The sequence below is a fragment of the Enterobacter sp. HMSC16D10 genome (assembly GCF_001807145.1).
Taxonomy (GTDB): Bacteria; Pseudomonadota; Gammaproteobacteria; order Enterobacterales; family Enterobacteriaceae; genus Enterobacter; species Enterobacter roggenkampii.
Genome location: NZ_KV787897.1, coordinates 1 through 57,671, shown reverse-complemented (window position 1 = coordinate 57,671; position 57,671 = coordinate 1). Strand labels below are relative to the sequence as shown.

Annotated in this window: 53 protein-coding genes (1 of these 53 running past the window's edge); 19 read left to right on the top strand and 34 right to left on the bottom strand. The window is 55.1% G+C overall.

The window, feature by feature from the left end:
- On the top strand, nt 1-85 hold the final stretch of the coding sequence (locus HMPREF3143_RS18085; protein WP_070533908.1) for a LysR family transcriptional regulator. The gene continues 851 nt to the left of window position 1, outside the view; only the last 85 of its 936 coding nucleotides appear in the window; its start codon lies beyond the left edge, outside the window; it ends in the stop codon at nt 83-85.
- Nucleotides 86-120: 35 nt separating this feature from the next.
- On the opposite strand, the gene gyrB is transcribed toward HMPREF3143_RS18085, so the two are convergent.
- The 4 genes from gyrB to dnaA are packed head-to-tail and all read right to left on the bottom strand — an operon-like array spanning nt 121 to nt 6,133.
- Nucleotides 121-2,532, bottom strand: coding sequence for a DNA topoisomerase (ATP-hydrolyzing) subunit B (gene gyrB, locus HMPREF3143_RS18080; RefSeq protein WP_008500168.1), 2,412 nt, complete (start codon nt 2,530-2,532; stop codon nt 121-123).
- A gap of 28 nt (nt 2,533-2,560) precedes the next feature.
- Nucleotides 2,561-3,634 carry a DNA replication/repair protein RecF gene (gene recF / locus HMPREF3143_RS18075; protein WP_070533906.1) on the bottom strand — a complete coding sequence of 358 codons (1,074 nt, stop codon included), beginning with the start codon at nt 3,632-3,634 and terminating at the stop codon, nt 2,561-2,563.
- Nucleotides 3,634-4,734, bottom strand: a complete 1,101-nt coding sequence (gene dnaN, locus HMPREF3143_RS18070) for a DNA polymerase III subunit beta (RefSeq protein WP_070533904.1) — start codon at nt 4,732-4,734, stop codon at nt 3,634-3,636. Before dnaN ends, recF begins: the two co-directional genes overlap by 1 nt.
- Before the next feature lie 4 nt (nt 4,735-4,738).
- Nucleotides 4,739-6,133 carry a chromosomal replication initiator protein DnaA gene (gene dnaA / locus HMPREF3143_RS18065; RefSeq protein ID WP_010426558.1) on the bottom strand — a complete coding sequence of 465 codons (1,395 nt, stop codon included), beginning with the start codon at nt 6,131-6,133 and terminating at the stop codon, nt 4,739-4,741.
- Between the two features lie 599 nt (nt 6,134-6,732).
- Here dnaA and rpmH point away from each other — a divergent pair.
- The 9 genes from rpmH (at nt 6,733) to HMPREF3143_RS18025 (ending at nt 14,252) form a co-directional block, all read left to right on the top strand.
- Nucleotides 6,733-6,873: a 50S ribosomal protein L34 gene (rpmH, locus tag HMPREF3143_RS18060; protein ID WP_000831330.1), complete on the top strand. Its 141-nt coding sequence runs from the start codon at nt 6,733-6,735 to the stop codon at nt 6,871-6,873.
- A 16-nt stretch (nt 6,874-6,889) separates the two neighbouring features.
- A complete protein-coding gene (gene rnpA / locus HMPREF3143_RS18055) occupies nt 6,890-7,249 on the top strand; it encodes a ribonuclease P protein component (protein ID WP_021242673.1) in 360 nt (119 codons plus the stop codon).
- Nucleotides 7,213-7,470, top strand: a complete 258-nt coding sequence (yidD, locus tag HMPREF3143_RS25105; protein WP_001307474.1) for a membrane protein insertion efficiency factor YidD — start codon at nt 7,213-7,215, stop codon at nt 7,468-7,470. Before rnpA ends, yidD begins: the two co-directional genes overlap by 37 nt.
- A gap of 2 nt (nt 7,471-7,472) precedes the next feature.
- Entirely contained in the window at nt 7,473-9,116 is a 1,644-nt protein-coding gene (gene yidC, locus HMPREF3143_RS18050; RefSeq protein WP_008500173.1) for a membrane protein insertase YidC, read from the top strand.
- 72 nt (nt 9,117-9,188) lie between these two features.
- Nucleotides 9,189-10,553, top strand: a complete 1,365-nt coding sequence (mnmE, locus tag HMPREF3143_RS18045) for a tRNA uridine-5-carboxymethylaminomethyl(34) synthesis GTPase MnmE (protein WP_032654291.1) — start codon at nt 9,189-9,191, stop codon at nt 10,551-10,553.
- A 111-nt stretch (nt 10,554-10,664) separates the two neighbouring features.
- Nucleotides 10,665-11,840, top strand: coding sequence for an MFS transporter (locus HMPREF3143_RS18040; RefSeq protein WP_070533902.1), 1,176 nt, complete (start codon nt 10,665-10,667; stop codon nt 11,838-11,840).
- Nucleotides 11,809-12,780, top strand: coding sequence for an HTH-type transcriptional regulator YidZ (yidZ, locus tag HMPREF3143_RS18035; protein ID WP_008500176.1), 972 nt, complete (start codon nt 11,809-11,811; stop codon nt 12,778-12,780). The genes HMPREF3143_RS18040 and yidZ overlap by 32 nt, the downstream gene beginning before the upstream one ends.
- 122 nt (nt 12,781-12,902) lie before the next feature.
- The gene (locus HMPREF3143_RS18030; protein WP_023293689.1) at nt 12,903-13,649 is read left to right on the top strand and encodes a 4'-phosphopantetheinyl transferase family protein; all 747 of its coding nucleotides are present in this window, start codon (nt 12,903-12,905) and stop codon (nt 13,647-13,649) included.
- A 36-nt stretch (nt 13,650-13,685) separates the two neighbouring features.
- Nucleotides 13,686-14,252, top strand: coding sequence for an NADPH-dependent FMN reductase (locus HMPREF3143_RS18025; RefSeq protein WP_014833835.1), 567 nt, complete (start codon nt 13,686-13,688; stop codon nt 14,250-14,252).
- Between the two features lie 91 nt (nt 14,253-14,343).
- On the opposite strand, the gene adeP is transcribed toward HMPREF3143_RS18025, so the two are convergent.
- Nucleotides 14,344-15,681, bottom strand: a complete 1,338-nt coding sequence (gene adeP / locus HMPREF3143_RS18020) for an adenine permease AdeP (protein WP_139145877.1) — start codon at nt 15,679-15,681, stop codon at nt 14,344-14,346.
- 165 nt (nt 15,682-15,846) lie between these two features.
- Here adeP and yieH point away from each other — a divergent pair, with 165 nt between their 5' ends.
- Complete coding sequence (yieH, locus tag HMPREF3143_RS18015) at nt 15,847-16,512, top strand: 6-phosphogluconate phosphatase (protein ID WP_023326368.1); 666 nt, start codon at nt 15,847-15,849, stop codon at nt 16,510-16,512.
- A gap of 31 nt (nt 16,513-16,543) precedes the next feature.
- On the opposite strand, the gene HMPREF3143_RS18010 is transcribed toward yieH, so the two are convergent.
- The 25 genes from HMPREF3143_RS18010 to asnC form a co-directional block, all read right to left on the bottom strand.
- Nucleotides 16,544-17,692: an esterase gene (locus tag HMPREF3143_RS18010; protein WP_087450469.1), complete on the bottom strand. Its 1,149-nt coding sequence runs from the start codon at nt 17,690-17,692 to the stop codon at nt 16,544-16,546.
- A gap of 160 nt (nt 17,693-17,852) precedes the next feature.
- The gene (gene phoU, locus HMPREF3143_RS18005) at nt 17,853-18,578 is read right to left on the bottom strand and encodes a phosphate signaling complex protein PhoU (protein ID WP_008500182.1); all 726 of its coding nucleotides are present in this window, start codon (nt 18,576-18,578) and stop codon (nt 17,853-17,855) included.
- Nucleotides 18,579-18,604: 26 nt separating this feature from the next.
- Nucleotides 18,605-19,378: a phosphate ABC transporter ATP-binding protein PstB gene (gene pstB, locus HMPREF3143_RS18000; protein ID WP_008500183.1), complete on the bottom strand. Its 774-nt coding sequence runs from the start codon at nt 19,376-19,378 to the stop codon at nt 18,605-18,607.
- Between the two features lie 47 nt (nt 19,379-19,425).
- Nucleotides 19,426-20,316, bottom strand: a complete 891-nt coding sequence (pstA, locus tag HMPREF3143_RS17995; RefSeq protein ID WP_008500184.1) for a phosphate ABC transporter permease PstA — start codon at nt 20,314-20,316, stop codon at nt 19,426-19,428.
- Nucleotides 20,316-21,275: a phosphate ABC transporter permease PstC gene (pstC, locus tag HMPREF3143_RS17990; RefSeq protein WP_008500185.1), complete on the bottom strand. Its 960-nt coding sequence runs from the start codon at nt 21,273-21,275 to the stop codon at nt 20,316-20,318. The genes pstA and pstC overlap by 1 nt, the downstream gene beginning before the upstream one ends.
- A gap of 128 nt (nt 21,276-21,403) precedes the next feature.
- Nucleotides 21,404-22,444, bottom strand: a complete 1,041-nt coding sequence (gene pstS, locus HMPREF3143_RS17985; protein ID WP_008500186.1) for a phosphate ABC transporter substrate-binding protein PstS — start codon at nt 22,442-22,444, stop codon at nt 21,404-21,406.
- A gap of 245 nt (nt 22,445-22,689) precedes the next feature.
- On the bottom strand, nt 22,690-23,766 hold the full coding sequence (stgD, locus tag HMPREF3143_RS17980) for a fimbrial protein StgD (RefSeq protein ID WP_023326365.1): 1,077 nt from the start codon (nt 23,764-23,766) through the stop codon (nt 22,690-22,692).
- 9 nt (nt 23,767-23,775) lie between these two features.
- Entirely contained in the window at nt 23,776-26,295 is a 2,520-nt protein-coding gene (locus HMPREF3143_RS17975; protein ID WP_070533901.1) for a fimbria/pilus outer membrane usher protein, read from the bottom strand.
- 18 nt (nt 26,296-26,313) lie between these two features.
- Entirely contained in the window at nt 26,314-26,997 is a 684-nt protein-coding gene (locus HMPREF3143_RS17970; protein WP_045353381.1) for a fimbrial chaperone, read from the bottom strand.
- 71 nt (nt 26,998-27,068) lie between these two features.
- Nucleotides 27,069-27,647: a chaperone-usher fimbrial major subunit gene (locus HMPREF3143_RS17965; RefSeq protein ID WP_023326362.1), complete on the bottom strand. Its 579-nt coding sequence runs from the start codon at nt 27,645-27,647 to the stop codon at nt 27,069-27,071.
- A gap of 428 nt (nt 27,648-28,075) precedes the next feature.
- On the bottom strand, nt 28,076-29,905 hold the full coding sequence (glmS, locus tag HMPREF3143_RS17960; protein ID WP_070533900.1) for a glutamine--fructose-6-phosphate transaminase (isomerizing): 1,830 nt from the start codon (nt 29,903-29,905) through the stop codon (nt 28,076-28,078).
- Nucleotides 29,906-30,130: 225 nt separating this feature from the next.
- On the bottom strand, nt 30,131-31,501 hold the full coding sequence (gene glmU / locus HMPREF3143_RS17955; RefSeq protein WP_070533899.1) for a bifunctional UDP-N-acetylglucosamine diphosphorylase/glucosamine-1-phosphate N-acetyltransferase GlmU: 1,371 nt from the start codon (nt 31,499-31,501) through the stop codon (nt 30,131-30,133).
- Between the two features lie 137 nt (nt 31,502-31,638).
- Nucleotides 31,639-32,058: a F0F1 ATP synthase subunit epsilon gene (locus tag HMPREF3143_RS17950; protein WP_006177560.1), complete on the bottom strand. Its 420-nt coding sequence runs from the start codon at nt 32,056-32,058 to the stop codon at nt 31,639-31,641.
- 20 nt (nt 32,059-32,078) lie between these two features.
- Nucleotides 32,079-33,461 carry a F0F1 ATP synthase subunit beta gene (atpD, locus tag HMPREF3143_RS17945; protein WP_003862362.1) on the bottom strand — a complete coding sequence of 461 codons (1,383 nt, stop codon included), beginning with the start codon at nt 33,459-33,461 and terminating at the stop codon, nt 32,079-32,081.
- A 31-nt stretch (nt 33,462-33,492) separates the two neighbouring features.
- Nucleotides 33,493-34,356 carry a F0F1 ATP synthase subunit gamma gene (gene atpG / locus HMPREF3143_RS17940; protein WP_008500191.1) on the bottom strand — a complete coding sequence of 288 codons (864 nt, stop codon included), beginning with the start codon at nt 34,354-34,356 and terminating at the stop codon, nt 33,493-33,495.
- Between the two features lie 51 nt (nt 34,357-34,407).
- On the bottom strand, nt 34,408-35,949 hold the full coding sequence (atpA, locus tag HMPREF3143_RS17935; RefSeq protein ID WP_003862367.1) for a F0F1 ATP synthase subunit alpha: 1,542 nt from the start codon (nt 35,947-35,949) through the stop codon (nt 34,408-34,410).
- Nucleotides 35,950-35,961: 12 nt separating this feature from the next.
- Entirely contained in the window at nt 35,962-36,495 is a 534-nt protein-coding gene (gene atpH, locus HMPREF3143_RS17930; RefSeq protein WP_008500192.1) for a F0F1 ATP synthase subunit delta, read from the bottom strand.
- Between the two features lie 14 nt (nt 36,496-36,509).
- Nucleotides 36,510-36,980: a F0F1 ATP synthase subunit B gene (gene atpF / locus HMPREF3143_RS17925; protein WP_003862370.1), complete on the bottom strand. Its 471-nt coding sequence runs from the start codon at nt 36,978-36,980 to the stop codon at nt 36,510-36,512.
- Nucleotides 36,981-37,028: 48 nt separating this feature from the next.
- Complete coding sequence (atpE, locus tag HMPREF3143_RS17920) at nt 37,029-37,268, bottom strand: F0F1 ATP synthase subunit C (RefSeq protein WP_000429386.1); 240 nt, start codon at nt 37,266-37,268, stop codon at nt 37,029-37,031.
- A gap of 49 nt (nt 37,269-37,317) precedes the next feature.
- The gene (gene atpB, locus HMPREF3143_RS17915) at nt 37,318-38,133 is read right to left on the bottom strand and encodes a F0F1 ATP synthase subunit A (RefSeq protein WP_008500193.1); all 816 of its coding nucleotides are present in this window, start codon (nt 38,131-38,133) and stop codon (nt 37,318-37,320) included.
- Between the two features lie 8 nt (nt 38,134-38,141).
- Nucleotides 38,142-38,522 carry a F0F1 ATP synthase subunit I gene (gene atpI / locus HMPREF3143_RS17910; RefSeq protein ID WP_008500194.1) on the bottom strand — a complete coding sequence of 127 codons (381 nt, stop codon included), beginning with the start codon at nt 38,520-38,522 and terminating at the stop codon, nt 38,142-38,144.
- Nucleotides 38,523-39,138: 616 nt separating this feature from the next.
- A complete protein-coding gene (rsmG, locus tag HMPREF3143_RS17905; RefSeq protein WP_008500195.1) occupies nt 39,139-39,762 on the bottom strand; it encodes a 16S rRNA (guanine(527)-N(7))-methyltransferase RsmG in 624 nt (207 codons plus the stop codon).
- A gap of 107 nt (nt 39,763-39,869) precedes the next feature.
- The gene (mnmG, locus tag HMPREF3143_RS17900; RefSeq protein WP_008500196.1) at nt 39,870-41,759 is read right to left on the bottom strand and encodes a tRNA uridine-5-carboxymethylaminomethyl(34) synthesis enzyme MnmG; all 1,890 of its coding nucleotides are present in this window, start codon (nt 41,757-41,759) and stop codon (nt 39,870-39,872) included.
- Nucleotides 41,760-42,133: 374 nt separating this feature from the next.
- Nucleotides 42,134-42,583: an FMN-binding protein MioC gene (mioC, locus tag HMPREF3143_RS17895; RefSeq protein ID WP_008500197.1), complete on the bottom strand. Its 450-nt coding sequence runs from the start codon at nt 42,581-42,583 to the stop codon at nt 42,134-42,136.
- A 90-nt stretch (nt 42,584-42,673) separates the two neighbouring features.
- Nucleotides 42,674-43,132: a transcriptional regulator AsnC gene (gene asnC / locus HMPREF3143_RS17890; RefSeq protein ID WP_008500198.1), complete on the bottom strand. Its 459-nt coding sequence runs from the start codon at nt 43,130-43,132 to the stop codon at nt 42,674-42,676.
- 151 nt (nt 43,133-43,283) lie between these two features.
- On the opposite strand from asnC, the gene asnA reads away from it, so the two are divergent.
- Nucleotides 43,284-44,276 (top strand): aspartate--ammonia ligase, encoded by a 993-nt coding sequence (gene asnA / locus HMPREF3143_RS17885; protein ID WP_039267126.1) that lies wholly within the window; start codon nt 43,284-43,286, stop codon nt 44,274-44,276.
- Here the strand turns inward: asnA and viaA are convergent, their stop codons facing one another.
- Nucleotides 44,277-45,728 carry an ATPase RavA stimulator ViaA gene (viaA, locus tag HMPREF3143_RS17880; protein ID WP_070533898.1) on the bottom strand — a complete coding sequence of 484 codons (1,452 nt, stop codon included), beginning with the start codon at nt 45,726-45,728 and terminating at the stop codon, nt 44,277-44,279.
- The gene (ravA, locus tag HMPREF3143_RS17875) at nt 45,722-47,218 is read right to left on the bottom strand and encodes an ATPase RavA (protein ID WP_070533893.1); all 1,497 of its coding nucleotides are present in this window, start codon (nt 47,216-47,218) and stop codon (nt 45,722-45,724) included. The genes viaA and ravA overlap by 7 nt, the downstream gene beginning before the upstream one ends.
- 222 nt (nt 47,219-47,440) lie before the next feature.
- On the opposite strand from ravA, the gene kup reads away from it, so the two are divergent.
- The 7 genes from kup (at nt 47,441) to rbsR (ending at nt 55,377) form a co-directional block, all read left to right on the top strand.
- On the top strand, nt 47,441-49,309 hold the full coding sequence (gene kup / locus HMPREF3143_RS17870) for a low affinity potassium transporter Kup (RefSeq protein WP_021242659.1): 1,869 nt from the start codon (nt 47,441-47,443) through the stop codon (nt 49,307-49,309).
- A 216-nt stretch (nt 49,310-49,525) separates the two neighbouring features.
- The gene (gene rbsD / locus HMPREF3143_RS17865; protein WP_008503495.1) at nt 49,526-49,945 is read left to right on the top strand and encodes a D-ribose pyranase; all 420 of its coding nucleotides are present in this window, start codon (nt 49,526-49,528) and stop codon (nt 49,943-49,945) included.
- Nucleotides 49,946-49,952: 7 nt separating this feature from the next.
- Entirely contained in the window at nt 49,953-51,458 is a 1,506-nt protein-coding gene (gene rbsA / locus HMPREF3143_RS17860) for a ribose ABC transporter ATP-binding protein RbsA (RefSeq protein ID WP_021242658.1), read from the top strand.
- A gap of 4 nt (nt 51,459-51,462) precedes the next feature.
- On the top strand, nt 51,463-52,428 hold the full coding sequence (gene rbsC, locus HMPREF3143_RS17855) for a ribose ABC transporter permease (protein ID WP_021242657.1): 966 nt from the start codon (nt 51,463-51,465) through the stop codon (nt 52,426-52,428).
- 27 nt (nt 52,429-52,455) lie between these two features.
- Nucleotides 52,456-53,346 carry a ribose ABC transporter substrate-binding protein RbsB gene (gene rbsB / locus HMPREF3143_RS17850; RefSeq protein ID WP_010426610.1) on the top strand — a complete coding sequence of 297 codons (891 nt, stop codon included), beginning with the start codon at nt 52,456-52,458 and terminating at the stop codon, nt 53,344-53,346.
- A gap of 105 nt (nt 53,347-53,451) precedes the next feature.
- Nucleotides 53,452-54,381, top strand: a complete 930-nt coding sequence (gene rbsK / locus HMPREF3143_RS17845) for a ribokinase (protein ID WP_008503499.1) — start codon at nt 53,452-53,454, stop codon at nt 54,379-54,381.
- 3 nt (nt 54,382-54,384) lie between these two features.
- On the top strand, nt 54,385-55,377 hold the full coding sequence (gene rbsR, locus HMPREF3143_RS17840) for a ribose operon transcriptional repressor RbsR (protein WP_021242654.1): 993 nt from the start codon (nt 54,385-54,387) through the stop codon (nt 55,375-55,377).
- On the opposite strand, the gene mdtD is transcribed toward rbsR, so the two are convergent.
- Complete coding sequence (gene mdtD / locus HMPREF3143_RS17835) at nt 55,343-56,776, bottom strand: multidrug transporter subunit MdtD (protein WP_070533891.1); 1,434 nt, start codon at nt 56,774-56,776, stop codon at nt 55,343-55,345. The genes rbsR and mdtD overlap by 35 nt on opposite strands.
- On the bottom strand, nt 56,773-57,480 hold the full coding sequence (locus tag HMPREF3143_RS17830; RefSeq protein WP_021242652.1) for a FadR/GntR family transcriptional regulator: 708 nt from the start codon (nt 57,478-57,480) through the stop codon (nt 56,773-56,775). Before HMPREF3143_RS17830 ends, mdtD begins: the two co-directional genes overlap by 4 nt.
- Between the last annotated feature and the right edge of the window lie 191 nt (nt 57,481-57,671).

Below are 57,671 nucleotides of genomic sequence, written 5' to 3'. Positions count from 1 at the left end.
GAGGATTGCCGTCGATACGCTCGCCAGTCGCTTACCGTCAGTGCTGTCGCAGGATATGCCCGCGCCCATAAAAAAGCCGCGCTAAACGCGCGGCCAGTTATTGATGCGGTATCACGTCGATTAAATATCGATATTTGCCGCTTTCAGGGCGTTCTCTTCGATGAAGGCACGACGTGGTTCAACCGCATCGCCCATCAGGGTGGTGAACAGCTGGTCTGCAGCAATCGCGTCCTTAACGGTCACGCGCAGCATGCGACGGCTTTCCGGATCCATGGTGGTTTCCCACAGCTGCTCCGGGTTCATTTCGCCCAGACCTTTATAGCGCTGGATCGCGAGGCCGCGACGGGACTCTTTCACCAGCCAGTCCAGCGCCTGCTCGAAGCTGGCTACCGGCTGACGACGTTCGCCACGTTCGATGAACGCATCGTCTTCGATCAGGCCGCGCAGCTTCTCGCCGAGCGTGCAGATACGACGGTATTCCGGACCGGTGACAAACTCGTGCTCCAGCGGGTAGTCGGTGTCGACGCCGTGGGTACGCACGCGAACGATCGGCTCGAACTGCCCGTCAGCGTTCTGCTGAACATCGCATTTCCACTGGCTGCCGTGCTGCTCTTTTTCGTTCAGATCGGTCACCAGAGCGTTCACCCAGCGGGTGACGGTCTGCTCGCTGCTCAGATCGGCTTCGGTCAGGGTTGGCTGATAAACCAGCTCCTTCAGCAGCGTTTTCGGATAACGGCGTTCCATACGCGTAATCATTTTCTGCGTGGCGTTGAACTCGGACACCAGACGCTCCAGCGGCTCACCGGCCAGTGCAGGGGCGTGCGAGTTCGCGTGCAGGGTCGCGCCATCAAGCGCAATTGCGATTTGGTACTGATCCATCGCTTCGTCGTCTTTGATGTACTGTTCCTGCTTGCCTTTCTTCACTTTGTACAGCGGCGGCTGGGCAATGTAGACGTGGCCACGCTCAACGATTTCAGGCATCTGACGATAGAAGAAGGTCAACAGCAGCGTACGGATGTGCGAGCCGTCGACGTCCGCATCGGTCATGATGATGATGCTGTGGTAGCGCAGTTTGTCCGGGTTGTACTCGTCACGGCCAATGCCGCAGCCCAGCGCGGTGATGAGTGTCGCCACTTCCTGAGAAGAGAGCATCTTGTCGAAACGGGCTTTCTCAACGTTGAGGATTTTACCCTTCAGCGGCAGAATCGCCTGGTTCTTACGGTTACGGCCCTGCTTCGCAGAACCGCCCGCGGAGTCCCCTTCCACGAGGTACAGTTCGGACAGCGCCGGGTCGCGTTCCTGGCAGTCAGCCAGCTTGCCCGGCAGGCCGGCTAAGTCCAGCGCGCCTTTACGACGGGTCATTTCACGGGCTTTACGCGCCGCTTCACGGGCACGCGCCGCATCAATAATTTTGCCCACCACGATTTTCGCGTCGGACGGGTTTTCCAGCAGGTATTCGCTCAGCAGTTCGTTCATCTGCTGCTCAACCGCCGATTTCACCTCAGAAGAGACCAGCTTGTCTTTGGTCTGTGAGGAGAACTTCGGATCCGGCACCTTCACGGAAACCACGGCAATCAGGCCTTCACGGGCATCGTCACCGGTGGCGCTGACTTTCGCTTTCTTGCTGTAGCCTTCTTTGTCCATGTAGGCGTTCAGGGTACGGGTCATCGCCGCACGGAAGCCTGCAAGGTGGGTACCACCGTCACGCTGTGGAATGTTGTTGGTAAAGCAGTAGATGTTTTCCTGGAAACCGTCGTTCCACTGCAGCGCCACTTCCACGCCGATGCCGTCTTTTTCGGTGGAGAAGTAGAATATATTCGGGTGAATAGGCGTTTTGTTCTTGTTCAGATACTCAACAAACGCCTTGATACCGCCTTCGTAATGGAAGTGGTCTTCTTTGTTGTCACGCTTGTCGCGCAGGCGAATCGAGACGCCGGAGTTCAGGAACGACAGTTCACGCAGGCGTTTCGCCAGGATGTCGTACTCGAACTCGGTGACGTTGGTGAAGGTTTCGAGGCTCGGCCAGAAACGCACCATGGTACCGGTTTTGTCGGTTTCGCCGGTAACGGCCAGCGGTGCCTGCGGCACGCCGTGCGTGTAAAGCTGACGGTGAATTTTGCCTTCGCGCTGGATAACCAGCTCCAGCTTCTGCGACAGGGCGTTTACTACCGAAACACCTACGCCGTGCAGGCCGCCGGAAACTTTATAGGAGTTATCGTCGAACTTACCGCCTGCGTGCAGGACGGTCATGATCACTTCCGCCGCGGAGACGCCCTCTTCCGGGTGAATACCGGTTGGGATGCCACGGCCGTCATCGGTGACGGAGACGGAGTTATCCGCATGGATGGTGACCACGATGTCTTTACAGTGACCCGCGAGCGCTTCGTCGATAGCGTTATCTACCACCTCGAATACCATGTGGTGCAGACCGGTGCCGTCATCCGTGTCGCCGATATACATACCCGGGCGCTTACGCACCGCATCCAGCCCTTTCAGGACTTTGATACTGGAGGAGTCATAAGAATTCGACATCAACGTTTCTCGCTCATTTCAACTTGGGTTAATCCGTTATTTTACCCTTTTCCACGGTAAACATCTTCGAATTTTCGTCCGACATGTCCATAACGTGTTCAGCGCTAATGGCGCTGACGAAAACCTGCGACTGCGTGGCTTTTAAGCGGCTGGCAAGCAGCCCGCGCCGCGCGTCGTCAAGTTCCGAGGCAAAATCATCTATCAGGTACAGGCAGCGTCGCCCGCTCTCGCGGGTGAGGAACTCCCCCTGCGCCAGGCGCAACGCACACATCAGGAGCTTGAGCTGCCCGCGCGACAGCGTGTCTTCCACCGGCGCACCGTCGGCACGAATGCGGAAATCCGCCTTGTGCGGGCCGTGCGCGGTGTAGGTCAACATGCGGTCGCGCTCGAAGCTTCTCTCTAACACCTCGGCATAGTCCGTCTCTTTCTCCCAGCCGCGCTGGAAGGAGAAGGTGAGAGAGAACTCGGGTAAAAACTGTTTGCAGGTGTCGGCCATGTCTTCGGCAATACCTGCGCTGTATTCGGCACGCCAGTTGCTGATTTGTTCTGCAAGAGGGATTAATTCCATGTCCCACGGACGCAGCTGGGCGTAGCGCGTCACCTGGCGCAACGCGGCGTTACGCTGCTTGAGCAGACGCTTCAGGTTGCTCCAGGCGTTAAAGAATCCGGCTTCGTTGTGAAAGCATCCCCAGTCGAGGAACGCTCTTCTGTATTTGGGGCCGCCGTTGAGTAAAGTAAACCCCTCGGGCGTGATCAGCTGCATCGGCATCAGCAGCGCCAGCTCGGCCACCTTGTGGCCGTCGGTACCGTCGATGCGCACCTTGCTGTCGCCCTGCTTGTCTTTGGTCAGGCCGACGGCGGTTTCCCGCTCCTCGCCCTGCAAACGCCCGTGCAGAACAAAAGATTCCTGCTCGTGGCGAATCACGCGACCAATCTGCAAACTGCGAAACGCCCGACCGTGGCCGAGCGTATAGATGGCTTCCAGCACGCTGGTTTTGCCGCTGCCGTTCGCGCCAACCAGGAAATTAAAGCCAGGGGATAAAGCGAGATCCGCGCTTTCGATGTTGCGAAAGTCGCGAATCAACAGACGGGTGAGCGACATTACAGTCTCATTGGCATGACAACATAGGCAGCCGACTGTGATGCGGCATCTTCAATCTGTACGCTCGAAACGGAGTCGGTCAGCAGGATGCGCACGTTCTCGCATTTCAGCGCGTTCAGCACATCCAGCACGTAGCTAACGTTGAAGCCGATTTCCATCTCAGCCCCGGCGTAGGTGACGTCCAGAATCTCTTCTGCCTCTTCCTGCTCCGGGTTGTTGGCGGTGATTTTGATCTGGTTTTCACTCACGTACAGGCGCACGCCGCGGAATTTCTCGTTAGAGAGAATAGCCGCACGCGCAAACGCCTGCTTGAGACTATCGCAACCGGCTTCCAGCGTTTTGTCCGGGTTCTTCGGCAATACGCGGCGATAATCCGGAAAACGACCGTCAACCAGCTTCGATGTGAAGACAAAATCGCCCACGTGAGCGCGGATGTTATTGCTGCCGATCTGCACGCGCAGCGGCATGTCGCCGCCGTCGAGCATACGCATCAGCTCAATCACCCCTTTACGCGGCACGATCACCGAATGGTTTGGCAGTGAGTCGCCAATCGGCATGGAACAGACCGCCAGACGGTGGCCGTCGGTCGCCACGGTACGCAGCTCTTCACCTTCGGTTTCGAACAGCATGCCGTTTAAGTAGTAACGAACGTCCTGATGCGCCATGGAGAACTGGGTGGCTTCAATCAGACGCTTCATCGTCGCCTGCGGCAGGGTGAATTCCACTTCGCTCTGCCAGTCGTCCAGGTTCGGGAAGTCCGCTGCAGGCAGCGTGGAGAGCGAGAAACGGCTGCGGCCAGAGCGCACCAGCATACGGTCGCCTTCCAGCTGCACGGCGATTTCAGCACCTTCCGGCAGCCCGCGGCAGATATCAAAGAATTTACGTGCCGGAACCGTGGTCGCGCCCGCGTCGTGCGGCTGCGTCAGCGTAACGCGCGCGATCATTTCCATTTCCAGATCTGTACCGGTCAGCGACAGCGTACCGTCCGCGACCTGAAGCAGCAGGTTTCCGAGAATAGGCAGCGTTGGGCGGCCGCCTAATGGGCCACTCACCTGTTGCAGCGGTTTTAATAAATGTTCACGTTCAACGGTAAATTTCATAGCGTCACGATGATAATGTTCTGATTAGATTGGAAAAATCTTCTTTTATGTCGTGGCTTTCTTCGCGTAACTGCTCAATCTTGCGACAGGCGTGCAGCACGGTCGTATGGTCACGGCCACCAAACGCATCGCCGATTTCCGGCAGACTGTGGTTGGTTAACTCCTTTGCCAGCGCCATCGCCATCTGACGCGGGCGCGCCACCGAGCGGGAACGACGTTTAGACAGTAAATCTGCCACTTTGATCTTGTAGTACTCAGCCACCGTCTTTTGAATATTGTCGATAGTGACCAGTTTTTCCTGCAATGCCAGCAAATCACGCAGCGCTTCACGCACAAAATCGATGGTGATCGCACGACCGGTAAAGTTGGCATTGGCGATAACGCGGTTCAGTGCCCCTTCGAGCTCACGCACGTTGGAGCGCAGACGCTTGGCAATGAAGAACGCCACTTCACCCGGCAGGCGAATGTCGTTTTCATCGGCTTTCTTCATCAGGATCGCGACGCGGGTTTCCAGCTCCGGTGGCTCGATCGCCACGGTCAGGCCCCAGCCGAAGCGGGATTTCAGACGATCTTCAACGCCGTTGATCTCTTTTGGATAACGATCCGAGGTCAAAATGATCTGCTGATTGCCTTCCAGCAGGGCATTGAAGGTGTGGAAAAATTCTTCCTGCGATCGTTCTTTATTGGCAAAGAACTGAATGTCATCGATCAGCAGCGCGTCAACGGAACGGTAGTAGCGTTTAAACTCTTCGATCGCATTGTTTTGCAGGGCTTTTACCATGTCCTGAACGAAGCGTTCGGAGTGCATATACACCACTTTGGCATTGGGCTTGCGCGCCATAATGCCGTTGCCCACCGCGTGCAGCAGGTGCGTTTTACCGAGACCCGTGCCGCCATACAGGAACAGCGGGTTGTAGGCCCCGCCGGGGTTATCAGCAACCTGGCGAGCCGCCGCGCGCGCCAGCTGGTTCGACTTACCTTCAACGAAGTTATCGAACGTGTGTTTGACGTTTACGTTAGAGCGGTAGGTTGGCTCAGCCGGTGCAGGAACATTATCCCACCCCTGACGAGCAGGAGCGACGCGAGGGGCCGGCGCGGGTGCGGCCTGAGCAGGCGCAGCCACATTCACGGTTTCACGTACGGTTTGGGTGACCGGCTTTGTGCCCACTTCAAAGCGCAGCTGTGGGGCATCTGACCCGCAGAAATCGTTCAGCAGTCCATTGATGTTATTAAGGTACTTGTCCCTTACCCAATCGAGCACAAAACGGTTTGGCGCGTACAAAGCCAGCGTGTTATCGCTCAGTTCCGCCTGCAACGGGCGGATCCACATACTGAATTCTGTGGCTGGTAACTCATCCTGCAATCGGGCAAGACACTGCTGCCAAAGCGAAAGTGACACGGCGGACTCCACTCGAACAATAAAAGATAACTATTGAATATTCATGATTGTTGGCGCACATCGGCATGACCCTGTGTAAAGGGGGACGTGCGAATTGCTATCTGCAATTTATCCTGACCAGGATCCTGGGATCCCGATCAGGACCGCGGATCATAGCCTAAACTGAGCCAGAGATCTTCTGTTTCTCACAGATTCTTCCCGATTTATCCACAGGAAGATCAGAAACCGGTTAAGTGTAAACGATCCTGGCGCGAGTGCCCCACGATTTAGCCCGCATATTGGAAAAATTAATGAGCACAGCCAATTTATTGCTTAAATGATCTAACGAAGATCCGGGACGATCCTTGCGCTTTATCGGTGAGCCCGTATAATCCTCGACCCGGCGCGTGATGCTCATCTTCCTGCGTCGTCCGTTGCTCATTTTCCACGCGAAAACGTGCGGAAATACGCGGGAAATAAGGAAAGAGAATTGACTCCGGAGTGTACAATTATTACAATCCGGCCTCTTTAATCACCCACGCTGAGGCGTTAGTCGTTCGAAACTCGTTCGGGTATACGCAAAAGTCAGTGAATTTATTCAAGTTTAGGTAGAAATCGCCATGAAACGCACTTTTCAACCGTCTGTACTGAAGCGCAACCGTTCTCACGGCTTCCGTGCTCGTATGGCTACTAAAAATGGTCGTCAGGTTCTGGCACGTCGTCGTGCTAAAGGCCGCGCTCGTCTGACCGTTTCCAAGTAATAAAGCTAACCCCTGAGTGGTTAAGCTAGCATTTCCCAGGGAGTTACGTTTGTTAACTCCCGCTCATTTCACTTTCGTCTTCCAGCAGCCACAACGGGCTGGCACGCCGCAAATCACCATCCTCGGCCGCCAAAATTCGCTGGGGCATCCCCGCATCGGTCTCACAGTCGCCAAGAAAAATGTTAAGCGTGCGCATGAACGCAATCGGATTAAACGTCTGACGCGTGAAAGCTTCCGTTTACGTCAGCACGAACTGCCTTCAATGGATTTCGTGGTGGTGGCGAAGAAAGGGGTTGCCGACCTCGATAACCGTGCTCTCTCGGAAGCGTTGGAAAAATTATGGCGCCGCCACTGTCGCCTGGCTCCCGGGTCCTGATAGCCCTCATTCGGGTCTATCAACGCCTGATTAGTCCGCTACTCGGGCCGCACTGCCGTTTCACACCAACATGCTCAAGCTACGGAATTGAGGCATTGCGCAGGTTTGGAGTGATAAAAGGCAGTTGGTTGACGGTGAAACGCGTATTAAAATGCCACCCTTTACACCCCGGTGGAGACGACCCCGTCCCCCCAGGACCCTTTGATACCAGAGAACACTAACGATGGATTCGCAACGCAATCTTCTTATCATCGCTTTGTTGTTCGTGTCTTTCATGATCTGGCAGGCATGGGAGCAGGATAAAAATCCTCAACCCCAGCAGCAGACCACGCAGACTACGACCACCGCAGCGGGTAGCGCCGCCGACCAGGGCGTACCGGCCAGTGGCCAGGGGAAACAGATTACGGTTAAGACCGATGTGCTTGAGCTGACAATCAACACCCGTGGTGGTGATGTTGAGCAGGCGCTGCTGTTGACCTACCCGAAAGAGCTGAAGTCTAACGAACCGTTCCAGTTACTGGAAACCACGCCTGAGTTTATCTACCAGGCGCAGAGCGGCCTGACCGGTCGTGACGGCCCGGATAACCCGGCTAACGGTGCGCGTCCACTGTATAACGTCGAGAACGACACCTTTGTGCTGGCTGATGGCCAGAACGAACTCGTTATTCCGATGACCTATACCGACGCCGCAGGCAACACCTTCACCAAAACCTTCACCCTGAAGCGCGGTGAGTATGCGGTGAACGTGGGCTACAGCGTACAGAACGCCAGTGCGAAACCGCTGGAGCTGTCGACCTTTGGCCAGCTGAAGCAGTCCATCAATCTGCCGTCTCACCGTGACACCGGAAGCAGCAACTTTGCGCTGCACACCTTCCGTGGCGCGGCGTACTCCACGCCTGACGCGAAGTACGAGAAATACAAATTCGACACCATTGCCGATAACGAAAACCTGAACGTCAGCGCTAAAGGCGGTTGGGTGGCGATGCTGCAGCAGTATTTCGCGACGGCGTGGGTGCCAAATAACGACGGTACCAACAACTTCTATACCGCGAACCTGGGTAACGGCCTTGCAGCCATCGGCTACAAATCTCAGCCGGTTCTGGTACAGCCGGGTCAAACCGGTAAGCTGGCCAGCACCCTGTGGGTTGGCCCGGAAATTCAGGACAAAATGGCTGCTGTTGCGCCGCACCTGGATCTGACCGTGGATTACGGTTGGTTGTGGTTCATCTCTCAGCCGCTGTTTAAGCTGCTGAAGTTCATCCACAGCTTCCTGGGTAACTGGGGCTTCTCCATCATCGTTATCACCTTCATCGTTCGTGGCATCATGTACCCGCTGACTAAAGCGCAGTACACCTCCATGGCGAAGATGCGCATGCTGCAGCCGAAGATTCAGGCAATGCGTGAGCGTCTGGGCGATGACAAACAGCGTCAGAGCCAGGAAATGATGGCCCTGTACAAAGCAGAGAAAGTGAACCCACTGGGTGGTTGCTTCCCGCTGCTGATTCAGATGCCAATCTTCCTTGCGCTGTACTACATGCTGATGGGTTCCGTTGAGCTGCGCCACGCGCCGTTCGCGCTGTGGATCCATGACCTGTCCGCACAGGACCCGTACTACATCCTGCCGATCCTGATGGGCGTGACAATGTTCTTCATCCAGAAGATGTCGCCGACCACCGTGACCGACCCGATGCAGCAGAAGATCATGACCTTTATGCCGGTCATCTTCACCGTGTTCTTCCTGTGGTTCCCGTCAGGTCTGGTGCTGTACTATATCGTCAGCAACCTGGTGACCATCATCCAGCAGCAGCTGATTTACCGTGGTCTGGAAAAACGTGGCCTGCATAGCCGCGAAAAGAAAAAGTCCTGATCCGATAAGTTAACGCTAAAATAAGGGCGGTCGATTGACCGCCTTTTTTATTTGTATTGAACGAGAGCAACCATGAGCCATAACGACACTATCGTCGCCCAGGCAACCCCACCGGGACGCGGTGGTGTAGGCATTCTGCGTATCTCCGGCCTGAAGGCACGCGAGGTGGCCGAAGCGGTGCTGGGTAAACTGCCAAAGCCGCGCTACGCTGATTACCTGCCGTTTAAAGATGCCGACGGCACGCCGCTGGACCAGGGCATTGCGCTGTGGTTCCCCGGCCCGAACTCCTTTACCGGTGAAGACGTGCTGGAGCTGCAGGGCCACGGCGGCCCGGTTATCCTCGACCTGCTGTTAAAACGGATCCTGACCCTGCCGGGCCTGCGCATTGCGAAGCCGGGCGAGTTCTCCGAACGTGCCTTCCTCAACGACAAGCTCGACCTGGCGCAGGCGGAGGCCATTGCAGACCTGATCGACGCCAGTTCTGAGCAGGCGGCCCGCTCCGCCCTTAACTCCCTGCAGGGGGCATTCTCCGCGCGTGTGAATCACCTCGTGGAAGCACTTACTCACCTTAGGATCTACGTGGAAGCGGCTATCGACTTCCCGGACGAGGAGATCGACTTCCTCTCTGACGGCAAAATCGAAGCCCAGCTCAACCAGGTGATGGCCGATCTCGACGCCGTTCGTGCAGAAGCGCGCCAGGGCAGCCTGCTGCGTGAAGGGATGAAGGTGGTGATTGCCGGACGCCCGAACGCCGGTAAATCGAGCCTGCTGAACGCCCTGGCGGGCCGTGAAGCGGCGATCGTGACCGACATTGCCGGTACCACTCGCGACGTGCTGCGCGAGCACATCCACATCGACGGCATGCCGCTGCACATCATCGATACCGCCGGTCTGCGCGATGCCAGCGACGAGGTTGAGCGCATCGGTATCGAACGCGCCTGGCAGGAGATCGAGCAGGCCGACCGCGTGCTGTTTATGGTGGACGGCACCACGACCGACGCCGTTGACCCGGCGGAGATCTGGCCGGACTTTATTGCCCGTCTGCCGGCAAAGCTGCCGATCACCGTAGTGCGTAACAAAGCGGACGTGACCGGCGAAACGCTGGGCATCAGCGATGTGAATGGTCACTCACTGATTCGCCTGTCGGCGCGGACCGGTGAAGGCGTGGACGACCTGCGTAACCATCTCAAGCAGAGCATGGGCTTTGATACCAGCATGGAAGGCGGCTTCCTGGCGCGTCGTCGTCACCTGCAGGCGCTGGAAGAGGCGGCACGCCATCTTGACCAGGGCAAAGCGCAGCTGATCGGCGCGTGGGCAGGTGAACTGCTGGCGGAAGAGCTGCGTCTGGCGCAGCAGAATCTGAGCGAGATCACCGGGGAGTTTACGTCGGACGATCTGCTGGGACGGATCTTCTCGAGCTTCTGCATTGGCAAGTAATTCCCGCTAATCCATGGTGATTTCCTCCTGGGAAATCACCATTGTCCAAATGGCAACTCGCCTAATCCCTTTTCACCCCCTATCCTGCATGCCTGCATCTATGGGGGGTTTATGGCGCGTTTTCTGTTTTGTAGTTTCGCATTAGTTCTGCTTTATCCGTCCGGTATTGATATGTATCTGGTGGGATTACCGCATATCGCCCGCGATCTGGGCGCCAGCGAAGCGCAGCTGCATATTGCGTTTTCGGCCTACCTCGCGGGGATGGCGTCGTCGATGGTCTTTGCCGGGAAGATCGCGGATAAAGCAGGCCGTCAGCCTGTCGCTATCGCCGGTGCCATCGTTTTTGCCCTGGCATCCCTTCTCTGCTCACAGGCGCAAAACAGCACCGTGTTTCTGGCCGGGCGCTTTATCCAGGGCATCGGTGCGGGCGGTTGCTACGTGGTGGCGTTTGCCATTTTGCGCGACACCTTAAGCGCCCAGCGTCGCGCCAAAGTGCTGTCGATGCTGAACGGCATTACCTGCATCATCCCGGTGCTGGCCCCGGTCGTGGGCTATCTGATCATGCTGAAATTCCCGTGGCAGAGCCTGTTCTGGACCATGGCGGCGATGGGCGCGCTGGTGTTTGTCCTGTCGATTGCCGTGCTGAAAGAGACCCACCCGGGCTCGCAGAATACCGGCCATACCGCAACCCTTCACCCGGCAGAGAAGCTTCTCAACCGCTTTTTCCTCAGCCGTCTGGCCGTGACCACGTTAAGCGTGGCGGTGATCCTGACCTATGTAAACCTTTCCCCGGTGTTGCTGATGGAGACCATGGGCTTCGATCGCGGTGAGTATTCCACGGTGATGGCATTAACCGCGATGGTCAGTATGGCCGTTTCGTTTTCGACGCCGTTTGCGCTGAATATCTTCCGCCAGCGCACGCTGATGGTGACCTCACAGGTTTTATTCATGGCCGCAGGCGCGATCCTGGCGACCACCAGCTCACATGCGGTGATGCTGGTGGGCATTACGCTCATTTGCGCCGGGTTCTCGGTTGGCTTTGGCGTGGCGATGAGCCAGGCGCTTGGTCCCTTCTCGCTGCGGGCAGGCGTGGCAAGCTCGGTGCTGGGGATCGCGCAGGTCTGCGGCTCGTCGCTGTGGATTTGGCTGGCGGCAGTCATCGGGCTTAACGCGCTGAATATGCTGATCGGGGTTCTGATTGGCTGTAGCATAGTCTGCATTACCTTACTTATGGTCATCCAGCCCGCGGCGCACTATGAAGAAGCCCATCAGCAGTCTCGATCTTAACCTGTTGCTGTGCCTGCAGCTTTTGCTGCAGGAGCGCAGCGTTACCAAGGCGGCGAAGCGGATGAACGTGACGCCGTCGGCGGTGAGTAAATCGCTGGCCAAGCTGCGTGACTGGTTTGACGACCCGCTGTTTGTCAAAACGCCGCTAGGGCTGCTACCGACGCCGCTGACGGTGAGCCTGGAGCAGGATCTGGCTGACTGGATGCAAATCGGCAACCAGATCCTCGATAAATTCCATCATGATTCTCCGGGCGGGCTGACGTTCGTGCTGGCCGCGGAAACGCCGCTGATGCTGATCCGCTTCAATACCCTGCTGGAGCAGGTGAACCAGCGCTATCCGCAGGCGACGGTGAAAATGCGCCAGTGGGATTACGACTCGCTGGACGCGATTACGCGTGGCGAGGTGGATTTGGGCTTCACCGGGCGTGAAACGCATCCGCGATCCCGCGAGCTGCTTAAGCTGATGCCGTGGTTTATCGACTACGAAATCCTGTTCAGCGACCGCCCCTGCGTCTATCTGCGCGAGGATCATCCGGCGCTTCAGCAAGAGTGGAATCTGGAGACCTTCCTGCGCTATCCCCACATCAGCATCTTCTGGGAACGCAGCGATACCTGGGCGCTTGATGAGGTGTTAAAGGAGATGGGACGCGATCGCACTATCGCCATGAGCCTGCCGGGCTTCGAACAGGCGATGTTTATGGCGGCGCAGCCCGGCCATCACTATATCGCCACCGCCCCGCACTACTGTCACCACTACAATGAACTCCACCAGCGTAAGCTGATCGCGCTTCCGATCCCCATTGATGAGGAGCAGGCGGATAAATTGACCGTGCCCTTCACGCTGATCTGGCATAAACGGAACAGCCATAATCCCAAAATTCTCTGGCTGCGGGAGACCATCAAGGCACTGTACGGTGCGAGCGATCCAATTTTTGCCTAAGAAAATGTAAAGTTCGGTCCTAAGGCTTCTCTTACTTCCATTTACTGATTAAAACAGGAGGCAAGTTAAGCGATAATCATGTAACCGTTTAACCGATTACGACCATTATCAAGGAGCGAAAAATGGCTACGCACTTTGCAAGAGGGATACTTACAGAAGGACGTCTCGTATCGGCAAGAATTTCTTCAGCCTGTCACCGTGAAGCACTCACGCTTCCGGAGCACCGCAGGTCGCGGTTTTTAGCGTCCCGAGCGCTTCTCGCAGAACTGATGTTTATGCTGTACGGCACCAGCGAGCTGCCGGACATCATTACCCAGCCAGAAGGCCGCCCGGTCTTTGCCGACCCGGATCTCCCTCGTTTTTCCATTGCCTACACGGGCAATATCATTGGGGTCGCGCTGACCACCGAAGGGGACTGTGGGCTCGATATGGAGCTTCAGCGCGCGACGCGCAGCTTCCACGGTGGTAACGCGCATGAAGACTATCCGCTCTCCAGCAATGAGAAGCTGTGGGTACGCAACCAGAACGATCCTGTTGAAGCCAGAGCCCAGCTCATTACCCTGCGCCAGAGCATTCGCAAGCTCTGCGGATGCGCCTCAGACGACGCCAGCCTGCTGCAGCTGTTGCCTGGCTCCGGACGTCTGCGCGCCACCCAGGCCACGCTGGTAGAAGCGCTCTGCGACGCGGAGGATGTGCTCATCTGGTCCATCGCGGTGACCCCCGCCATCGAACGCATGAAAATCTGGGAATTTGACAGTCAACAGGGATGGCGTAGCCTTCCTGATGTGCCCGAGCGCGCCAACGAGCCCGCCGCACGTCTGATGCGATTAACCAGTTTACCGGCAGAAAAAGCATTCACCCTTAGCTGATCCAATCAGGGTCATCATGATGAAACAGGAGTAATCATGTCTGATACGTTGAAAGTTGTTACGTTACTGGGAAGCCTGCGCAAAGGTTCATTTAACGGGATGGTAGCCCGCACGCTGCCACAGCTGGCACCTGCAGGTATGGAAATTAGCGCCCTGCCGTCTATTGGCGATATTCCGCTTTATGACGCTGACGTACAGCAGGAAGAAGGGTTCCCGCAGAGCGTTGAGGCGCTGGCAGAGCAGATTCGCCAGGCTGACGGCGTGGTCATCGTCACGCCAGAGTACAACTACTCTGTACCCGGTGGTCTGAAGAATGCCATCGACTGGCTGTCCCGTTTACCTGAGCAGCCGCTGTCAGGCAAACCGGTGCTGATCCAGACCAGCTCCATGGGCGCGATTGGCGGCGCGCGCTGCCAGTATCACCTGCGTCAGATCCTGGTCTTCCTCGATGCGATGGTGATGAACAAGCCGGAATTTATGGGCGGAGTGATTCAGAACAAGGTCGACCCGCAAACGGGTGAGGTGGTGGATCAGAGCACGCGCGACCATCTCTCTGGCCAGCTGACGGCGTTCGGGGATTACATTAAGCGGGTCAAAGCCTAATAAAAAAGCCCGGTGGCGCTAGCGCTTACCGGGCCTACACTCGTCAGTAGGTCAGGTAAGCGAAGCGCCACCTGACACCACAAACCGCACCTTAGTGCGCGTCAATAAACACAATCTTCAGCACAAACAGCAGCGCCACAATGATGACGCACGGGCTGAGGTCGCGGAAGCGGCCGGTACCGATCTTCATTACGCAGTAAGAGATAAAGCCCAGCGCGATACCTTCGGTAATCGAGAAGCTGAACGGCATCATCACGGCGGTAATAAACGCCGGCACCGCTTCGGTTAAATCATCCCACTTCACGCGAGACAGGCTGGAGGTCATCAGCACACCCACGTAGATCAGCGCACCCGCTGCAGCGTACGGAGGCACCATGCCCGCCAGCGGCGAGAGGAAGATCACCAGCAGGAACAGAATACCCACGACAACCGCCGTCAGGCCGGTACGGCCGCCCACGGAGACGCCGGAAGAGGATTCAATGTAAGCGGTCACAGACGAGGTCCCGATAAATGAACCGGTCACAGAGGAGATACTGTCCACAAACAGCGCCTGCTTCATGCGCGGGAATTTGCCTTTCTCATCTGCCAGACCCGCTTTGTCGGTCACGCCGATCAGCGTACCGGAGGAGTCGAACAGGTTAACCAGCATGAAGGAGAAAATCACGCCCGCCAGGCCCAGGTTCAGGGAACCGGCCAGATCAACATGACCAACAACGGTAGAGACGCTCGGTGGCGCGGAAACGATGCCGTTATAGTGAACGTCGCCCAGCATCCAGCCCAGCAGCGTGGTCACCACGATGGAGACCAGCACCGCCGCATGAATATTGCGGGAAGCCAGGATAGCGATGATAAAGAAGCCCAGCACGCCCAGCAGCACGTTATGCGAGGTCAGGTGGCCGATGCTCACCAGCGTATCCGGGTTCGCCACGATCACGCCGGCGTTTTTCAGCCCCATCATCCCGATAAACAGACCGATACCGCTGGTGATGCCCACGCGCAGGCTCACGGGAATGTTCGCAATCATCCAGTAACGCACGCGGAAAATGGTCAGCAGCAGCAGGCCAATCGCACCCCAGAAGATGGCGCCCATACCCACCTGCCACGGCAGCCCCATCGCCTGAACCACCACGAAGGCAAAGAACGCATTCAGACCCATCGCCGGGGCCAGCGCGACCGGCAGGTTAGCGAACACACCCATCAGAATGCTGCCGAGGGCCGCGATCAGACAGGTAGTCACGAAGACGGCGCTGGTATCCATGCCAGCAACGCCCAGAATTTGAGGGTTAACAAAAACGATATAGACCATCGTCAGGAAGGTGGTGAAACCGGCGATCACTTCGGTGCGTGCCGTCGTGCCGTGCTCGCGCAGTTTAAACACGCGCTCAAGCAGACCCTGACCAGATGTCTGGGTAGTGTGTTGTTGACTCATCATCAATTTCCGAACAAGGAGGGAAAATTCGTCGCTATCCTATACCAAAATGCGACAATAGTGGCGGTTACGTGATACTTTTTTCATTGAATTTGCTTATACGGCAACGATTGCGTTCCGGTGAACTGCCGTACGTAAACGTTAAACTGGTTAAAAGGGAAAGGCATGTCCGGAATTGAAGCGGTATTTTTCGACTGCGACGGTACGCTGGTCGACAGTGAGGTCATTTGTTCCCGCGCGTATGTGGCCATGTTCCAGGAATTTGGCATTACGCTGGAACTCGACGAGGTGTTTAAACGCTTTAAGGGCGTGAAGCTCTACGAGATCATCGACATCATTAACGAAGAACACGGCGTCGTTCTGGATAAAACGGCTCTGGAACCGGTGTATCGCGCCGAGGTTGCACGCCTGTTCGATTCGGAGCTGGAGGTGATTCCGGGCGCAAACGCGCTGCTGGATGCCATGACGGTGCCGATCTGCGTGGTCTCCAACGGGCCTGTCAGCAAAATGCAGCACTCGCTCGGCAAGCTTGAGATGCTGCACCACTTCCCGGAAAAACTGTTCAGCGGCTACGATATCCAGCGCTGGAAGCCGGACCCGGCACTGATGTTCCATGCGGCAAAGGCGATGAACGTTAACGTAGAGCACTGCATTCTGGTGGATGACTCGTCTGCGGGCGCGCAGTCGGGGATTGATGCGGGAATGGAGGTGTTTTACTTCTGCGCCGACCCGCACAACAAGCCGATCGATCATCCAAAAGTCACGACCTTCACCGATCTGGCGCAGCTACCCGCGCTGTGGAAGGCGCGCGGGTGGAATATTACGCGTTAAGCCGCCCCTCCCGGCAGGGAGGGCGACAGGTTTATCTGAAGAGCTTTTGAACAAACTCAGCATAGGCCGGACGCCAGACGTCCATTTCGTGGTTCAGACCGGGGTACATTTTATAGTCGAATTTGATGCCCTGCTTTTCCAGCTCCGCTTTCAGACCGGCGATATCTTTGCCGGTCACCGAATCGCGCTCTCCCACAACGACGGTGAAGTTATGCAGCTGCCGGTTAATGGCCTCAGGCTGCTTAAAGCGTGCGGCCACGCCTTCATCAGGCACGGTTGTCGTGGTAACGCCGCTGAACGTTCCCAGCCAGCCGAAGCTCTCAAGATGATTCATCCCGGAGACCAGCGCCTGATAACCGCCCTGTGACAATCCCGCCAGCGCCCGGCCTGCCGCATCTTTACGCACGTTGAAGCGTGTATCCACCAGCGGAATAATCTCGCTCATCAGTTCACGGTCTGCGGCTTTCGCATTGAGCGGATAGAAAGACTTCCGTCGTTCTGCCGGTGGGAAGTTCTCGGGGATGGCCTCAGTGCTCTCCGTCTCGGTGTCGGGTACCACCACCAGCATCGGTTTGATTTTCCCTTCGGCCATCAGGTTATCCATGATTTGCGGCAGACGGCCCTGGTCGATGGCAGAGAGCCCGGTATCCCCAAAACCATGGTAAAAGTAGAGCACCGGTAAGGGTTCCCCTGTGCCGTTGTAGCCAGGGGGAGTCCATACATAGACGCGGCGCTCTGACTTGAGCGACGGCGAGTGCCAGGTCAAGGTCGTCAGATCGCCATGCGGTACAGGACGATCGTCGAGAATACTGCCCGGAACCAGAATCAGGCTGGTGTTCACCTGCCGCTGGGGTTTTTGATAGCGGCTTCCCGTGTCAACTGAACGGAAACCATCGATGTCGAAATAATATTCGTAGAGATTCGGGGCCATCGGCTCGCTTTTCCATGACCAGACGCCATTTTTCTCTTTCGTCATATCATGGGAAACCTGGCTTTCAGGCATTGACCCCGTCACCACGGAGACTCGCGTTGCGCCGGGTGCAAACAGGCGAAACGTAATGCTTTTATCCGCATTAACCTGGGTCACATAGTGGCTGACCGGGGTAGTCTGGTCAGGTGTGACCGGCAACGGTGCGGCAATCACGTCTGTTCCAGTACCGATCCCGATGCTGATGGCCATCGCCAGGCACGCTAATGAATTTTTCATATACCATCCTTTGCTGTTTTTTCGTCTCACGTTAGCGCGTTTCGAACGTCAGGCAACGGATGAAGGGGAAAATTGTGATTACACTAGAAATAACAACGCCGGTGAGTACCGGCGTTGTTATCAGATGACAGGATTACTCTTTCGGATCTTTACCCGCCAGCAGCTTGTCCAGCTCGTCGCCGCCCACGTGACGGAAGTCCTGACCCTTCACGAAGTAGAAAATGTATTCGCAAATATTCTGGCAGCGGTCACCGATACGCTCGATAGAGCGCGCGCAGAACAGGGCCGTCAGCACGCTCGGGATCGTACGGGAATCTTCCATCATGTAGGTCATCAGCTGGCGCACGATGCCTTCATACTCCTGATCGACCTTCTTGTCTTCACGGTAGATACGCACCGCTTCGTCCAGATCCATCCGCGCAAAGGCATCCAGCACGTCGTGCAGCATCTGCACGGTGTGGCGGCCCAGCGACTCCAGGCTGACCAGCAGCGGCTGATGCTGCTGAGAAAACTTCTCCAGCGCGGTGCGGCAGATTTTATCGGCGACGTCACCAATACGTTCCAGCTCGGCGATGGTTTTGATGATCGCCATCACCAGACGCAGGTCGCTCGCCGTCGGCTGACGTTTCGCGATAATGCGCACGCAGGCTTCGTCGATAGCCACTTCCATCATGTTGACGTTTTTATCGCCTTCAATGACGCGCTTCGCCAGCTCGCTGTCCTGGTTGTGCATCGCCGTAATCGCATCAGAAAGCTGCTGCTCGACCATGCCGCCCATGGTCATCACCTGGGTGCGAATGCTTTCCAGCTCTGCGTTGAACTGGCCGGAAATGTGTTTATTAAGATTGAGGTTGTCCATGGTTTCTCCACATGCACTAAGGCAAATCAACCGTAGCGGCCAGTAATATAATCTTCGGTTTGTTTCTTCGCGGGCTTAGTGAACAGATCGTCCGTGTTACTGAACTCAATCAATTCACCCAGGTACATAAACGCCGTGTGATCGGAGCAACGCGCAGCCTGCTGCATGTTGTGGGTCACGATAACCACGGTGTAATCCTGCTTCAGCTCGGTGATCAGTTCTTCAATACGACCGGTTGAAATCGGGTCCAGCGCTGAACACGGCTCATCCAGCAGCAACACTTCCGGGCGAATCGCAATACCGCGCGCAATGCACAGACGCTGCTGCTGACCACCGGAGAGAGAGTACCCGCTCTGGTGCAACTTATCTTTGGTTTCGTTCCATAATGCGGCCTTGGTCAAAGCCCACTGCACGCGCTCATCCATATCGGCACGGGAGAGCTTTTCAAACAGGCGAACGCCAAAGGCGATGTTGTCATAAATGGACATCGGGAACGGCGTGGGTTTCTGGAACACCATCCCCACTTTCGCGCGCAGCAGGGCAATATCCTGAGCCTGGGTCAGAATGTTTTCACCGTCGAGGATGATTTCCCCTTCAGCACGCTGCTCCGGATAGAGCGAATACATTTTGTTAAAGGTACGCAGCAGCGTGGATTTCCCACAGCCGGACGGACCGATAAATGCCGTGACCTGGTTCTTCGCGATATCCAGGTTGATGTTCTTCAGGGCATGGAATTTGCCGTAGTAGAAGTTCAAATCACGAACCTGAATCTTACCCGGGGCAGTATCAACCATACTCATTGACTCATTTCCTCATTCGGCGCCGCGAGCTGCCGCGCCGTAAAAAATTAACCGTGTTTCTTCTTCGCGAAAATGACGCGCGCCAGAATGTTCAGCAACAGTACGCAAAGGGTAATGATCAGCACCCCGGCCCAGGCCAGCTGCTGCCATTCCGCGAAGGGGCTCATCGCAAATTTAAAGATCGTCACCGGCAGGTTGGCGATCGGCTGCATCATGTCCGTGCTCCAGAACTGGTTGGAGAGGGACGTAAACAGCAGCGGTGCCGTTTCACCCGCAATACGCGCCACCGCCAGCAGGATACCGGTCATGATCCCGGAGACCGACGCCTTCAGCGTAATCGCAGAGATCATCTTCCATTTTGGCGTACCCAGCGCGTAAGCCGCTTCACGCAGGCTGTCCGGCACCAGTTTCAGCATGTTCTCGGTGGTTCGAATCACAATCGGCACCTGCAGCAGCGCCAGCGCAATCACACCCGCCCAGCCGGAGAAGTGTTCCATCTGCGCCACCACGACGGTATAAACGAACAGACCCACGACGATAGACGGGGCTGACAGCAAAATATCGTTAATGAAACGAATGACTTCCGCCAGCAAGGATTTACGACCGTATTCCGCCAGGTAGATACCCGCCATGATGCCCAGCGGCGTGCCGAAGACCGTGGCCCAGAGGATCAGCAATCCGCTGCCCGCCAGGGCATTCGCCAGGCCACCACCCGCCGTGTTCGGCGGCGGCGTCATTTCGGTGAACAGCGAGAGTGACATTCCGTCAATCCCGCGAACGACCGTCGAGAAGAGGATCCAGACCAGCCAGAACAGGCCGAATGCCATCGTCGCCATAGAGAGCGTCAGGGCAATGCGGTTTTTCATGCGGCGTCTGGCCTGCATTTTGCGGCGGGATTCCGCCAGTTCAGCAGTTGCTTGCATTTCGAGAGTGGCCATTAGCGTGCTCCCTCATTTTTAGCGAGACGCATAATCATCAGCTTGGAAATCGCCAGAACAATGAAGGTAATTACGAACAGAATCAGACCCAGCTCCATCAGCGCCGCGACGTGCAGACCGGATTCCGCTTCCGCAAATTCATTCGCCAGCGCAGAGGTAATACTGTTACCCGGCATATAGAGCGACGCGCTGTCGAGCTGGTAGGTGTTACCGATGATAAAGGTGACCGCCATGGTTTCACCCAGCGCGCGACCTAAGCCCAGCATCACGCCCCCGATCACCCCATTTTTGGTGAACGGAAGGACAATGCGCCAGATCACTTCCCAGGTGGTGCAGCCGATACCGTAGGCCGACTCTTTCATCATCACCGGCGTTTGTTCGAAGACATCGCGCATGACCGCCGCAATGTACGGAATAATCATGATGGCGAGGATCACACCCGCCGCCAGAATGCCGATACCGAAAGCCGGGCCAGAGAACAGGGCCCCCACAAACGGAATGGCAGAGAGGACGTTACCCACCGGTTCCTGGAAATACGTGGCGAACAGCGGCGCAAAGATGAACAGACCCCACATGCCGTAAACGATACTTGGGATGGCCGCCAGCAGTTCGATGGCGATACCCAATGGGCGACGCAGCCAGCCCGGCGCCAGCTCCGTCAGGAACAGGGCGATACCGAAACTTACCGGAACCGCAATCAGCAGGGCGATGAACGAGGTCACCAGCGTGCCGTAAATCGGCACCAGTGCACCGTAGATATCGTTCGGCGCATCCCACTCTTTACTCCACAGGAAGGAGAAACCGAATTTCTGGATGCTCGGCCAGGAGGAGAAAATCAGAGACACGATAATGCCGCCCAGCAGCAATAGCACAATCAGCGCAGCCAGTTTGACCAGCGCGCTGAAAATCATGTCACCTTTTTTACCCGGAGGGTTAAATGCAGGCTTGGTTGCAGCCATAAATTACTCTTCTGTTTGAGACGTTTTTACGAATATGCCCGGTGGCGCTGACGCTTACCGGGCCTACAGAGTAAACCGTAGGGCGGGTAAGCGCAGCGCCACCCGCCATCTTCGTTAAATATATCCTGTTAGTACAGCGCTTTACCGCTGCTGTCTTTCACGTTGGTTTTCCATGCAGCGCGAATCTGCTCAACCACGTTGTCTGGCAGGGTGGCGTAATCCAGAGCGTTAGCCTGTTTGCCGCCGTTTTTGTATGCCCAGTCGAAGAACTTCAGCACTTCAGCGCCCTGTTCAGGTTTCTTCTGCTCTTTGTGCACCAGGATGAAGGTGGTAGAGGTGATTGGCCACGCCCCTTCGCCCTTCTGGTTAGTCAGATCCTGCGCGAAGGATTTGCTCCAGTCAGCGCCTTTGGCGGCATTAGCAAAGTTCTCTTCGGTCGGGCTAACCGGTTTGCCGTCGGCAGACACCAGTTTGGTGTAGGACAGGTTGTTCTGCTTCGCGTACGCATACTCTACGTAGCCGATGGAGCCAGGCAGACGCTGTACGAACGCGGCGATACCGTCATTACCTTTACCGCCCAGACCGGTAGGCCAGTTAACGGTAGAGCCGGAGCCGACTTTAGATTTCCACTCTTCGTTCACTTTCGCCAGGTAGCTGGTGAACACGAAAGAGGTACCAGAACCATCCGCGCGGCGAACCACGGCGATGTTCTGAGAAGGCAGCTTCAGGCCTGGGTTGAGTTTGGCGATCGCTTCGTCATCCCATTTTTTGATTTTGCCCAGGTAGATGTCACCCAGCGTTTTGCCGTCCAGCACCAGCTCACCCGACTTCACGCCCGGCAGGTTGATCGCCAGAACCACGCCACCGATCACGGTAGGGAACTGGAACAGGCCTTCCTGAGCCAGTTTGTCATCAGACAGCGGAGCATCTGATGCGCCGAAATCAACCGTGTTCGCGGTAATTTGTTTTACGCCACCGGAGGAGCCGATACCCTGATAGTTAACCTTGTTACCGGTTTCTTTCTGGTAGGTATCCGCCCATTTGGCATACACCGGCGCAGGGAAGGTTGCACCAGCGCCAGTCAGGCTTGCTTCTGCAAATACAGAGAACGCGCTCAGAGATAAGGTCGCGGCGACAACAGTTGCGACAGTGGTACGCATAACTTTCATAATGTCTCCTGCAAGATTTTCGTAAATCGTTGTTTAGTGGCTACGATGAGCAAAATAGGACAAACAGGTGACAGATAAATGTACGAATTATGACAGTTTTATGACAATACAGGCGTTAAAAATAAGTCATTGATAATAAATGATATTTATTCATGATAGCGTCATAGAGTTGTCATACAGAAAGGGATAAGCCTGGTACAAAAGGGGGAAAATGACAACGGCTGTCATAAACAGCCGTCGGGTGATTAATGTTCAATTTCCAGCGTGACCGTCGCGTACGCTTCAAACGTTCCAGGTTTTGGCTGAGCCCCCGTTGCGCTTGCAGGCGCAGCGGAAAAGGTAAGCGAATTGTTTTCGGCGCCGTTGTTGTTTTCGCCCCTATCCATGTCCATCCTGCCGCCGTTGACGCTGACCTGACGATCCCACTTGTCGTATACCACAATGCCTACATCATCATTGCCGTTGACTTTCATCATCGTGGCATCGGCGTCAACAGGGTCTCCATGGAAAGTGGAGTAGACAATATTCTCATCCAGCATGCCTGTGCACTGTACCTGAATCGTCTTTTTTACCTTGTGACTCGTCACGGCGGTGCCTTTGGTAGCGGAAAATTCCGGGGCCGGGATTTTGCCAAAATCTATCTCAAGCGTCTGCCCGGGCGCTATCTCGCAGTTTTGCGGCACGACGATATCGCCAGCGATTTTGATCTCTGCCATTTTTTCGGTGCTGGAGGTCGAGGAGGCCGCATCCAGCCCTCCATAAAGATCGGCGACTATCGTACCTGGCACACTCACCCGGCCAATAAACGGCTTGTTAATTAAGAATGATATTTTTATTTGTGAACCGGTATTGAGTGTTGGTTCGCTCCCTTCCTCGCCAGGCGCATAACAATAGGAGCTATGAGACATTACGTTTGGTTCTGCGCTGAAAGGTACCGGTATATATTCTCTGCCAAGCACAAGTATCGACGTGGCGATGCTGAGGTTGTTATTAAGGGTAAAATAGGTATACCCGTTCTTTACCACATCTTCACTTAACGGCGATCGTGCGGTGTAGTAGATTTGGCGAAAGCCCGTAGAGTAATGCGTAAGACAGTTGCATTGCGCTTTGTAACTCGTAGATGAACTGAGCGTTTCCAGATCCCTGATCTCTGTACCTGCTTTATTTTTATCCGCCGGGATCGACTGCCCGTTCAGATTAAGGTTATAGATATAAGCGCCACCTTCGGAGTGACAAATCCCGTCGCCCGTGGTGTACGCTTTGCATACTGGCGTCATAAATATTATCAACGCGCTTAAAAACAGAGGTGTCCTGAATTTCATCTTATTTCCCTATTGGCATACTGCCGATATTTGTATCAGTTCAACGCCTTCTGGCGGGGTAAAATGGTAGTTAACCGGGCAGGTCACCGTGTTATCTGCACCCCACTTCAGGACAAACGCCCCCTCTTCCGGCATGCCGGACAGATAAAGCTCGCCATTTTCGCCCACAATGCCGGTTACGCTGCCGTGGGGTAAATCAGCCGAGGCCATTGCGCCAAACGGCACCGGTTTGCCACTCTTCTGCCGCACATTGAACAGGACGCGATAGCCCACGTGAGTGACAAACTCCGCCCGTACCACCGCGCCGCGCGTCGGGATAACGCTGAGGATACTGTTGTCGATTTCGACGTTGGCCTTCGCAAAGTAATCGCTGTCGATCTCCACTCTGTTTTCATCGTAGGCATTGAGCTGCGTCTGTACCGTATAGCCGCGCCAGTCCGTCGCCTTACCCGTACCATTCTCCAGCGCCAGGCCGGAAGCTCCCGGGGCTTTAACCAGCGCGACGGTTTCCCCCAGCTCCTGAGAGAAAGTTATGCCATCGCTGTGGGCCAGAATCCCGCCCTTCATGCCATAGTTGAGGCGCTGGTTGTCCTGGGTATAGTCGTAACTGGCGTTTACCGAACCATATGTGCCGTCATAGCCCACCCCTGCGCTGTTGTTGTAATCTTCGTTATCCGCATCGTAAGACTGCTGAACGTTCCAGGAGAGGTTGTGCGCATCCAGCGCGTTACCGCTCAGCCCCACCTGGTGCATCCCTTTTCCATGGTTGTTTTGGGTGTACCCATAGTTGACGTAGCTATCATGCAGCCAGCCTGACAACGGTATGGAGAGAGAGAGCATAAAAATCTGTTCGCTGCCCTGGCTGTCGCTGATGTCAGTGTCGGTGCTATTTTGGGCCGAGGTGAGTGAATCGGTGTAGTTCCAGGAGACGTTCCAGGAAATAGAGCGCCAGCTATTGCTGTAGCCCAGCTGCACCAGCCGCTCGACTTCATTCGTCTTCCAGTACTGCTGGCGGCTAAGGGTAAGATAAATATTTCCCATCCCGTCGCCAAAGGTCTGCGTCCATGTTCCCTCCAGACGGCTACGGCGGTTACCTGTCGTCCAGAAGTCGCTCTCGTTATTCTGCCGGGACGCCCATTCGTTCAGGGTGTAGTAACCCTCTGTGGAGTAGCGGTAGCCCACCAGCCGAAACGTTGTGTTAGTTTCATCAAAACGTTTGGAATAGAGAAAACGGTAAGATTGCCCGCTTTCGTCATCGTCCTCAAACCGCGCGCGGGCATGCGTTACGTCCAGCGAAATGGCGCCCAGCGAACCCATATCTTTCCCCACGCCAAGCGCGGCGGAGGTGTAATCGCTGGTTCCCTGCACGCCCCCGTAGAGGGTAATACCCGCAGGAAAACCGTGTAACACCTGCGCCTGAAAAACGGTCGGCTGAAAATCGTTTTGATCGCGCAGTTCACCCGCGCTGATATCGACATCGGTTTGGTCTTCACGCTTCAGGATCGCCAGTGAGGCGTAAGGCTGGGTAAAATGTTGCTCGCTGCCATCCTCTTCTTTGATGGTAACATCCAGATCGCCACCCGAATTGGTAGTGTTTAAATCCTTGAGCGCAAACGCTCCCTGCGGTACGGCAGACTGGTAAATGATGTAACCGTTTTGCCGCACAATCACGGTCGCATTGCTTTTCGCCACGCCGCGAACCACTGGCGCAAACCCCGTCAGGCTCGAAGGCAGCATGTCATCATCCGTGTAGAGACGCATACCACGCAGTTGCGTGCTGTCAAACACGTCGCTTGCGGTCCACGTATCCCCCAGCATGATTTGGCTGCGTAACGCGGCGATATCGCGCTGTAAATAGGTATTGATCGAATGATACGAAGACTCGCCATCGGCCACGTTTAGCGTACTGTAGTTACGTAAACGCCATGCCCCCAGGTTGGCACCGTTGCGCAGGTTCAGATAATAAAAATCGCCGTTAACATCCTCGTTCGAATGCACCGTGCTGGAGCCGGAAAAATCGTAGTTCACCATAAGCGCATTGATGCCCTCATCCCAGCGTGAGGGACTGATATAGCCGCGCGCCGATACATCAATATAGATTTGCGGCAACGTAACGTTAAGCTGGAGTTTATCCGTATCAAACGTCCAGGTTGAGCCGGGAACGAGCGGCGCGGGGTTCAGACAGGCTTTGTCATCTATGTCGTTAAGGGCCTTGATAGCCGCCACTTTTACCCCAAGCTCAGCGAGCACGGTTTTGACGTCTGAGAAGCAAGGATGAAGGTTGCTGGTGGCAGTATCTTCGACAAAGGTTACCTCCCGGCGGTCAACATATTCGCCGTTAACATGAATACTGACCTTATAGTTCCCGGCAGGTAGATTGTTCGCGCGGTTAAACTGGTGGATATCAACGTCCACAGGATGATCGATTTCAAGCAACGCAGGGTTAAACATATCCCTCGCTGCCGTCTCGGCGGATAAACCAAGCACCACCCCGGAAGCAAACGCGATGAAAATACGGGAACACTCCATAAATAAACCATCCTTTGCTTAAAGCGCTGCTTTTAAATCCTGACTAATCGCACCGAAATCATTCACATACCGCCACACCAGCGCATGGCCATTCACGCCTTCCGGTAAGGGTAAACGCAGGGTTTCAAAGGGATGGACGATATTGAGTGGCACATCTTTGCCGTCCACTGTCACATTCATAACGTTGATATTTAGCGGCGTGGGATTTTCAACTACCAACTGCCGATTTTCTCTGTGCCACTTCACCTGCGTGGCGGCGTGCTCCGGGGTGATGTTCAACGAGGCCGGACGCCAGAACAGCTTGATACGCGTCTTAATGGCGATTTCCATCGCGTTCGGCTTATTGCTCGCCGGGGGAATATTTTTGATGTTCAGCCAGAACACCGACTCCCGATCCTGCGGTAAATTGCCCTCGGTTTTCATAATGCGCAGAATTTTTTCCTGCCCAGCCTCCAGACGAGATACCGGTGGAATGACGGTAAACGGTGGTTTTTTCGCGGTTCCTGTATTATTGAAGGGGTCAACCCATGTTTGAATAAGATAAGGGATAGCCGCTTCGTTATTTTTGACAGTAATGGTTGTGTCGGATTTATCACTCAAATAAATCACTCGTGTGCCACCAATAACCACACCTGCCGATGCCAGTGTAGAAATACCCGTAAGACAACACGCTATTAATACATTCACTATACGCCCTGGCATAATCCAATGTCCTTATATATAAAGGAGCCTGTTAATAAGTTCTTAACAGGCTCCGAATCCATAATCGCTGATTATTTCAGATATTCAATAGTAAACTGAGAGTCAGCATTCGCAGTACCCGGCGTCACTGTTGCCAGAGTCTGGACGAATTTCGCCTTGAATCCCATATCCGCTTTACCATCAGCAATGGCAACGTATTTAGAATTGTTGTACAACGGGATCGCGGTATCATCGCTCAGGTTGAACAGTTTAATCGCCACGCCCGTCGCGGCAATGGCGTCGCCGCTGCCAGTGAACTCGCCGTCCGTACCGTCTTCGTTCACCGGCGTACCGATTGAGAGATAACCTTTACCGATGGTATCTTTATCTTCCGTCCCGTCAAAGCGTACCGCCGCCTGAGTATAGGTTGCCGGGCAGCCTTCCAGACGGATGTGGAAATCTTTAACAGACGCGGTGGAATCAATACCCGCGAAGGTTTTTACCGATACACGACCAATATTAACAGTCTGATTACTGGTATCAGTCGTGACTGTACAAGTAGAATCAATCACCTCACCACGGAAATGAACAGTACCGTCAGCCGCTAATGTCGCACCTGAAAACAGGGCGGAAGATAAAACCAGTGAAGTGGCTATAACGTTTAATTTCATGAAACTCTCCATAATTTATATTATTTGTATGCGTTTCATTTACACATTCAAATAAAACACACCATCCTTTAAAGCGTGGCGATAGTACAATTCATTCCTGCCCTAAGACAAACACGTTTTCTCTCATGAAATATCTTTAAAATAAAATAATAAAAACGAAAAATAAAAAACCCCTTACAAATAAGAATAAAAAATAATTAAAAAATGCTATTGATGCCTCTTTTCTGTTTTTTTGAGAATTTATCAATATCTTTTCTTTGCCACCGCTAAATAAGTTTATTTTTTAAGCAGAAATCGGCGAGACAATCAGATGACGCAATAATGTAAGGAAACATGAAAAAAGAAACAGGCTGCGATAAAAAGAAGTAATCGCTGAGGGGAGGACTATGAGGCTGCCAGAATACTGGCAGCCTCGGGTAGGCTGGAGATTATTCTACGGTAACGGACTTCGCCAAGTTACGCGGCTGGTCGACGTCGGTGCCTTTGATCAGCGCCACGTGATAGGCCAGCAGCTGCAGCGGAACGGTGTAGAAGATCGGCGCAATCACCTCTTCCGCATGCGGCATCTCGATGATGTGCATGTTGTCGCTGCTGGCGAAACCGGCATCTTTATCAGCAAAGACGTACAGCACGCCGCCACGGGCGCGGACTTCTTCGATGTTGGACTTCAGTTTTTCCAGCAGTTCGTTGTTCGGTGCCACGACGATAACCGGCATATCCGCGTCAATCAGCGCCAACGGACCGTGTTTCAGCTCGCCTGCCGCATAGGCTTCAGCGTGAATGTAAGAGATCTCTTTCAGCTTCAGCGCGCCTTCCAGCGCAATCGGATACTGATCGCCACGGCCCAGGAACAGGGCGTGATGTTTGTCAGAGAAATCTTCCGCCAGAGCTTCAATGCGTTTGTCCTGAGACAGCATCTGCTCAATACGGCTCGGCAGCGCCTGCAGACCGTGAACGATGTCATGCTCAACAGAGGCATCTTCACCTTTCAGACGCGCCAGTTTCGCCACCAGCATCAGCAGAACCGTCAGCTGAGTGGTAAACGCCTTGGTGGAGGCCACGCCGATTTCGGTACCCGCTTTGGTCATCAGCGCCAGATCGGATTCACGCACCAGCGATGAGCCCGGCACGTTACAGATGGCCAGAGAACCCAGATAACCCAGCTCTTTAGAGAGACGCAGCGCCGCCAGGGTATCTGCCGTTTCACCTGACTGGGAAAGGGTGATCATCAGGCTGTTACGACGCACGGCAGATTTGCGATAGCGGAACTCAGAGGCAATTTCCACGTCGCACGGCACGCCCGCCAGAGATTCAAACCAGTAGCGAGAGACCATACCGGAGTTGTAGGAGGTACCGCAGGCTACGATCTGAATATGCTCAACCTTGCTGAGCAGTTCGTTCGCGTTTGCGCCCAGCTCGCTCAGATCCACTTCACCATGGCTGATGCGCCCGGTCAGGGTGTTTTTGATGGCGTTTGGCTGCTCGTAAATCTCTTTCTGCATGTAGTGACGGTAAGCGCCTTTGTCGCCCGCGTCGTACTGCAGATTCGATTCGATCTCCTGACGTTTCACCTGCTCGCCTTTGGTATCGAACACGGTTACGCTGCGGCGAGTCACTTCGGCGATATCCCCCTCTTCGAGGAAGATAAAGCGACGGGTGACCGGCAGCAGTGCCAGCTGATCGGAAGCGATAAAGTTTTCACCCATGCCCAGGCCGATAACCATCGGGCTACCGGAACGCGCGGCCAGCAGCGTGGACGGGTCGCGGGAATCCATGATCACCGTACCGTACGCACCGCGCAGCTGAGGAATAGCGCGCAGCACCGCATCACGCAGCGTACCGCCCTGCTCAAGTTCCCAGTGCACCAGGTGAGCAATCACTTCGGTGTCAGTTTCAGAGACGAAGGTGTAGCCGCGCGCTTTCAGTGCTTCACGCAGCGGTTCGTGGTTTTCGATAATGCCATTGTGCACGACCACGATGTGTTCAGACACATGCGGGTGCGCGTTGCCTTCAGACGGTTCGCCGTGCGTCGCCCAGCGGGTGTGCGCAATACCGGTTCCCCCGTGCAGCGGATGTTCTTCCGCGGCCTGGGCCAGCATCTGCACTTTACCGAGACGGCGCAGACGGGTCATATGACCTTCTGCATCGACGACAGCCAGACCGGCAGAGTCGTAACCACGGTATTCCAGACGACGTAAACCTTCGAGAAGGATTTCAGCAATATCACGCTGCGCAACTGCGCCAACAATTCCACACATAATTTTAGATTCCGAATTTAGGCATAATGCCTGCGTTGTCGCTGACCTGTATTTGCCCTTTCCGGGCGCCCCGAGCCTTGTAGAGAGTGGGGTTATTTTTATGGGTACTGCTTGTGGGGGGAGATATATGTTTATCTCCTCACCCGGGTTTGCCTGATGACGGCTACGCCTTATCAGGCCTACTCAATCGTAGGGCGGGTAAGCGTAGCGCCACCCGCCTTGTTGTTACTTCTTCTTCACAGGACGTTTCCAGCCCTGCTTGTGCACCTGCGGCACACGGCTTAATACCAGTTCGTTATCGGCGATATCGCGCGTAACGGTTGTCCCGGCGGCAATCGTTACGCCGTTACCCACGGTAACAGGCGCCACCAGCTGGGTGTCGGAACCGACAAACACATCATCACCGATGATGGTTTTAAACTTATTGGCGCCGTCATAGTTACAGGTGATTGTGCCTGCGCCAATGTTGACGTTGTCACCAATTTCCGCGTCGCCCAGATAGGTTAAATGACCGGCTTTAGAGCCTTTACCCAGACGCGCTTTTTTCATCTCAACGAAGTTGCCCACGTGAGCGCCTTCCAGCAGCTCAGCGCCCGGGCGCAAACGCGCAAACGGACCGATGGTACAGGCCACATCCAGACGGGCATTTTCCACCACGCTGTACGGGCTGATTTCACAGTCGTCACCAATGACGCTGTTTTTGATCACGCAGCCAGCGCCAATTTTGACGCGATTGCCCAGCGTGACGTGACCTTCGAGGATAACGTTAATATCAATTTCAACGTCGCGCCCGTGAGATAACGTGCCACGCAGATCGAAACGCGCCGGATCGCGCAGCATCACGCCAGCCAGAAGGAGTTTCTCGGCCTGTTCAGACTGATAAACGCGCTCAAGACGGGAGAGTTGAAGACGGTTGTTCACCCCTTCGGTTTCGCTGATGCGCGCCGGATGGACCGCCGCAATCTCGCGCCCTTCCTGGTATGCCATCGCAATGATGTCGGTGATGTAGTATTCACCCTGCGCGTTATTGTTGTTGAGCTTCGACAGCCAGCGCTTCATATCCGCACCATTGGCAATCAGGATACCGGTGTTGATCTCCTGAATCTGACGCTGCGCCTCGCTGGCATCTTTATGCTCAACAATACCCGTAACGTTGCCGTTTTCACGGGTGATACGGCCATAACCGGTTGGATCGTCCAGCACAACAGTTAATAAACCGATGCCGCCCTGCGGTTTGGCTTCACGCAGGCGAGTCAGCGTTTCAACGGAGATCAGCGGGACATCGCCGTAGAGCATCAAAATGTCTTCGTCATCCGCAAAGAAGGGCGCTGCCTGCTGCATGGCATGGCCTGTACCCAACTGCTCGGCCTGAAGCACCCAGTTGAGCTTGTCGTCGCTCAGCGTCTTTTTAAGCAGATCGCCGCCGTGGCCGTAGACCAGGTGGACCTGACTGGCACCCAATTCATTCGCTGCATCAATGACGTGCTGCACCATTGGCTTTCCTGCAAGCGTGTGAAGTACTTTAGGCAGGTCGGAATACATGCGGGTCCCTTTGCCTGCGGCAAGGATCACCACGCTCATCGCACTGTTTGACATACGCATCCTGACGGTAGTTTGAGTGAGAAGTAAAAACGTTTGATGCTTAAAATTCTACATCTTTTTCAACATGAATTAAGGACGAAAAAAAAGCCAGCCTGGTATCCAGACTGGCTTTTGTGCTTTTCAAGCCGGTGTTACATCGCTTTTTTGGTCAACTCGATAACGCGCAGTTTCGCGATCGCTTTGGCCAGCTCCGCAGACGCCTGAGCGTAATCCACGTCACCATGAGAGCTGCTAATGTGCTCTTCAGCCTTACGCTTCGACTCCAGGGCTCGCGCTTCGTCGAGATCCTGGCCACGAATAGCGGTATCGGCCAGAACGGTCACACTACCAGGCTGCACTTCAAGAATGCCGCCGGACAGATAGATAAACTCTTCGTGACCGAACTGTTTAACGATGCGGATCATACCAGGCTTAATGGCGGTGAGCAGCGGTGCGTGACCCGGGAAAATACCCAGCTCACCTTCACTACCCGTTACCTGGATTTTCTCGACCAGACCAGAGAACATTTGTTGCTCTGCGCTGACGACGTCCAGGTGGTAAGTCATTGCCATATCACCCTCCGATTAAGGCGTTAAAGTTTTTTGGCTTTTTCCACAGCTTCTTCGATGGAACCAACCATGTAGAACGCCTGCTCTGGCAGGTGATCGTATTCGCCTTCCATGATGCCTTTAAAGCCACGGATGGTGTCTTTCAGGGAAACGTATTTACCCGGAGAACCGGTGAATACTTCCGCAACGAAGAACGGCTGGGACAGGAAGCGCTGGATCTTACGCGCACGTGCTACCACCAGTTTGTCTTCTTCAGACAGTTCATCCATACCCAGGATGGCGATGATGTCTTTCAGTTCCTGGTAACGCTGCAGCAGGGACTGTACGCCACGCGCGGTGTCGTAGTGTTCCTGGCCAACAACCAGTGGATCCAGCTGACGGCTGGTGGAGTCCAGCGGGTCAACGGCCGGGTAGATACCCAGAGACGCGATCTGACGGCTCAGTACCACGGTTGCATCTAAGTGAGCAAAGGTGGTTGCTGGAGATGGGTCAGTCAAGTCATCCGCAGGTACGTATACCGCCTGAACGGAGGTAATAGAACCGGTTTTGGTAGAGGTGATACGTTCCTGAAGAACACCCATCTCTTCCGCCAGCGTAGGCTGATAACCTACCGCTGAAGGCATACGACCCAGCAGTGCAGATACTTCAGTACCGGCCAGGGTGTAACGGTAGATGTTATCAACGAACAGCAGAACGTCACGGCCTTCGTCACGGAATTTCTCAGCCATTGTCAGGCCGGTCAGCGCAACGCGCAGACGGTTTCCTGGTGGCTCGTTCATCTGGCCGTAAACCAGGGATACTTTGTCCAGAACGTTGGAGTCGGTCATTTCGTGGTAGAAGTCGTTACCCTCACGAGTACGTTCACCTACGCCCGCAAATACGGAGTAACCGGAGTGCTCGATCGCGATGTTACGGATCAGCTCCATCATGTTTACGGTTTTACCTACACCCGCACCACCGAACAGACCCACTTTACCGCCCTTCGCAAACGGACACATCAGGTCGATAACTTTGATACCGGTTTCCAGCAGTTCCTGAGAGCTGGACAGCTCTTCGTAGGAAGGTGCCGCGCGGTGGATAGCCCAACGCTCTTCTTCACCGATGTCGCCTTTCATGTCGATTGGCTGACCCAATACGTTCATGATACGACCCAGTGTTGCTTTACCTACCGGGACTTCGATCGGGTGCTCAAGGTCTTTTACTTCCAGACCACGACGCAGACCGTCGGAAGAACCCATCGCGATGGTACGCACGATACCGCCGCCGAGCTGCTGCTGAACTTCCAGCACCAGGCTCTCGTTACCATTCTGTACCTCAAGCGCGTCGTACACGCGTGGTACGGCGTCCTGAGGGAACTCGACGTCCACCACGGCGCCGATTACCTGGACAATCTTTCCAGTAGCCATCTTGAATCCTCTACGTAATTCGTAAACCTGGTTAAACCGCGGCGGCCCCCGAGACGATCTCGGTGAGTTCCTGAGTAATGCTGGCCTGACGAGCTTTGTTGTAAACCAACTGCAGCTCTTTAATCAGGCTGCCGCCATTATCGGTCGCGGCTTTCATCGCCACCATTCGTGCGGCCTGCTCGCTGGCCAGGTTTTCTACAACGCCCTGATAAACCTGAGATTCAACGTAACGACGCAGCAGGGTATCCAGCAGCGGTTTCGGATCGGGTTCATACAGGTAATCCCAGGCTTTTTGCTTCAGCTCGTCATCTTCTGATGCCGGTAACGGCAGCATCTGAGTGAGCGTTGGAACCTGAGACATGGTGTTAATGAATTTGTTGCTGACAACGTACAGTCTGTCCAGACGGCCTTCATCATAGGCCTGCAACATCACTTTAACCGGGCCGATCAGTTCGGACAGGGACGGGTTATCACCCATACCGGTCACCTGAGCGACAATGTTGCCACCAACGGAGTTAAAGAAAGAGACGCCTTTAGAGCCGATCATTGCGATATCGCACTGAACGCCTTTTTCAGACCATGCTTTCATATCCGCCAGCAGTTTTTTGAACAGGTTAATGTTCAAGCCGCCACACAGACCACGGTCGGTCGACACCACCAGGTAGCCCACGCGCTTAACGTCGCGTTCTTCCAGGTAAGGGTGCTTATATTCCAGATTACCGTTTGCAAGGTGACCAATCACTTTGCGCATGGTTTCTGCATAAGGACGGCTGGCCGCCATGCGATCCTGCGATTTACGCATTTTGGAAGCGGCGACCATCTCCATCGCTTTAGTGATCTTTTGCGTGTTCTGGACGCTTGCGATCTTACTACGTATCTCTTTTGCGCCGGCCATGAGCTTCTCCTCAATGCCAGGCGGCTTGTCCTGAGACAAGCCGCCGGACGATTACCAGGATTGGGTTGCTTTGAAGGAATCGAGGATAGCTTTCAGCTTGCCTTCGATTTCGTCGTTATAGCCACCGGTCTGGTTGATCTCTTGCATCAGCGGAGCGTGATCACGGTCGACGTAAGCCAGCAGAGCGGCTTCGAAGCTACCGATTTTCGCCAGTTCCACATCTTCGAGGTAACCGCGTTCAGCCGCGAACAGTACCAGGCCCTGCTGAGCAACAGACATTGGTGCGTACTGTTTCTGCTTCAGCAGCTCGGTCACTTTCTGACCGTGGCTCAGCTGTTTACGGGTTGCTTCGTCCAGATCGGATGCGAACTGAGAGAACGCAGCCAGTTCGCGATACTGTGCCAGCGCGGTACGGATACCACCGGACAGTTTCTTGATGATCTTGGTCTGAGCAGCACCACCCACACGGGATACGGAGATACCCGGGTTAACCGCCGGACGAATACCGGAGTTAAACAGGTTGGTTTCCAGGAAGATCTGACCATCGGTAATGGAGATTACGTTGGTCGGAACGAACGCAGAAACGTCACCCGCCTGGGTTTCAATGATCGGCAGCGCGGTCAGAGAGCCCGTTTTACCCTTCACTTCACCTTTGGTGAAGTTCTCGACGTATTCCGCGTTAACGCGGGAAGCACGCTCCAGCAGACGAGAGTGGAGGTAGAATACGTCGCCAGGGAACGCTTCACGTCCAGGTGGACGACGGAGCAGCAGGGAAACCTGACGATAAGCAACAGCCTGTTTAGACAGGTCATCGTATACGATCAGCGCATCTTCACCGCGGTCACGGAAGTATTCGCCCATTGCGCAACCGGCGTATGGTGCCAGGTATTGCAGTGCAGCAGATTCAGAAGCAGTCGCCACAACAACAATGGTGTTTGACAGCGCGCCGTGCTCTTCCAGTTTACGAACCACGTTAGAAATGGTGGACGCTTTCTGGCCGATAGCCACGTACACACATTTGATGCCGGAGTCACGCTGGTTGATGATGGCGTCGATTGCCATCGCGGTTTTACCGGTCTGACGGTCACCGATGATCAGTTCACGCTGACCACGACCGATTGGGATCATGGCATCAACGGACTTATAACCTGTCTGAACAGGCTGATCTACGGACTGACGGTCGATAACGCCTGGTGCGATAACTTCGATTGGGGAGAAGCCATCGTGCTCAACCGGACCTTTACCGTCGATTGGCGCACCCAGGGTGTTAACAACGCGACCCAGCAGGCCACGGCCAACCGGTACTTCCAGAATACGGCCAGTACACTTAACCTTCATGCCTTCGGCGAGGTCAGCGTATGGACCCATCACAACTGCACCAACGGAGTCGCGCTCCAGGTTCAGTGCGATAGCGTAACGGTTACCCGGCAGGGAAATCATCTCACCCTGCATACAATCGGCCAGGCCGTGGATGCGGATAACACCGTCACTTACAGAAACAATAGTACCTTCGTTGTGAGCTTCACTCACAACATTGAACTGAGCAATGCGCTGCTTGATCAGTTCGCTGATTTCGGTGGAATTCAGTTGCATGCTCCAGTCCCCTTAAGACTGCAAGACGTCTGCAAGGCGCTCAAGACGGCCGCGTACGCTGCCATCAATGACCATATCACCCGAACGGATGATTACGCCTGCCATTACAGACTTATCGATTTTGCAATTCAGCTTAACTTTGCGTGACAGACGTTTTTCCATCGCGGCGGTAATTTTCGCAAGCTGTTCGTCACTCAGTTCAGTCGCAGAAGTCACTTCGACTTCAGCGGTAGCTTCACTAAGGGCACGTAAGTGCTCAAACTGCTCGAGAACATCCGGGAGCACACGGAGACGACCATTCTCTGCCATCACCTTAATCAGGTTCTGGCCGTTGGCATCCAGTTGCTCTCCGCACACGGCGATAAACGACGCGGCGAGGGTTTCAGGTGCTAACGCACCGGAAAGCAACTCGGCCATTTGTTCGTTTTTCGTCACCTCAGCGGCAAACGCCAGCATATTCTGCCAGCGATCGACATTTTGGTGTTCGATAGCAAAGTCAAAAGCTGCTTTGGCGTAGGGGCGAGCTACCGTAACAAATTCAGACATCAGCCCCTCCCTCCTTACAGTTCAGCGACAAGTTTGTCCACGATGTCGCTGTTAGCAGCTTCATCCACGGAACGTTCGATGATCTTCTCGGCGCCAGCAACAGCCAGAATCGCAACCTGCTTACGCAGTTCTTCACGAGCACGTTTACGCTCAGCTTCAATTTCAGCCTGAGCCTGTGTCACGATCTTAGTACGTTCCTGTTCTGCTTCAGCTTTCGCTTCGTCCAGGATCTGCGAACGGCGTTTGTTAGCCTGTTCGATGATAACCTGAGCTTCCGCTTTCGCTTTTTTCAGCTGGTCTGTCGCGTTGGCCTGTGCAAGGTCCAAATCTTTCTTAGCGCGTTCTGCAGAAGCCAGACCGTCAGCAATTTCTTTCTGACGTTTTTCGATGGCTGCCATTAAAGGCGGCCATACATACTTCATGCAGAACCAGACAAAGAGAATAAACGCGATGGCCTGGCCGAGGATTGTTGCGTTCATGTTCACAGCACAATACCTCTTTAATATCTGTGGCTTAGGGTTTTAAAACTACTACTACGCGACAGCAAACATCACGTACAGACCCAGACCTACAGCGATCATTGGGATAGCATCCACCAGACCCATAACGATAAAGAACTGAGTACGCAGCAGAGGAATCAGATCAGGTTGACGCGCAGCGCCTTCCAGGAATTTGCCCCCGAGGATGCCGATACCGATCGCAGCACCGATAGCCGCCAGACCCATCATCACAGCGGCAGCCATGTACAGCAGATCCATATTCAGGTTTTCCATGACAGTCTCCAGTTTGTTTCAATTAAAACGTAGTAGTGTTGGTAAAAAATCAGTGCTCTTCAGACGCCATCGACAGATAGACGATCGTCAGAACCATGAAGATAAAGGCTTGCAGCGTAATGATCAGGATGTGGAAAATGGCCCACGGCACATTCAGAACCCACTGTGACCACCACGGCAGAAGACCCGCGATCAGAATGAAAATCAGCTCACCCGCATACATGTTGCCGAACAGTCGCAGACCCAGTGAAACAGGTTTGGACAGCAGGCTAACGCCTTCCAGGATCAGGTTGACCGGAATAAACGCCCAGTGGTTGAACGGCTGCAAGGTAAGCTCTTTCACAAAGCCGCTTACGCCTTTCATTTTGATGCTGTAGAAAAGAATCAGGATAAACACGCCCAGCGCCATCGACAGGGTGATGTTCACGTCCGCAGACGGTACAACACGCAGTGCAGGCAGGCCGAAGATGTGCTCGCCAATAAATGGCAGCAGATCGATTGGCAGCAGGTCCATCAGGTTCATCAGGAAGACCCAAACGAACACGGTCAGCGCCAGCGGAGCAATCAGCTTGCTCTTGCCATGGTACATGTCTTTGACGCTGCCATGGACGAAGCCGATGATCATTTCGATGAAGGTCTGGAATTTCCCTGGTACACCGCTGGTCGCTCGTTTAGCAACACCGCGGAACATGGCCAGGAACAGAAGACCCAAAACCACCGAGAAGAACATGGAGTCGATGTTGATCGTCCAGAAGGTGGCCGGGGGGTTATGTGGATCCACCAGCGAGAATGTACGCAGGTCCAGCTGAAGGTTATTCAGATGGTGACCTATGTAATCCTGCGGCGTCATATTTTCTGAAGCCATGATGCCTTTTACCCTTTGTTATTGATTACAGCTGGAGCCAGAACTTGTACCACCAGCACCAAAACCCACGTTGCTATCAGCGGCATGAAGACCACTTTCAAAACCGCCAGCGCCATCACCAGTAGAGCAAAGGTCAGCAACACCTTACACACTTCGCCGAGGGCGAAGGACCAGGCCACGCGGCCTTTGGCAGGTGTATGCGCCTGATGACGCCAGGCAAAAATCATAAACAACACGTTTGGCAGCACAACCGCCAAACCCCCGCACACGGCGGAGATGCCCCAGAAGGGGTCTTTGAGGCTAAACAGCAGTCCACTTGCTATCACAGCCAGAAACTGAATGAACAGAAGCTTACGAGCAACGTTTCTACTCAAGAGCGACACAGACATCACGTTTTTACTCCTGCTCCCTTCGAGGTATGCCGCGTGTCGTATAAAACGTCCTTTAAGGCTCAGAGTCAAGCATCAAAAAGCGGTCAAATTATACGGTGCGCACCCGTGATTTCAAACATTAAGTAGCGAAAAGGTGAATAAATGTTTAAATATTTTTCCCCACCGCTATTTTTTAACTTTCGCTGAAAGCGTCAACCTTCGACCAAAACTGCAAACAGCGCGAAAACGTTGTCGATAAAGCGTGCACGAGATCACAAAACACACATTTGCGATAAGGTTGTATTTATCAAAGGCGCAAATCGCAGAAATTTATCTTTATGAAATTAAACGCAAAATGTCGCAACTATTTTCAAAACAGCCCAGTACACAATAAAAACCTTTTATTGACATTCTTAATAAATAATTAACATTGCGTTCTGGTTACTGCCTTCCACTTTTAGCAGACTTATATTTTCAAGGATGACTATCTTCTCGGTGAATAACGATTGCTTCGTTAACCGGAAGAAAAACCTTAGTGAAGCAGCGGTTAAAAGCTCCTCGGTAAATCCCCGGTAGTTGTGCTGTTTTTTAACATGATAAGAACAGCACGAATTCCACATTTTTTATTAATTTTTTAAAAATTGTTTGGCTTAATTATCACCAGGTGTCGTTCGCCTTCGAGCTGAGGAATCTGTAATTTCTCAATAGACTCGACAGCAAAACCGTCCGGAAGCTGTTCAATCTCATCGCCTGGCAACTGCCCTTTCAGTGCATAAAAGCGGCCATTCTCCGCAGGTAAGTGCTTGCACCAGCTCACCATATCGTTGAGCGACGCAAATGCGCGGCTGATAACCCCGTCAAACGGCGGCTCTGCCGGGAACTCCTCTACCCTGCTCTGCACGGGCGTGATGTTTTCAAGCTTCAGCTCATGCTGTACCTGGCGTAAAAAGCGCACGCGTTTGCCAAGGCTGTCCAGCAGCGTGAAATGGCTCTCAGGGCGAACAATCGACAGCGGAATACCCGGCAGACCCGGGCCCGTCCCCACGTCGATAAAGCGTTCACCTTTCAGCCAGGGAGCAACCACGATGCTGTCGAGAATGTGGCGAACGAGCATCTCGTTGGGGTCGCGAACAGACGTCAGGTTGTACGCTTTGTTCCATTTGTTCAGCATATCGACATAGGCCACCAGCTGATTTTTCTGGTGATCGGTGAGCGAAATACCTGCCTGATCCAGCAGACGAGAGAGTTTGTTGAGCACGGTGAATACCTGTTGAGAGTTTTTTTGCCCGGTGGCGCTGCCGCTTACCGGGCCTACGAATAAGTAGGGCGGGTCAGCGAAGCGCCACCCGCCAAAAGCAATGTCAATTACGCGCTACGGCGCAACATGCCCTGCTTTTTCAGCCACACCAGCAGGATCGAAATCGCCGCCGGGGTCACGCCCGAGATGCGGGATGCCTGACCGATCGACACCGGTTTGTGATCGTTCAGCTTGGCGATCACTTCGTTGGAAAGGCCCGTCACCTGGCGGTAGTCCAGCATTTCCGGCAGCAGCGTGTTTTCGTTACGCTGCTGTTTTTCGATCTCATCCTGCTGACGGGCGATGTAACCTTCGTACTTCACCTGGATCTCGACCTGCTCTGCTGCTTCAGCGTCTTCCAGGCCCGGCGCGAACGCGGTCAGTTTGACCAGGTTCTCGTAGGTGACTTCTGGACGGCGCAGCAGATCTTCACCGCTGGCTTCGCGCGACAGCGGCGCGGTTAAGTGAGCGTTCACTTCAGCAGCGGTTTCCGCCTGCGGATTCACCCATGTGGTTTTCAGACGCTGACGTTCCTGCTCAATGCGCTCCAGCTTCTCGTTGAAGCGCGCCCAGCGCTCGTCATCGACCAGACCCAGCTCGCGGCCCATTTCGGTCAGACGCAGGTCGGCGTTATCTTCACGCAGCATCAGGCGATATTCCGCGCGAGAGGTAAACATACGGTACGGTTCTTTGGTACCCAGCGTGCAGAGATCGTCAACCAGCACGCCCAGATAAGCCTGAGAACGCGCCGGAGCCCAGCCCTCTTTCTCAGCAGAGAAGCGCGCGGCGTTCAGACCGGCAAGCAGGCCCTGTGCAGCCGCTTCTTCGTAGCCGGTGGTGCCGTTAATCTGACCCGCGAAGAACAGACCGTGGATGAATTTGCTCTCCAGGGTCGGCTTCAGGTCACGCGGATCGAAGAAATCGTACTCAATAGCGTAGCCAGGGCGAACGATTTTTGCGTTCTCCATACCCTGCATTGAGCGAACAATTTGCATCTGTACGTCGAACGGCAGGCTGGTGGAGATGCCGTTCGGGTAAATTTCGTTTGAGGTCAACCCCTCCGGCTCCAGGAAGATCTGGTGCTGGTTGCGATCGGCAAAGCGCATCACTTTGTCTTCGATCGACGGGCAGTAGCGTGGACCGATCCCTTCGATCACGCCGGCGTACATCGGGCTGCGATCGAGGTTATTGCGGATCACGTCATGGGTTTTCTCGTTGGTGTGCGTGATGTAGCACGGCACCTGCTGCGGATGCTGTGCCGCATTGCCCATAAACGAGAAGACCGGCATTGGGTTATCACCGTGCTGTTGCGCCAGCACGCTGAAATCAATGGTGCGCGCATCAATACGCGGCGGCGTGCCGGTTTTCAGGCGGCTGACGCGTAGCGGCAGCTCGCGCAGACGGCGAGACAATGGGATAGACGGCGGATCGCCAGCACGGCCGCCGCTGTAGTTATCCAGCCCAATATGAATTTTACCGTCAAGGAAGGTACCCACGGTCAACACCACGGCTTTGGCGCGGAATTTGAGGCCCATCTGGGTCACGGCGCCCACGACGCGATCGTTCTCAACGATAAGATCTTCAACCGCCTGCTGGAAGATCATCAGGTTCGGCTGGTTCTCCAGCGCGGTACGTACCGCCTGGCGATAAAGTACGCGGTCTGCCTGAGCACGGGTCGCACGCACAGCGGGGCCTTTACTGGCGTTTAGTATCCTAAACTGAATGCCTGCGTGATCGATCGCCTTCGCCATCAGGCCGCCAAGTGCATCCACTTCTTTTACCAGGTGTCCTTTCCCAATGCCGCCAATCGCCGGATTACAGGACATTTGTCCCAGCGTGTCGATATTGTGCGTCAAAAGCAGGGTCTGCTGACCCATTCGCGCTGCGGCCATTGCGGCCTCAGTGCCAGCGTGACCCCCGCCAATGATGATGACGTCAAAAGGATCCTGATAAAACATGGTGGTCTGCCTCGCGTAAAGCGGTAAGAAAATGGATTGAAGCCCGGGCCGTGGATTCTACTCAACTTTAGTCTTTCGAGAAAGCATTGGGATCCTGGGCTATTAAAAAGAAGATCTTTTTATTTAGAGATCTGTTCTATTGTGATCTCTTATTAGGATCGCGAACCCGTGTGGATAAGTCCGATCTCATAAAGAAGATCATACAGTTAGAAAGGATCGTTTGCTGTGAATGATCGGTGATCCTGGGCCGTATAAGCTGGGATCAGATCGCGACTTTATACACAGGCTAAAAACTGCGCTACGGTTGTTCTTTGGATAAATACGGGTTAATACGAGCTTTTAACCAGACTTATCCACATCTGTTCGCGCGATCTTTAATCGTTTTTGAGTAAATTTTTCCATTCCGCGAGCCAGATCTCGGCTGGATCCTCCGGAATGTCATGATCGAGGATGTTGATCTTGAGTGTTTCGCCCAGCTGTTTTGCTCCGCAGGAGGTCACAGCGGCTTCGACTTTCTCTATTGCCCCGCAAAAGGTGTCATATTCACGACTGCCGATCCCCACTGCGCCAAAACGGACGTTTGACAGGTCGGGCTGCTGTTCCAGCAATTCGTCATATAAAGGTTGCAGGTTGTCCGGCAGATCGCCAGCGCCGTGCGTGGAGGTGATCAGCAGCCAGACCCCGTCAGTCGGGAGATCTTCCAGCAACGGGCCGTGCAGGGTTTCCGTAGAAAAGCCCGCCTCTTCCAGCTTTTCAGCCAGATGTTCCGCTACGTATTCTGCACCACCCAGGGTGCTGCCGCTGATAAGGGTAATGTCCGCCATTGATCGCTCGCTCAGATAAAGAGACGGCCATTGTACGCTGTGAACGAGTTGGGATCTACCTGTGGAAAATGTGGGAATGAATTTGCCCGATCACGGGCGGATGGTACGCATGATCGGGTTTTGCAGGGAGATCAGGGTCTCGGTGGACTGAATTTCATCGATTGTTTGGATCTTGTTGATAAGTACCTGCTGGAGTGCGTCGATAGATCGGCACATGACCTTAATAAAGATGCTGTAGTGCCCGGTGGTGTAGTACGCCTCGGTGACTTCATCCAGCGCGTTTAGCTTCGCCAGGGCGGAGGGGTAGTCTTTTGCGCTTTTTAGAATGATGCCGATGAAGCAGCAGACGTCGTAACCCAGCTGCTTCGGGCTGACGTCAATGCGCGCGCCGGTAATGATCCCCGCCTGCTTCATCTTCTCTACGCGAACGTGGATGGTGCCCGGACTGACGCCAAACTGCTTCGCCAGTTCGGCGTAGGCGGTACGGGCATTGGCCATTAACGCCTCCAGAATGCCGCGGTCGAGATTGTCGATCTGATAATTTTCCATAGCTTTTTCTTATGAAGATTAATGAATCACTCTATTCTAGCGCCTTATTTTATCGAATCAAAAGTGAAGGCGGCTTTTTGTTGATGGGTTATTGAATAAGGTGCCATTTCTGTTGCTTAATCAATATCAACAGGACGCAGGAGTATAAATAATGAAAACCGCTTACATCGCAAAACAACGCCAGATCAGTTTCGTAAAATCCCATTTTTCCCGCCAGCTTGAAGAGAAGCTTGGGCTGATTGAAGTCCAGGCCCCGATCCTCAGCCGCGTGGGTGACGGAACGCAGGATAACCTCTCTGGATGCGAAAAAGCGGTACAGGTAAAAGTGAAAACGCTGCCAGACGCCCAGTTCGAAGTGGTTCATTCACTGGCGAAGTGGAAGCGTCAGACCCTGGGACAACATGACTTCAGCGCGGGCGAAGGGCTCTACACGCACATGAAAGCCCTTCGCCCCGATGAAGACCGCCTGTCTCCCATTCATTCCGTTTACGTTGACCAGTGGGACTGGGAGCGCGTGATGGGCGATGGCGAGCGCCACGTTGGCACGCTGAAGTCTACCGTTGAGGCGATCTACGCCGGGATCAAAGCGACCGAAGCGGCCGTAAGCAAAGCGTTTGGTCTGGCACCGTTCCTGCCGGAAACGATCCACTTTGTACACAGCCAGGAATTGCTGACCCGTTTCCCGGATCTGGATGCCAAAGGCCGCGAGCGGGCGATCGCCAAAGAGCTCGGTGCGGTGTTCCTGATTGGGATCGGCGGCAAACTGTCTGATGGCAAACGCCACGACGTTCGTGCGCCGGATTATGATGACTGGAGCACCACCGGTGAGGGGGAATTTGCCGGTCTGAACGGCGATATTCTTGTCTGGAACCCGGTACTGGAAGACGCATTCGAGCTTTCTTCTATGGGGATCCGCGTGGATGCTGATGCGCTGAAGCGCCAGCTGGCGGTGACCGGCGATGAAGATCGTCTCAAACTGGAGTGGCACCAGGCGCTGCTGCGTGGGGAAATGCCGCAGACGATTGGCGGCGGTATCGGCCAGTCCCGTCTGACCATGCTGCTGCTTCAGCTGCCCCATATTGGTCAGGTGCAGTGTGGCGTCTGGCCGCAGCAGGTGCGTGAAAGCGTCGGTTCTCTTCTGTAATTAACGCTGCCAGCGTCTGAGCAGGCGGCTACGCAACCCGGTATCAAAGCGCCAGATATGATCGAAGATGCGCATGATGCCGGGTTTTCCATGGGCGGACATCGCCACCGCATGAAAACGGTGCTGATGCACACGCTGTAATTCCTTCACTTTATTGACCACGTCATCCGGCAGCCGCTGGGCAATAAAATCGGATATCACTACCGCGTCAGCGTCATACCAGTCGCCGCCCTGCATCCGCTCTACGATGCTGCGAAAACAGCTGGCCAGATCGGTTCCGCCGCGAAAGCGCTGGCTCAGGAAGCGGATTGCCTGCTCGATCCCCTGCTGGTTCGTCAGCTCATAGCCCACGACTTCGCTGGAGAACAGCATAATGAAGCAGCGACGGCGATCGGCGAGCGCCACGCGCATCAGCGCCAGACAGAACGCCTTTGCACACTGCTCGTTAAACCCGCCCATTGAGCCGGACGTATCCACGCAGACAATAAATGGCCCGCGCGGCTGTTCGTCAAAATCCTGATGAATGACCGGCCGCTGGCTGGTTTTCTCGCGCCAGGCTTCGCCGTGCAGCCGGTAGGTGAGGAGCTGTTTTTCCACCAGCCGACGGTAAAACTCGTACTCCAGCTCGGTCATCCCGAGCGTGCTCAGCTCCGTGGGCAGCAGGCGCAGAATATCATCGCTCTGCTGGAGCCCGTCGACCTGCTCTGGAACGGTGGCCGGCTCACGCACCAGGGTGCGGAAGGTTTCCATCGGGGCGTCCTTCTTTGGAACCGACTTTGCCTCCCTTGAACGTCCCAGCTGTTCTGCAAGCTTCATCAGCTCGGGCTGCTGCGCCAGAAAATCACCGTACTTGACGATCAGCTGATAGTCCCCGCGCCGAAGCTGGCCGGCGCTCATATCCCAGAGACGCCCTGCGGCGTTCTCATTCTCCACCAGCACCTGCTCAAGCTGGCCGCTTAAGGTCATGCGTTCCTGAACTTCACTGAGCAGCTGCTCGCGCTCTTCATCCAGCAGCTGCTGGTTTAGCGTCGTGGCCTGCACCACCAGGCTGAGACGCCAGCGCTGTAAAAAGAGGGTGTGCAGTGCGGGAGTGAACGTGGCGTTGTCCGTGACCAGCCCCCGGGCCCGGCTGGCAAACGGGGAGTGGACCTTGTCGAGCAACGTCAGGGTTTGCGGAAGCTGGACGATAAACTGCGACGTGGAAAGTCGCTGGCACTGCTGATAGCAGGCCACTTCTTCCGTTAACTCAGGGGGGACTTCGGTCTCTTTAAACCGTTGACGCAGATTATCCCGCCAGCGCGGAAGATCGTCGGTCATCGCCTTTTTGAGCTTCGGAAATTTTTCAAAGAAGGCCGCCAGCTGCGGTGAAGCCAGAAGGGTTATGACTACTTCTTCGATCAACCCTTCCTCGCTGACGGCCAGCATGACGTTAAGCGTATCCAGGGTTAGCATTGACGCGCCTGTTTGATCTGCGCGCTGACGTCCTGCAGGCTGGCTTCGATGCGGCCTAACCAGTCGCTATGGATAAAGAGGCATTTTTGCTGCTCGCTAAAGCGGGTGTGCTGCTGGTGCCATTCGGTGTCCAGCGCGTCCAGCTGCTGCTTAATCTCTTCAGGGACGCTCTCAGAGGCGGTTCCCGGAAGCGCAAGACGCGAGCCCTGCAGGCTGACGTCGCGGATCACCAGGTGCTGGCTGCTGTCTACTTCCATATTCAGCGGCTGCGCAAAACCGATGCCGTTGAGCTTTCCGCGGATCTCTCCGCCCTTATCCAGCCACTGCGCCAGCGCCTCGCGCTCAATCGTCACGTGCACCACCTGCATGTCATGCAGCTTGAGCGGCTGCTGGAGCAGCAGGGTCAGCGTCGTGCTGGTGAGTTCGGCGGGTAATTCATAGTGCGGTTTGCGGGCGAACATCCCCCCCAGGCGATTCACTTTCAGCGCGGTTTTATCACTTTGCTGCTGCTGAAGCTGGATGCGCCGCTGGGCAATCGCCCCCAGCTGATTGAGCATCGCCTGCTGTCCCCAGGCGTGTCCGGTCATCAAAACGTCGAGCTGCTGCTGCATCAGATTCATGCCTTCCGCGTCGTGCCAGAGGCAGTCTTTCAGCAGGATCAGATCGATGGGCGCAACGGCATCGCGACCGCTGAACAGGGCGCTGGCCTGCAGCAGGCGGATCGCTTTTTTCCAGCGGCGATCGGAGACATAGGGGGCAGAGGGCAGTAAATCAAGCTGCTGGCGCAGCATGAAGATCAGCTCGAAGAGGGAATCAGGCAGCTTAATTTTACCGATCTCTTCCTGCCACTGGTAATACTCCTCGTCTGATACCTGCAATGACGCTGCTACCGGGTTCTCGTTCTCATCCTGCTGGCTGACCAGCATGGAACGGAAGTTGGACTTATCCTGCACTTTGTCCAGCCACAGGCGGATCAGCATACGGTCATACAGCGCTTCCAGGCTGCTGTCGGCTTCAGGCAGTTCGTTTGAGGCGGCCACCAGCAGGCGCATCGGGATTTTCTCTTCACTGGCGCCGTTGCGGAACCGACGTTCGTTTATCGCCGTGAGCAGGGTGTTCAGAATGGCCGGGCCGGCTTTCCAGATCTCATCAAGGAAGACAATTTCTGCCTCAGGCAGATACCCCGCTGTCAGGCGCTCGTAGCGCCCTTCATCTTTCAGCGCCTGAATGGAAAGGGGGCCAAACACCTCTTCCGGGGTGGAAAAGCGGGTCATCAGGTATTCAAACGCGCGGGCGTTCTTAAAAGCAAACTTAAGCCTGCGGGCAATCAGGCTTTTGGCGATGCCCGGCGGCCCAAGCAGAAACACGCTTTCACCGCTCAATGCTGCCAGTAAACAGAGGCGAATGGCGTGGCTACGCTCGAAAAGGCCTTTCTCCAGCGCGCTGCTGAGGCGGGAAATTCTTTCTGCTAATAAATGTGAGTGAGCCATAATAGTTTTGCATCCTTTCGCCGTCGTGGCGGCCAATTGAAGCGAGTATAGACGTTTCAGTCAGGGCTGGTAATAGGCTGAAGTGCGGCGCAATTTTCTTTGCGCTACATTAATGCGGTTGCATTTAGGGGTACGATTTTGCAATGAATCGTGCATACTGTGCGCTTTTTGTGGGCCAAGGGACCAGGAACACATTTGTTATTTAAACGAAAAGACTAGTCTATGAGCACTGATAATAAGCAATCATTACCCGCAATTACGCTTGCGGCGATCGGGGTTGTCTACGGTGATATCGGCACCAGCCCGCTTTATACGCTTCGTGAATGTTTGTCCGGCCAGTTTGGCTTTGGTGTTGAGCGCGATGCCGTGTTTGGCTTCCTGTCCCTCATCTTCTGGCTGCTGATTCTGGTCGTTTCCGTTAAGTATCTCTCCTTCGTTATGCGCGCTGATAACGCGGGCGAAGGCGGTATCCTGACCCTGATGTCCCTTGCAGGGCGCAACACCTCCGCCAGAATGACCTCCGTTCTGGTGATTATCGGCCTGATTGGCGGCAGCTTCTTCTACGGAGAGGTGGTTATCACGCCCGCGATTTCGGTCCTCTCGGCGATAGAGGGGCTGGAGATTATCGCGCCACAGCTTGATACGTGGGTGGTCCCGCTGGCGATAATCGTGTTGACGCTGCTGTTTGTGATCCAGAAGCACGGTACCGGGCTGGTGGGAAAACTGTTTGCGCCGATTATGCTGGCCTGGTTCCTGATCCTGGCGGCGCTCGGTTTACGCAGCATTATCGCGAACCCGGAAGTGCTGCATGCGCTGAACCCATACTGGGCCGTGCATTTCTTCCTCGAATACAAAGTAGTTTCCTTCGTGGCGCTGGGGGCGGTCGTGCTCTCCATCACCGGTGTGGAAGCGCTGTATGCGGATATGGGTCACTTCGGAAAGCTGCCTATCCGCGTGGCCTGGTTTTTGGTTGTGCTGCCGTCGCTGGTGCTCAACTACTTCGGCCAGGGCGCGCTGTTGCTCAAAAACCCGGAGGCGATCAAGAACCCGTTCTTCCTGCTGGCGCCTGACTGGGCGCTGGTGCCGATGCTGATCCTGGCGACGCTGGCGACCGTCATTGCCTCTCAGGCGGTGATTTCCGGCGTGTTTTCTCTGACGCGCCAGGCCGTGCGTCTGGGGTATCTCTCACCGATGCGCATCATTCATACCTCAGAGATGGAGTCGGGCCAGATCTACATCCCGTTCGTTAACTGGCTGCTCTACTTCGCTGTTGTGATTGTGATTGTCAGCTTCGAGCACTCCAGCAACCTGGCGGCGGCGTACGGTATTGCGGTAACCGGTACGATGGTGCTGACATCGCTTCTCTCCACCACGGTGGCATACCGTAACTGGCACTGGAATAAGTTCCTCGTGGCGATGATTCTGGTGGGCTTCCTGTGTATTGACGTGCCGCTGTTCTCTGCGAACCTCGACAAGATTGTCTCCGGCGGCTGGCTGCCGCTGACGCTGGGGCTGGTGATGTTCATCGTCATGACCACCTGGAAAAGCGAGCGCTTCCGCCTGCTGCGCCGTATGCATGAGCACGGGAATTCTCTGGAGGCGATGATCGCGTCGCTGGAGAAATCCCCGCCGGTCCGCGTGCCCGGCACCGCGGTGTACATGTCTCGCGCCCTGAACGTCATCCCGTTTGCGCTGATGCATAACCTCAAGCACAACAAAGTGCTGCACGAGCGCGTGATCCTGCTGACGCTGCGTACCGAAGATGCGCCATATGTTCACAACGTACGCCGCGTGCAGATTGAGCAGCTCTCCCCGACCTTCTGGCGCGTGGTGGCAAGCTACGGCTGGCGCGAAACGCCGAACGTGGAAGAGGTGTTCCACCGCTGCGGTCTGGAAGGCTTAAGCTGCCGCATGATGGAGACGTCGTTCTTTATGTCCCATGAGTCGCTGATCATCGGCAAGCGCCCGTGGTACCTGCGCCTGCGCGGTAAGCTGTATCTCATCCTGCAACGTAACGCCCTGCGTGCGCCTGACCAGTTTGAGATCCCGCCTAACCGCGTGATAGAGCTGGGTACGCAGGTCGAGATTTAAGTCCTTTCGAAAATGCCGGGTGGCGCTGCGCTTACCCGGCCTACCAAACCCGTAGGCCCGTGCAAGCGAAGCGCCGCAGGGCAATTTCTCCCATCAATATTTCACTTAGCGAAACGTTTCGACGTCGATCACAAATCTGTTACGTCATGGTGGTTTTCTGAACATTTCTGGCGCTACACTCCTTTTAGCGAAACGTTTCGCTAGTGGAGCAAGAAAATGAAGAAAGGCACTGTACTCAACTCAGAAATCTCGTCGGTTATTTCCCGTCTTGGGCATACCGATACGCTGGTGGTTTGCGATGCAGGCTTACCGGTTCCGCGCAGCACAACCCGTATTGATATGGCGTTAACGCAGGGTGTTCCTTCGTTTATGCAGGTACTGGACGTGGTGACCGCGGAGATGCAGGTTGAGGCGGCCATTCTCGCGGCGGAAATCAAACAACATAATCCGCAGCTCCACGAAACGTTGCTCAGCCATCTTGAGCAGCTGCAACAACACCAGGGAAACACCATCGAAATTCGTTACACAACGCACGAACAATTCAAACAACAAACCGCAGACAGTCAGGCGGTGATTCGCAGCGGGGAGTGTTCCCCGTATGCGAATATCATTCTCTGTGCTGGCGTCACCTTCTGAGGCCATCATGGACGCATTACTGCAACTCAAAGGGATCGATAAGTCGTTCCCGGGCGTAAAAGCCCTCTCCGGCGCGGCGCTGAACGTTTATCCCGGGCGTGTAATGGCGCTGGTGGGCGAAAACGGTGCCGGCAAATCCACCATGATGAAAGTGCTGACCGGGATCTATCAACGCGATGCCGGTTCACTCCTCTGGCTGGGTAAAGAAACCACCTTCACTGGCCCGAAATCTTCTCAGGAAGCGGGTATCGGCATTATTCACCAGGAGCTGAACCTGATCCCGCAGCTCACCATTGCGGAGAACATCTTCCTCGGCCGTGAGTTCGTGAACCGCTTCGGCAAGATCGACTGGAAAACCATGTATGCCGAAGCCGACAAGCTGCTGGCGAAACTGAATCTGCGCTTTAAGAGCGACCGCCTGGTGGGCGATCTCTCCATCGGCGATCAGCAGATGGTGGAAATCGCGAAGGTGCTGAGCTTCGAGTCGAAAGTCATCATCATGGATGAACCGACAGACGCCCTGACCGATACCGAAACCGAATCCCTGTTCCGCGTTATCCGCGAGCTGAAATCACAGGGGCGCGGGATTGTCTATATCTCTCACCGCATGAAAGAGATCTTTGAAATCTGCGATGACGTCACCGTTTTCCGCGACGGGCAGTTTATTGCCGAGCGAGAAGTGGCCACGCTGACGGAAGATACGCTCATCGAAATGATGGTGGGACGCAAGCTTGAAGATCAGTATCCGCATCTGGATAAAGCGCCGGGTGAGATCCGCCTGAAGGTGGATAACCTCTGCGGCCCGGGTGTGAACGACGTGACCTTTACCCTGCGCCAGGGCGAGATCCTGGGCGTGGCGGGCCTGATGGGCGCGGGACGTACCGAGCTGATGAAAGTGTTGTACGGCGCACTGCCGCGCACCAGTGGGTATGTCACCCTCGACGGCCATGAAGTGGTCACCCGCTCCCCGCAGGATGGTCTGGCGAACGGCATCGTCTATATCTCCGAAGACCGCAAACGCGACGGCTTAGTGCTGGGCATGTCGGTAAAAGAGAACATGTCCCTGACCGCGCTGCGCTATTTCAGCCACAGCGGCGGCAGCCTGAAGCATAAAGACGAGCAGCAGGCGGTCAGCGATTTTATCCGTCTCTTTAACGTTAAAACGCCGTCGATGGAGCAGGCGATTGGCCTGTTGTCCGGCGGGAATCAGCAGAAAGTGGCGATTGCGCGCGGGCTGATGACGCGCCCGAAAGTGTTGATCCTCGATGAGCCAACCCGCGGCGTGGACGTGGGGGCGAAGAAAGAGATCTATCAGCTGATTAACCAGTTTAAGGCCGACGGTCTGAGCATCATTCTGGTCTCTTCCGAGATGCCAGAAGTATTAGGCATGAGCGATCGCATTATCGTCATGCATGAAGGGCATCTCGGCGGTGAATTCACTCGCGAGCAGGCCACCCAGGAAGTTCTGATGGCTGCCGCTGTGGGCAAGCTTAATCGCGTGAATCAGGAGTAAGAAGATGACTACCCAGGCTGTTTCTGGTCGCCGCTATTTCACAAAGGCGTGGCTGATGGAACAAAAATCGCTCATTGCCCTGCTGGTGCTGATCGCGATTGTGTCGACCATGAGCCCGAATTTCTTCACCGTAAATAACCTGTTCAACATTCTGCAGCAGACGTCGGTGAACGCCATTATGGCGGTCGGCATGACGCTGGTGATTTTGACCTCAGGGATCGATCTGTCCGTCGGTTCCCTGCTGGCCCTCACCGGCGCGATCGCCGCTTCGCTGGTCGGGATTGAAGTCAACGCGCTGGTGGCCGTGGCCGCGGCTCTGGCGGCAGGCGCGGCGATTGGTGCAGTCACCGGCGTGATTGTGGCAAAAGGCCGCGTTCAGGCGTTCATCGCGACGCTGGTGATGATGCTGCTGCTGCGCGGTGTGACCATGGTGTATACCAACGGCAGCCCGGTCAATACCGGCTTCACCGATAACGCCGATCTGTTTGGCTGGTTCGGTATCGGTCGCCCGCTGGGTGTCCCGACCCCGGTCTGGATCATGGCTATCGTCTTCCTGGCGGCGTGGTACATGCTGCACCATACCCGTCTGGGTCGTTATATCTATGCGCTGGGTGGTAACGAAGCGGCAACGCGCTTGTCCGGGATTAGCGTTAATAAAGTCAAAGTTATCGTGTACTCCCTGTGCGGTCTGCTGGCGTCACTGGCGGGCATCATCGAAGTGGCGCGCCTCTCTTCCGCGCAGCCGACGGCGGGTACGGGGTATGAGCTGGATGCTATTGCAGCAGTGGTTCTGGGCGGTACGAGTCTGGCGGGCGGTAAAGGTCGCATTGTTGGGACATTGATCGGCGCACTGATTCTCGGTTTCCTGAATAATGGTTTGAATTTGTTAGGTGTTTCCTCCTATTACCAGATGATCGTTAAGGCAGTGGTGATTTTGCTGGCGGTACTGGTAGACAACAAAAAACAGTAACTGACGACACTACAGGACATCTTAGATATGAACATGAAAAAACTGGCTACCCTGGTTTCTGCTGTCGCGCTGAGCGCAACCGTAAGTGCTAACGCCATGGCGAAAGATACCATCGCGCTGGTTGTCTCTACGCTGAACAACCCGTTCTTCGTCTCCCTGAAGGACGGTGCGCAGAAAGAAGCGGATAAACTGGGCTACAACCTGGTGGTACTGGATTCACAGAACAACCCGGCGAAAGAGCTGGCTAACGTTCAGGACTTAACCGTTCGTGGCACCAAAATTCTGCTGATCAACCCAACCGATTCCGATGCCGTAGGCAACGCCGTGAAAATGGCAAACCAGGCGAAGATCCCGGTGATCACCCTGGACCGTCAGGCAACGAAAGGCGAAGTAGTGAGCCACATTGCGTCTGACAACGTGCTGGGCGGCAAAATTGCGGGTGACTACATCGCGAAGAAAGCCGGCGAAGGCGCTAAAGTCATCGAACTGCAGGGGATTGCCGGTACGTCTGCCGCCCGCGAGCGTGGCGAAGGTTTCCAGCAGGCGGTTGCAGCGCACAAATTCAACGTACTGGCTAGCCAGCCGGCAGACTTCGACCGTACTAAAGGTCTGAACGTCATGCAGAACCTGCTGACCGCACATCCTGACGTGCAGGCGGTATTCGCGCAGAACGACGAAATGGCGCTGGGCGCGCTGCGCGCTCTGCAGACTGCAGGTAAATCTGATGTGATGGTTGTCGGATTTGACGGCACGCCGGATGGTGAAAAAGCAGTAAACGATGGCAAACTGGCTGCGACCATCGCTCAGCTGCCTGAGCAGATTGGCGCGACTGGCGTTGAAACTGCCGACAAAGTGCTGAAGGGCGAAAAAGTTCAGGCTAAATACCCTGTTGACCTGAAGCTGGTTATCAAGCAGTAAAAGGCGAATCAGGCCGTCACGGCGGCCTGAGGGACACCAATAAAGAAAAGTGTGGCATACGCCACCGGGTAACACCGGTGGCGCTCTCAGATGGACAACCCAACCATGAAAACCGCAGGCAACCTCGTCGTCCTTGGCAGTATCAATGCCGATCACATTCTTAACCTTGAATCGTTCCCTGCACCGGGCGAAACCGTCACGGGTAACCAGTATCAGGTCGCATTCGGCGGTAAAGGGGCAAACCAGGCCGTCGCTGCCGGTCGCAGCGGGGCGAATATTGCGTTTATCGCCTGCACGGGCGATGACGATACCGGTGAGCGCGTACGCAAGCAGCTGGCGAGCGACAACATCGATATCGCACCGGTCAGCGTTGTTGCAGGGGAATCTACCGGCGTGGCGCTGATTTTCGTCAACGCAGAAGGTGAGAATGTCATCGGTATTCATGCTGGCGCTAACGCAGCGCTGACGACGGAGCGCGTGGAAGCGCAACGTGCAATCATTGGCGGCGCCGAGGCCCTGCTGATGCAGCTTGAGTCGCCGGTTGAAAGCGTGCTGGCCGCGGCCAAAATTGCGCATGAAAATCATACCACTGTCGTACTTAACCCGGCCCCAGCCCGTGTATTATCAGACGAGCTGCTGGCGCTGGTGGATATCATCACGCCGAACGAAACCGAAGCCGAAAAGCTGACGGGCATTCGCGTAGAAAACGATGACGATGCCGCGACAGCCGCGCGTGCGCTGCACGACAAAGGCATCGGAACCGTGATCATCACCCTGGGCAGCCGAGGGGTATGGGCAAGCGTAAACGGTGAAGGCCGTCGCGTGCCGGGCTTTAAGGTGAAGGCGATTGATACCATCGCAGCGGGAGACACCTTCAATGGTGCGCTGGTGACCGCGCTGCTGGAAGGCAAGAAAATGGATGATGCGATCCGCTTCGCGCATGCCGCTGCCGCGATTGCGGTGACGCGCAAGGGCGCTCAGCCTTCCGTTCCGTGGCGTAAAGAGATCGATGAATTCTTAAGTCAGCAGGGGTAACGCTTGGCCACAATGAAAGATGTCGCCCGCCTGGCGGGCGTTTCTACCTCGACGGTGTCTCACGTCATTAATAACGATCGCTTCGTCAGCGAGGCGATTCGGGAAAAAGTCGAAGCGGCAGTAAAAGATCTCAACTATGCGCCGTCTGCACTGGCGCGCAGCCTTAAGCTCAACCAGACGCGTACGATCGGTATGCTGATCACCGCCAGTACCAACCCCTTTTATTCTGAGCTGGTTCGCGGCGTGGAGCGCAGCTGCTTCGAGCGTGGCTACAGCCTGGTGCTGTGCAATACCGAAGGGGACGAGCAGCGCATGAACCGTAACCTGGAAACGCTGATGCAAAAACGCGTCGACGGGCTACTGCTGCTGTGTACCGAAACGCACCAGCCGTCGAAAGAGATTATCCAGCGCTATCCCTCCATTCCCACGGTGATGATGGACTGGGCGCCGTTCGACGGCACCAGCGACCTCATTCAGGATAATTCTCTGCTGGGGGGTGATATGGCCACCCAGTATCTGATCGATAAAGGCTATACTCGCATTGCCTGTATTACCGGTCCGCTGGACAAAACCCCGGCGCGTTTGCGTCTGGAAGGATATCTCGCCGCGATGGCGCGGGCGGGACTTTCCGTGCCGGAAGGGTATCGTATTACCGGTGATTTTGAGTTTCACGGTGGTTTTGAAGCGATGCAGACGCTGCTGGCGCAACCGCAGCGTCCGCAGGCGGTGTTTATTGGCAACGACGCCATGGCGTTTGGCGCCTATCAGGCGTTATATCAGGCCGGTTTGCGCGTTCCTCATGATATGGCGGTAATCGGCTACGATGATATCGAGCTGGCCAGCTATATGACGCCGCCGCTCACCACCATTCATCAGCCAAAAGATGAACTGGGCGAGCTGGCCATCGATGTGTTGATCCACCGAATGGCTCAGCCCACGCTGCAGCAGCAGCGCCTGCAGCTTACTCCTGTTCTGATGGAACGCGGTTCGGTTTAGCTTTCTCTTTGTGACGCTCTTTAATCAGGTTTCGGCCGTCTTTCGGTTTTAACAGCATAAAGACCAGCGCTGAAACGACGGTGAGTGCGCCCATGGTGATAAAGGTATAGTGGAACTGCTCGACGGTGTTCGCGCTGTCGAAACCTTCATAAAACCGCAGTACCGCCGCACTCACGGCAACCCCTAAACTGATCGACAGCTGCTGTGTGACTGCCAGCACGCTGTTGCCGCTACTGGCGTTCTCGTCGGTCAGATCCGCAAGGGTGATGGTGTTCATCGATGTGAACTGCGTCGACATCGCCATGCCCAGCACAAACAGCGGCAGGATCAGCATCCAGACGGGAAGCGAGGCGGACTGCAGCGAGAACTGCGCAATCATCAGACCGATAAAGACCGTCACGCCAACCAGCGTCTTGCGATAGCCAAACCAGCGTAGCACCTGCGTCACGGTCGATTTTGCCAGAATCGAGCCCATCGCCGTGGGCGCCATCATGCAGCCGGCAATCAGCGCCGAATAGCCGAAACCAACCTGCAGCATCAGCGGCATCAGGAACGGTACGCAGCCCGTCCCCAGACGCGAGGCAATGTTTCCCGCGATCCCGACGGAAAACGTTCGGGTGTTGAAGAGCCCAAGAGAGATTAACGGCGTCGGATGGCGGCGCGCGTGACGTATATAAAGAAGGAAAAGCAGAATCCCGGCGAGGATAACGGAGAGCGCGATCCACGTCGCGACGATCTTCTCGCCAAACAGCTCCATCCCGCTGGAGAAGAGCACCAGGCTCAGGCCAAACAGGAAGAAGCCGCCCATATCGAAGCTGCGTCTTGGCGTGGTGAAGTTCGGCATATATTTGCGGGCATACAGCAGCCCCGCAACGCCAATCGGAATATTAATCAGGAAGATCCAGTGCCAGCTTGCCCAGGTGACAAACACGCCACCGAGTACCGGGCCAAGTATCGGGCCGACCAGTCCCGGCATGGTGACGAAGTTGAGCACGGGAAGCAGTTCGCTTCGAGGATAGGCTCGTAATAAGGCAAGGCGCGCCACGGGCATCATCATCGCGCCGCCAATGCCCTGTAATACGCGGAAGATAACCAGCTCCGTTAAGGACGAGGAGAGCGCGCAGGCCAGCGAACCGAGCGTAAAGAGCGTTACGGCCAGCATGAAAACTCTGCGGGTGCCGAAGCGGTCGGCCAGCCAGCCGCTAACGGGGATCAGCATCGCGACCGTCAGGGTATAGCTGATGATGGCGGACTGCATCGCCAGCGGGGAACGGTTGAGGCTTTGCGCAATAGCGGGAAGCGCGGTGTTGAGGATGGTGGCATCCAGTGCCTGCATAAAAAACGCCATGGCTGCAATCCACGGCAATCCGGCCATGCTGCGCGCTTTTTTCTTTGTCATTTATTTACCTGCTGGTGGGTTGGCGCTGCCAGCAATGCCTGGCACGCACTCAGGGCTCGCTGCCCGTCGCTTTCCTGAATGGCATCCACTATCGCCTGGTGCCATTCCAGTTTTACCACGTCGTCTTGTGTAATAGAGGTAAAGTAAGTGTGGTACACCGAATGGAATAAAGAGGCAAAAGAGGTGAGGAACGGATTGGCGCTCATCATATAGATATGTTCATGCCAGGCCATATCGACCTCAACCCAGCGTTCGCGGTTGAAGTGTTTTTTCAGGAACACCATCTCTTCCATCAACGCATTAAGCTGCGCTTTCTGCTCCGCTGTTCCAAGCGTGGCAGCAAGCAGACATGCCTGAGGCTCAAGGCTACTGCGCATTACCAGAAAGTGATCGATCACCTGATGAAAGTTGTCTTCCGTCATCCACCAGGAGAGCAGCTCCTGATCGAGAAAATTCCAGTTACTTTGTGGCATCACGCGCGTGCCAATACGAGGGCGCGGAAGCACCATACCTTTTGCCGTCAGGGTTTTCACCGCTTCGCGCACGGCGGTACGGCTCACCCCAAACTGCTCACCCAGCTCCATTTCCCCCGGCAGGATGCTTCCCGGGGCATATTTACCCGCTAAAATCCGCTGAGCCAGCTTTTCGGCCAGCACATAAGACAGGTTTTTTTGGGCGGCCAGCTGTTGCGCGCTTAATGGCATCGCTTTTATTCCTTAAAGATTCATGCTGATAATTATGCCACCGCGAATGTGATTGTGGTTGCAGATACATCAAATAGAACAATTTGTAGCTTGATTTCACCTCTGTTGGTGAAAAAAAACGCGGATGGAAACTTTTTTTAAATTTCCTCTTGTCACATCAGAATAACTCCCTATAATGCGCCTCCACTGAC

Excerpts from the sequence above, each read along its gene's own strand:
- rbsC (WP_021242657.1), top strand. The coding sequence starts at position 51,463 with ATGACTACCCAGGCTGTTTCTGGTCGCCGCTATTTCACAAAGGCGTGG.
- atpD (WP_003862362.1), bottom strand. The coding sequence starts at position 33,461 with ATGGCTACTGGAAAGATTGTCCAGGTAATCGGCGCCGTGGTGGACGTC.
- HMPREF3143_RS17950 (WP_006177560.1), bottom strand. The coding sequence starts at position 32,058 with ATGGCAATGACTTACCACCTGGACGTCGTCAGCGCAGAGCAACAAATG.
- stgD (WP_023326365.1), bottom strand. The coding sequence starts at position 23,766 with ATGAAATTCAGGACACCTCTGTTTTTAAGCGCGTTGATAATATTTATG.
- yieH (WP_023326368.1), top strand. The coding sequence starts at position 15,847 with ATGTCCGGAATTGAAGCGGTATTTTTCGACTGCGACGGTACGCTGGTC.
- yidC (WP_008500173.1), top strand. The coding sequence starts at position 7,473 with ATGGATTCGCAACGCAATCTTCTTATCATCGCTTTGTTGTTCGTGTCT.
- gyrB (WP_008500168.1), bottom strand. The coding sequence starts at position 2,532 with ATGTCGAATTCTTATGACTCCTCCAGTATCAAAGTCCTGAAAGGGCTG.
- pstS (WP_008500186.1), bottom strand. The coding sequence starts at position 22,444 with ATGAAAGTTATGCGTACCACTGTCGCAACTGTTGTCGCCGCGACCTTA.
- kup (WP_021242659.1), top strand. The coding sequence starts at position 47,441 with ATGAGCACTGATAATAAGCAATCATTACCCGCAATTACGCTTGCGGCG.
- phoU (WP_008500182.1), bottom strand. The coding sequence starts at position 18,578 with ATGGACAACCTCAATCTTAATAAACACATTTCCGGCCAGTTCAACGCA.
- adeP (WP_139145877.1), bottom strand. The coding sequence starts at position 15,681 with ATGAGTCAACAACACACTACCCAGACATCTGGTCAGGGTCTGCTTGAG.
- HMPREF3143_RS17830 (WP_021242652.1), bottom strand. The coding sequence starts at position 57,480 with ATGCCATTAAGCGCGCAACAGCTGGCCGCCCAAAAAAACCTGTCTTAT.
- HMPREF3143_RS17970 (WP_045353381.1), bottom strand. The coding sequence starts at position 26,997 with ATGCCAGGGCGTATAGTGAATGTATTAATAGCGTGTTGTCTTACGGGT.
- pstB (WP_008500183.1), bottom strand. The coding sequence starts at position 19,378 with ATGAGTATGGTTGATACTGCCCCGGGTAAGATTCAGGTTCGTGATTTG.
- mnmG (WP_008500196.1), bottom strand. The coding sequence starts at position 41,759 with ATGTTTTATCAGGATCCTTTTGACGTCATCATCATTGGCGGGGGTCAC.
- mdtD (WP_070533891.1), bottom strand. The coding sequence starts at position 56,776 with ATGACAAAGAAAAAAGCGCGCAGCATGGCCGGATTGCCGTGGATTGCA.
- mioC (WP_008500197.1), bottom strand. The coding sequence starts at position 42,583 with ATGGCGGACATTACCCTTATCAGCGGCAGCACCCTGGGTGGTGCAGAA.
- atpG (WP_008500191.1), bottom strand. The coding sequence starts at position 34,356 with ATGGCCGGCGCAAAAGAGATACGTAGTAAGATCGCAAGCGTCCAGAAC.
- recF (WP_070533906.1), bottom strand. The coding sequence starts at position 3,634 with ATGTCGCTCACCCGTCTGTTGATTCGCGACTTTCGCAACATCGAAAGC.
- asnC (WP_008500198.1), bottom strand. The coding sequence starts at position 43,132 with ATGGAAAATTATCAGATCGACAATCTCGACCGCGGCATTCTGGAGGCG.
- rbsD (WP_008503495.1), top strand. The coding sequence starts at position 49,526 with ATGAAGAAAGGCACTGTACTCAACTCAGAAATCTCGTCGGTTATTTCC.
- atpH (WP_008500192.1), bottom strand. The coding sequence starts at position 36,495 with ATGTCTGAATTTGTTACGGTAGCTCGCCCCTACGCCAAAGCAGCTTTT.
- HMPREF3143_RS17975 (WP_070533901.1), bottom strand. The coding sequence starts at position 26,295 with ATGGAGTGTTCCCGTATTTTCATCGCGTTTGCTTCCGGGGTGGTGCTT.
- atpA (WP_003862367.1), bottom strand. The coding sequence starts at position 35,949 with ATGCAACTGAATTCCACCGAAATCAGCGAACTGATCAAGCAGCGCATT.
- rbsA (WP_021242658.1), top strand. The coding sequence starts at position 49,953 with ATGGACGCATTACTGCAACTCAAAGGGATCGATAAGTCGTTCCCGGGC.
- mnmE (WP_032654291.1), top strand. The coding sequence starts at position 9,189 with ATGAGCCATAACGACACTATCGTCGCCCAGGCAACCCCACCGGGACGC.
- rbsK (WP_008503499.1), top strand. The coding sequence starts at position 53,452 with ATGAAAACCGCAGGCAACCTCGTCGTCCTTGGCAGTATCAATGCCGAT.
- dnaN (WP_070533904.1), bottom strand. The coding sequence starts at position 4,734 with ATGAAATTTACCGTTGAACGTGAACATTTATTAAAACCGCTGCAACAG.
- HMPREF3143_RS17965 (WP_023326362.1), bottom strand. The coding sequence starts at position 27,647 with ATGAAATTAAACGTTATAGCCACTTCACTGGTTTTATCTTCCGCCCTG.
- atpE (WP_000429386.1), bottom strand. The coding sequence starts at position 37,268 with ATGGAAAACCTGAATATGGATCTGCTGTACATGGCTGCCGCTGTGATG.
- atpI (WP_008500194.1), bottom strand. The coding sequence starts at position 38,522 with ATGTCTGTGTCGCTCTTGAGTAGAAACGTTGCTCGTAAGCTTCTGTTC.
- yidZ (WP_008500176.1), top strand. The coding sequence starts at position 11,809 with ATGAAGAAGCCCATCAGCAGTCTCGATCTTAACCTGTTGCTGTGCCTG.
- ravA (WP_070533893.1), bottom strand. The coding sequence starts at position 47,218 with ATGGCTCACTCACATTTATTAGCAGAAAGAATTTCCCGCCTCAGCAGC.
- glmU (WP_070533899.1), bottom strand. The coding sequence starts at position 31,501 with ATGTCAAACAGTGCGATGAGCGTGGTGATCCTTGCCGCAGGCAAAGGG.
- HMPREF3143_RS18010 (WP_087450469.1), bottom strand. The coding sequence starts at position 17,692 with ATGGCCATCAGCATCGGGATCGGTACTGGAACAGACGTGATTGCCGCA.
- glmS (WP_070533900.1), bottom strand. The coding sequence starts at position 29,905 with ATGTGTGGAATTGTTGGCGCAGTTGCGCAGCGTGATATTGCTGAAATC.
- viaA (WP_070533898.1), bottom strand. The coding sequence starts at position 45,728 with ATGCTAACCCTGGATACGCTTAACGTCATGCTGGCCGTCAGCGAGGAA.
- HMPREF3143_RS18040 (WP_070533902.1), top strand. The coding sequence starts at position 10,665 with ATGGCGCGTTTTCTGTTTTGTAGTTTCGCATTAGTTCTGCTTTATCCG.
- asnA (WP_039267126.1), top strand. The coding sequence starts at position 43,284 with ATGAAAACCGCTTACATCGCAAAACAACGCCAGATCAGTTTCGTAAAA.
- HMPREF3143_RS18025 (WP_014833835.1), top strand. The coding sequence starts at position 13,686 with ATGTCTGATACGTTGAAAGTTGTTACGTTACTGGGAAGCCTGCGCAAA.
- pstC (WP_008500185.1), bottom strand. The coding sequence starts at position 21,275 with ATGGCTGCAACCAAGCCTGCATTTAACCCTCCGGGTAAAAAAGGTGAC.
- HMPREF3143_RS18030 (WP_023293689.1), top strand. The coding sequence starts at position 12,903 with ATGGCTACGCACTTTGCAAGAGGGATACTTACAGAAGGACGTCTCGTA.
- atpB (WP_008500193.1), bottom strand. The coding sequence starts at position 38,133 with ATGGCTTCAGAAAATATGACGCCGCAGGATTACATAGGTCACCATCTG.
- yidD (WP_001307474.1), top strand. The coding sequence starts at position 7,213 with ATGGCGCCGCCACTGTCGCCTGGCTCCCGGGTCCTGATAGCCCTCATT.
- pstA (WP_008500184.1), bottom strand. The coding sequence starts at position 20,316 with ATGGCCACTCTCGAAATGCAAGCAACTGCTGAACTGGCGGAATCCCGC.
- rbsB (WP_010426610.1), top strand. The coding sequence starts at position 52,456 with ATGAACATGAAAAAACTGGCTACCCTGGTTTCTGCTGTCGCGCTGAGC.
- rpmH (WP_000831330.1), top strand. The coding sequence starts at position 6,733 with ATGAAACGCACTTTTCAACCGTCTGTACTGAAGCGCAACCGTTCTCAC.